The sequence below is a fragment of the Vibrio sp. 1557 genome, assembly GCF_033340175.1.
Lineage (GTDB): Bacteria > Pseudomonadota > Gammaproteobacteria > Enterobacterales > Vibrionaceae > Vibrio > Vibrio alginolyticus.
Map to the genome: position 1 here is coordinate 230,686 of NZ_JAWOVZ010000004.1, position 57,671 is coordinate 288,356.

The following is a 57,671-nucleotide window of genomic DNA, read 5'->3' on the forward strand; positions in this document are numbered from 1 at the left end:
AAGCCTGCTTTTTTATCACAAATTACTAATTTTAAAGCACTATTAATCTTTTCTGCTCTGGAAGTTCGTTCAAAATTCATCTACTTTAAAAATAATCCCCCAATTTTTATGGATGAATGTAATGAGAAAATTGCTCATTCCTATTGCCATCTCGGCTGTCTTGTCGGGGTGCGGTAAAGAACTTCCTCCTGTTCCTGAACCTGAATCGCGCCCTGCGAAGCTATTTACAGTATCTGTTGGCAATGCCCAGTTTGAGCGACATTTTCCTGCCACGACGGAAGCTGGCGATAGAGCAGTACTGACATTTCGAGTTCCTGGGCTTCTTCAAACGATAGAAGTGAATGAAGGTCAAGTCGTTAGTAAAGGTGATGTTTTGGCGTCATTAAACCCAGATGAATATTCTCTGCTCGAACAGCAAGCTCGGGCAAATTTTTTGCTCGCAGATGTGCAATACAAGCGATACCAAAAGCTACGTAAAGACCAAGTAGTATCTGAGCAAGATTTTGATGAGGCAAAAGCGAATCACAACTCAGCAAAAGCTCAATGGAATCAAGCAAAGGCAAACTTAAGATATACCAAACTTGTCGCGCCATATGATGGCACTATTTCGTACATTCCAGCAGAAAACCATGAATATGTTGCCGCGAAAGAAGGGGTGATGAATATTCAGTCCAACCAACTCCTCAAAGTGATATTCCAAATCCCAGACTATCTTCTAAATCGTTACACGCAGGGGAGCGATGTCTCTGCCAGAATGATATTTGATGCGTTCCCCGAGCAAGCCTTTGACTTAACCTTTCAGGAAATCGATACAGAAGCCGATCCTAAAACGGGCAGTTACAAAGTCACGATGGTCATGGAGCGACCAGCAGAAATTGGCCTTTTGCCGGGAATGTCTGGCAATGCTTACCTCCTGTCCAAAAGTGCAGGAGCGACAAAGATTCCTAACTCCGCGTTGCTAGAAGAGAACGGCAAAACATACGTTTGGCGTGTCGATGAGCAAGGCATTGTATCCAAAGCCGCAATTGAGATGAATGACAAAAATCAAGTGTTAGCCGGGCTTAACGATGGCGACCAAATCATTATCTCGGGTGTCAGTGTAATTGAACCCGGAATTAAGGTAAGAGCGTGGATTAAGGAAAGAGGGTTGTAATATGAAAGGAATCATCTCTCTAGCGACTTTACTTTCAACGCTTTTTCTCGTTGGCTGTGGGGATAAGGCGCCAGAAAAAGAGCTCGAAACGCCACGAGTTAGGGTTACGTCATTAGCGGGAAACAAGGTGGACGACAACTTGTACTTCCCTGCGGTTGCGAATGCAGCGGATCGCTCTCATTTGAGCTTCAGAGTGGCAGGAGAAGTCAGCCGCATCATGGTAAAAGAGGGCGACAAAGTCACGAAGGGTGATGTTATTGCAACGCTAGATCCCACGGACTATGAGTTGGATGTAGATAATGCGAGTGCGCGTTTTTCTGTTGTCGACAGTCAGTATCGCCGCTCACGCCCTTTGGTTGATAAAGGCCTATTAGCTAAGTCTCAGTTTGATGAAATTGCAGCACAACGACAAATCGCCTTAGCTGAGCTTCAGTTAGCCAAACTTCGTCTATCATTTACTGCCTTAAAAGCGCCCGTGGATGGGATTATTTCGCGAGTTAATATCGACCAATTCGAAAATGTTCAAGTCGGACAGCATATCGTTAATATTCACAGCTTGGAGCGAGTCGAAGTGTTGATTCAGCTTCCAGACCGCCTCTATGTGAACCAACCGCCAACGGAAGAAAGGCTTACCGCGATCAAAGCATTAGTGCGCGTGCCCAGCGGTAACGAATATAACGCGACGGTAAAAGAATTTACGACTGAGCCCGATCCAACAACAGGTACGTTTACTGTCACACTGTCGCTTCCTATGCCGGAAGAAGAGTACATCCTAGATGGGATGGCTGTTGAAGTAACGTCTAAAGACGAGAATGTTGGGCTTGATCTCAACCTAGGAATTAATGTCCCTATCGAAGCCATTTTTAATGCGGATGGTGACGAGCTGGGGCGCGAAAACAAATTTGTTTGGGTACTGAATGACGACAATACGGTATCGCGCAAACAGGTGCGAGCAGGTAAGGCATCTAAAACGTCCATTCAAATCCTTGATGGTCTCATGCTCAAAGACAAAGTTGTGATTGCCGGTGTTTCTCGATTAAGGGATGGCATGAAAGTGGAAGTGATACAGGAAATGGCTACGCAGGAGGCCGGTCTATGAGCGATCTTAATAAATCAGTGCCTCAAAGTGATGATGATGTGACCGGTATTGCTGCGTACTTCATCCGAAATCGCGTCATCAGTTGGATGGTCGCACTGATATTTTTGATTGGTGGTATCGCCGCATTCTTTGGTTTAGGGCGTCTTGAGGACCCTGCTTTTACTATTAAAGATGCGATGGTAGTGACCTCTTACCCTGGTGCGACACCGCAACAAGTCGAAGAAGAAGTGACGTATCCAATCGAAAAAGCGATTCAGCAGCTTACTTATGTTGATGAAGTAAATTCGATTTCTAGCCGAGGCTTATCTCAAATCACGGTCACGATGAAGAACAATTATGGCCCTGATGATCTACCACAAATTTGGGATGAGTTGCGCCGTAAAGTGAACGACCTTAAAGGGACGTTGCCTCCAGGTGTGAATGAACCTCAAGTGATCGATGATTTTGGTGATGTTTACGGGATTTTGTTAGCGGTGACTGGCGACGGTTATAGCTATAAAGAGCTACTGGATTACGTCGATTACTTACGCCGAGAGCTCGAACTGGTTGATGGCGTGAGTAAAGTTTCGGTATCCGGGCAACAGCAAGAGCAAGTTTTCATCGAAGTATCGATGAAAAAGCTGAGCAGTATAGGTCTTGCTCCGGATACCGTGTTTAATCTTCTTTCGACGCAAAACGTGGTTTCTGACGCAGGAGCGATCAGAATTGGTGACGAGTACATCAGAATTCAGCCGACTGGCGAGTTCCAGAGTGTGGAGGAGCTGGGTGATTTGTTGATTACTGAGTCGGGCGCTCAGGGGCTCATTTTCTTGAAAGATGTTGCGGAAATAAAACGCGGGTACGTAGAAGTACCGAGTAATATTATTAATTTTAACGGAAGTCTTGCACTAAACGTGGGTGTTTCTTTTGCTGAAGGCGTCAACGTCGTTGAAGTCGGAAAAGCGTTTGATCATCGCCTTGCCGAGCTAAAGTACCAACAACCTGTCGGTATCGAAATCTCGGAAATTTACAGTCAGCCTAAAGAGGTGGATAAATCGGTTAGCGGTTTTGTTGTCAGCTTGGCTCAAGCTGTCGGTATCGTCATTATCGTACTTCTGTTCTTTATGGGGCTACGTTCGGGGCTGCTTATCGGTTTAATTTTACTGCTGACGGTGTTGGGTACGTTCATTTTCATGAAGTATCTCGCGATAGATTTGCAGCGGATTTCATTAGGTGCCTTGGTTATCGCGTTAGGTATGCTGGTGGACAATGCCATCGTTGTGGTTGAGGGGATTTTGATTGGTACTCAAAAAGGGCGAACTCGACTCCAAGCAGCGACCGACATTGTTACCCAAACAAAGTGGCCATTACTTGGGGCAACTGTGATTGCGGTAACTGCATTTGCGCCAATTGGACTGTCTGAAGACTCGACGGGCGAATACTGTGGCACTTTATTTACGGTTCTGCTGATCTCTTTAATGTTGAGCTGGTTTACCGCTATCTCGTTGACACCATTCTTTGCTGACATCTTCTTTAAAGGCCAGAAGATTAAACAAGGTGAAGGGGAAGAAAATGATCCATATAACGGGGTTATTTTCGTTATTTATAAAAAGTTTCTTCAGTTTTGTATGCGTCGTGCTTGGTTTACCGTTGTGGTGCTGATTGCGGGATTAGCGGCAAGTGTTTACGGGTTCACCTTTGTGAAGCAAGCGTTTTTCCCATCTTCGACAACGCCGATTTTTCAGTTAGATGTATGGATGCCAGAAGGAACTGATATTCGAGCAACTAACACAACGCTTAAAGAGTTAGAAAGTTGGTTAGCTAAGCAAGAGCATGTTGACCATATCACGACGACCGCGGGTAAAGGCTTACAGCGCTTCATGTTAACGTACGCGCCAGAGAAAAGTTATGCGGCTTATGGTGAGATAACCACTCGTATGGAAAACTACGATGCGTTAAAACCATTAATGGCGAAGTTTCGAGAGTATTTAAAAGCCAACTACCCAGAAATCAATTACAAGCTCAAACAGATTGAGTTAGGCCCTGGTGGTGGTGCAAAAATTGAAGCGCGTATTATTGGCTCAGATCCAACCGTCCTTCGTACGATAGCCGCTCAGGTCAAGGACATCATGTACGCCGACCCTCAGGCAACAAATATCAGGCATGATTGGCGTGAACGAACCCAAGTTCTTGAACCTCAGTTTAACGAGAGTCAGGCACGTCGCTATGGCATTACCAAATCGGACGTCGATGATTTCTTGTCCATGTCATTCTCTGGAATGACGATAGGCTTATACCGAGACGGCACGACGCTCATGCCCATCGTGGCTCGCTTACCTGAAGATGAACGTATTGATATTCGTAACATCGAAGGCATGAAAATATGGAGTCCAGCACAGAGTGAGTTTATCCCACTTCAACAAGTCACAATGGGTTACGACATGCGTTGGGAGGACCCTATTATTGTACGTAAGAACCGTAAGCGTATGCTCACTGTGATGGCAGACCCTGATATTCTAGGTGAAGAAACCGCATCGACATTGCAAAAACGCTTACAGCCCCAAATCGAAGCGATTCAATTACCACCAGGTTATTCCTTAGAGTGGGGTGGTGAATACGAATCTTCTGGTGATGCTCAAGAGTCGCTGTTTACTACCATGCCAATGGGGTACTTGTTCATGTTCTTGATCACTGTATTCCTATTTAACTCTATCAAAGAGCCACTCATTGTTTGGCTTACCGTACCGCTGGCGTTAATTGGCGTCACCACTGGTTTGTTGGCACTCAACACGCCGTTTGGTTTTATGGCATTGCTCGGCTTCTTAAGCTTATCGGGAATGGTGCTCAAAAATGGCATCGTATTACTGGACCAAATTGAAATTGAAATGAAGTCCGGTAAAGAGGCTTATGACGCGGTCGTTGATGCTGCGGTAAGTCGCGTCCGTCCCGTTTGTATGGCTGCTATCACGACGATCCTTGGTATGATCCCACTGTTGCCAGATATTTTCTTCAAACCAATGGCGGTTACGATTATGTTTGGTTTGGGTTTTGCGACAGTCCTGACACTGATTGTCGTGCCAGTGTTGTATCGTTTGTTCCATAAAGTGGCAGTACCGAAACAGGCTTAGTGCTACTGATATAACGATGAAAAGTATTGCGCCTCTAGCTCATCAGTTAGAGGCGCTTTTTAAGGAAGAATAATGACAGAACAAAAAACGTGTGCGTGGGCGATGAATCACCCATTAGAGCGCGAATATCATGATTCCGAATGGGGCGTGCCAGTATATGACGACCAAGTCCTGTTTGAATTTATTACTTTGGAAGGTGCGCAAGCTGGTCTTAGTTGGATCACCATCCTTAAAAAGCGCGAAGGTTACAGAGAAGCGTTCGAGAATTACGATCTAGATGCGTTGGAACAAAGAAATGAAGAACGCGCTGAATACATCGTGGAAAACTTCGATGTTGTGAGACATCGCGGAAAGATTAACTCGGTATTCAGTAATGCCAAAGCGGCCAAAGCGTTAATTGCTGAATACGGGAGTTTATCAGACGCGTTGTGGCAGTTCGTGGACGGTGAACCAATCGTCAATCAATGGCAACATATGAGTGACGTACCAGCTTCGACAGAGCAATCCAAAGCCATGAGTAAATTTCTAAAAAAGAAAGGCTTCAAGTTTGTCGGTGAAACCATCTGTTATGCTTTCATGCAAGCCGTCGGCATGGTGGATGACCATATCGTGGGATGTCCTAAAAAGCAGAATAAGTAACGTTTGGCGATTAAGCTAATGTTGTTAGTTCTGGCTATCATGAATACGTTCCAAAGCTTCGATTCGACGCCATTGAGTGGCATCGAAGCTTTGTTTTCTTAAAGAAATGATTTCTGCCTGTTTTTCGTCTTGCCCTAGAAAATCCCTATTCAGAATATTTTGACGCTGCTTTAAGTAAGTGGCGAGTTGAGTCTCAAATGATGCTCTTTGCTCATCAAGCTTTTGCAGCCTCTGCGCTCCGGCATCTCCTACCAGAGCAACACGGGCGATGTACTTGTCTTGTGAATCAAGCTGAGAAGCTTGCTCGAGCTGCTCTGCTAATGCGTTATTGCGTTCACTTTTTCGTATGTAATCCGGTTGTTCTGATAACGCTTGATTGAGAAGGTGTGCTTGACTCTCGATATCCGATGCCTGTGTTTTAATCGTCAGCTTTTCTAAAGCAAGTTGGCGAAGTCGGTTTTCTTCGTCAAACAATTGGGTTATCTGCACCTCGTTAAAGTATTGAAGCTGTAAGTTCAGTATTGCTTCATTCAGCATGGTTAACTGTTCAAGCGTTAGGTGATTGTGCTCAAAAGGCTCTAATGCAGAGAGTGCTTGCTTGTAGGAAAGGTAGGTTTGAAAAAGTTTGGCATCAATATTCAGAGTTTGCTTTGCTAAAGTGTCATCATTGACTTCCGCTTTGATCGTATCGAGATCTTCTTCGCCCAACCGGCTAAGAGAATATTCGAAGAAGTCTTTTGGTGAAGAGACATCGGCGGCTATATCTTGCTGAGATTGCGAATGGTTAGAGGTTATCTCTTGTTGTTTGTCGCTTTGCAACAGAGAAAGCGCTCCCACGCCAAATATCGAGAGCAGGATAAAAGTGGTGAGAGCGACTTTCTTCATTGTGATGACCTCTTATAAACCTTGAAGTTTGAGACGATTTGCATGTTGGCGATAAAGCGTGACTGGATCGGTTTCAAAAAGATGATGAATACCGAGTAGACCGTTAATTTCATCCAAATGGTTCATTTGATAATCATCACGTATGACTTTGCCCAAATGTGTGCTGCACGCACCAACTAAGCCATCATTTGGCCCATCAAAGGCTAAGCCAAGTACCATCATGGCAGCATCGGTCGGATCGAAAACGTTTGTAAAAGTGGATGATCCGGTCCATGAGTAGTAATAAACGCCATTTGAAGCTAGCAAATCACCATTACCACATTCACTGGTAGGGACTCCCTCCGGGTAGTGTTGGTTAAACGCTAATGATCCTTCCGTGGTTAATGCTGCTAATGAGGCCAAAGGGTCTTGGTCGAGATCAGAACCACCTGATAGAAGATTAATAAGAGTGGTTAAACCTTGCGCCAGTTTTACCGCGAGCTGCTCACTACCCGAACCCTCAGATACGGTGCCACGAACTAAATCTGCCACTTTAGACCCTTTATTAACGCCACCTATACTCGTAACTGATGCGACTAGGTCAGGACGGACAGAGGCAACATAGCGCGTTGTTGGACCACCATGACTGTGACCAATGAGATTGACTTTCTCTGCGCCTGTTGCTGCAAGTAAGGTTTCGACTTGAGCAAGCAGTTGCTCCCCTCGAACTTCGCTGCTATTGGTCGCGGATACCTGCGCTACATAAACTTTAGCGCCGTCTTTCGTTAAGGAATGTGGTATTCCGAAAAAGTAATCAACGCCTGCCAGGGTATCAAAACCAAACAAACCGTGAACCAAGACAATCGGATACTTGGTTTGGGTATAACCTGTTGCAGCGTATACGGAGGTTATTGGGACGGTAACTAAGGTAAAAAGCATTAGCGCTATAAATTTGAGTTTCAAAACTATCTCCTTGTGGTATGACCTCTTATGAATGATAAAAAGTAGGAGAGAAACTCTAAATTTGAAAAGCCTATTTATGGCACATTATTTCATTCTGTGACTGCTCAATTGAAAAACAACACAAATGATTAACATTAATTAATGGTTCGGGTGAATGTTAGTTAATTCTAATTAAGTCAGGGGCTTATAAAAACGCCCCGCAATGCAGGGCGATTCAATCATTGTTATAGGGAGGCTTCTTTTTCAAGCATTAAGGCATTATAACGCGCAAAACCAGCCTCTAAATCAGCGATCAAGTCATTTACGTCTTCTAAGCCAATATGAATACGAACCAAAGTACCTTCAAAGTGTGGGTGAGCTATGGTTCTCAGGCTGTTAAAGCTCTTAGGTTCGTTAGCTAGAATGAGGCTTTCATAACCGCCCCAAGAGTAACCCATACTGAAGTGTTTCATACCATCAAGCAGAGCCGTCGTCGCTTTTGGATAAGACGTTTTGAGAACAAATGAAAACAAGCCGTTTCCGCCTGTGAAATCTCGTTTGAAAAACTCATGGCCAGGGCTTGTTTCTAAAGCTGGATGGCGGACATGATCAACTTCTGGGCGAGAAGCGAGCCACTGAGCGACTTTTAAACTGCTTTCTGCGTGCTGTCTTAGGCGAACATCCAACGTGCGAATACCTCGAAGACCTAGGTATGCGTCGTCAGGAGAAACGCACTGACCCATCAGGTAGCTTTGTTCACGAAGCTGACCCCAATACTTTTCAGAAGCCACAGCAGTACCTAGCATGACATCTGAATGTCCAACAATATACTTAGTTGCCGCTTGAATGGAAATGTCTACGCCATGCTCGAAAGGAGAGAAGTTCACGCCTGCTCCCCATGTGTTGTCAAGCATCACGATGATATCTTGCTCGTGGGCAATGCGCGCTAATGTAGGTACATCTTGGACTTCCATGGTTATTGAACCAGGAGACTCTAAGAAAAGGACTTTGGTATTCGGCTGAATCAAGTCTCGGATACCTTCACCGATCATTGGGTCATAATAGGTGGTTTCGATGCCCATTTTCTTCATGATGGTGTTACAAAAGTCACGAGTTGGTTCGTAACAAGTGTCCACCATTAGAATGTGATCGCCAGTTTCAACGAAAGAGAGGATGGCGTTTGAAATTGCTGCCGTTCCACAAGGGTAAAGCGCGCAACCAGCTCCACCTTCAATCTCAACCATTGCGTCTTGGAAAGCAAAGTGCGTGTTGGTGCCTCGGCGACCATAAAACAATGTTTTGTTTGCACGATTAATGGTGGCTTGGTTCTTTTCTGCAACGGTATTGAATACCACGGTTGAAGCGCGTTGAACGGGTGGGTTTACAACACCATTTGTCCACTTTTTATCGCGGCCAGCGGTAATGAGTTTGGTTTTTTTTCCCTCTGACATAAAAGTTCCCTGTCTTAAATATTGCGGTTTTGAATATTTAAAACATGGACGACGTAGGTTATGCAAGGGAAAAGTCGACTATCAGCCAATAACAGCCAAGATGAACAGGTAATGATGTCGAGAGGTATCGTGTAGATGGGAGCTAAAAGAACAAACCTCCAGCAGGATGCATGTAGCGCTGGAGGTTTTTTAGTCGGTGTATTTGAGGTATTAGAGGAGTGGATTGAAGAGATAGAACACTCGCTCTAAGAACCGAGAAAATAGGCTCCTTTTCTCCCATTCTTCCAATACAACAGTGTGAGATTGCTTAATATAGCTATCTTGTAACCAAGACATTTGCTTGGTGAACTCTTCGTCATCAACGGCGAGGGTCACTTCGAAGTTCAGCCACAAGCTGCGCATATCCATGTTTACGGTGCCAACTAAACAGAATTGGTCGTCAATTACGACAGATTTTGTATGCAGCAAACCACCATAAAACTCATAAATCTTGACCCCTGCACTCAAGAGCTCACTATAAAAAGCGCGTGACGCCCATTGTACCATCATAGAGTCATTTTTATGGGGAATAATGAGTTCAACGTCAATGCCTCGTTGTGCTGTCATCTTTAACGTTTCGAGTAAATCAGCATTGGGCACGAAATATGGTGTTGTGATTCGTACCGAGCGATTGGCTTGGTTTATTGCCAATGTTAATACTTGATAGATCAGATATTCCGGCATACCTGGGCCAGAAGGCACAACCTGAATAGGGTGTTGGAATTCACTCTCATCGATCTTGCATTCAGGTAGTCTCGGTAAATGACGTTCGCCAGTTTCGACTTCCCAATCCCAACAGTGGATGGCACTCAATACGTTTACCGTTGGTCCCGTAATGCGAACCATGATGTCCACCCAATGCCCGACGCCACTGTTTTGCTTGAAGTAAGCCGGGTCAACCAAGTTCATTGAACCTGTATAAGCAATTTCATCATCAATTACGATGATCTTGCGATGTTGGCGAAGATCAAGACGACGTAAGAAAATACGCCACATCTTCACTTCTAGCGCTTGAATAACTTCAATTCCAGCATCCTGCATCATTCGATACCAAGGACTTCTGAAAAAACGCGGGCTACCTGCTGAATCGAGCAATAGTTTGACATCTACGCCGCGTTTAGCCGCTTGGATAAGTGCAGAAGCGACAGAGTCAGCCAAACCACCCGGATGCCAAATGTAGAATACCATTCGAATACTGCTCTGCGCGTTTTCGATGTCTTCAATAATGGAATGCAAAATCTCATTAGGTGACTGTTGCAGCGACAATGTATTGCCGCTCAATGCGGGAAGACCAAGGCGGTTGTTACAAAGTTCATCGATTCGGTAGATGTGCCTTCCCATCGTTTCTGGGTTGTGCGCGTTACAGTCGTTAAGTTGACTGAACCACTTCTCGAATGGTGTAAACATCTCTTTCGCACGTTCGGCTCGTTTTCTGCCTAAGTTCAGTTCACCGAAGAGGAAATAACATGCGACACCCAGAACGGGAAGGATATAAATGATCATTAGCCAAGCTAAAGACACGCTCACTGCACGGCGCTTTAAAACGACACGAATGGTCACACCTGCGACCAGTAACCAATATAGCCCAATGCCAGCTAAAGTAAGAAAGTGATAAAACTTGTCCATATACGCTCAGAGTAATATGCCCTTCTAGGATATTAAGCATAAAAGTGGGTTGGGGGAATAGATTTCCCATTTAGACGTGGGATTGACCTTATATGAGGAACGAATTTCATAACAGCTGATTCTGTTATTTTAATGTGAAAAATAAGGTCATTCTTTAACTTTTGAACAAAAAAGCAGCATTTAACCTGCGTAACTCGACACTTGTGCGATAAATGTACTTTTTTGGGGTTCCAATTTTAAAGGGGAGCTGCTTTACTTTCTAGACATAGTGCGTCGAACGCTTATTTTATAAGTGTACAATAATTTTTACATAAACTTTTTAGACGCCTATCTCTATGCATACACAACAAACTAATTTTGGAGAAAAAGCGTGGCTACAACTAATACAGCAGCACCACGTGATACGTGGGGGTCTAAACTAGGCTTCGTAATGGCAGCAGCGGGTTCCGCTGTCGGTTTAGGCAATATATGGAAATTCCCTTACACAGCAGGTGAGAGTGGCGGCGGTGCATTCGTTGCTATCTATCTTATCTTTGTAATTTTTATCGGCTTTAGCGTGATGCTGACAGAGTTCGCTATTGGTCGTAAGACAGGTCTTTCTGCCGTAGGTGCATTCAAAACAACTGACCGACGCTGGACGTTTACTGGCGTTATGGGAGTCTTCAGTGGTCTTTTGATCATGGGCTTCTACCCTGTGGTTGGTGGTTGGGCATTGGCCTACATCTTTAAAGTGGGTGGTGGTCTACTCAGCGCGCCAGAAGCAATAGGCGACAGTTTTGGCGGTTTCATCTCAGATCCGATTCAACCTTTAATGTGGATGGGTGTTTACCTGTTCCTTAACGTCATGATTGTGATGAAAGGGATTTCGGGTGGTATTGAGAAAGCCGGTAAGGTTCTGATGCCGCTTCTGTTCTTAATCCTAATCGTTGTTTCTGTTAAAGGCTTGATGCTGCCAGGTGCAATGGCTGGCCTTGAGTTCTTATTCATGCCGGACTTTTCTAAAGTCGACAGCAACGTGGTTCTTGCTGCACTAGGACAGGCGTTCTTCTCACTTAGCTTAGGTATGGGTTGTATGATGACGTACGGTTCTTACCTGAAGAAGAAAGAGAACCTAGTTCAAACAACCGGTATGGTTACAGCTATGGATACAGGTGTCGCGATTCTTGCTGGTGTTGCTATGTTCCCAGCTATGTTTGCCTTTGGCATGGAGCCTGCGGCAGGCCCTGGTCTTGTATTTGTTGTCGTTCCTCAGCTGTTTGCTGAAATGGGCGGAGTGATTGGGTTGCTATTCGCGTTGCTATTTTTCATCGGTTTGACGGTGGCGGCATTAACTTCTTCAGTATCATTATTGGAAGTTGTCGTGTCTTACCTAATCGACGAGAAAGGCATGAAGCGCTCTAACGCTGTTCTGTCTGCAAGTGCAGTTATGGCGGCATTATGTATTTTTGCGTCACTATCTTTAGGTGGAATGGGGCCAACGCTGTTCGGTACCGGTGCCTTTGATATCTTCGACTTGCTAACGGACAAAATCTTCTTAGCGGTTGGTGGTATGTTGGTTTGTATCTTTGCAGGATGGCGCCTAAGCCGTGCTGAGCTAGAAAAAGAGATCACTAATGACGGCGAAGTATCCTTCCCGCTATTTGGATTGTGGTACAACCTAGTTAAATACCTGATTCCTGTTGCGATTGCTATTGTTGCCTTCATGGGGATTAAGTCTGGCTTTGATAGTGGCAAAGGTGAAATCATGCTGCTGGGTATCGCAATCATTGGTCTTGCTGGCATTTTCTCGAAGAAGCTTTAGCAAATACCTTGGGGGCAAGCCTCGATAGCTTTGTCCGATAACTTATGTATACTGCTGGCTCCAAACGTGGAGCCAGTTTTTTATGTTCGATATTCTACATACCCATCCCGATTTTCTGATCATCAATAAGCATCCCAACGTCTCTGTTCATAAAGACGATGGCGACACAATGCTGCTGCAAGAAGTGGCTAAGCAGAGTGGTGATCAGCAGCTTTATCTTATCCATCGCTTGGATAAAATGACATCGGGTATTCTGCTCCTCGGACGTAGCGCCAAAGCGGCCAGTGCGTTATCGCAAGCCTTCGCTGACCGCCAAGTGGAAAAGTTCTATCTGGCGATTGGCTCTAAAAAGCCGAAAAAGAAACAAGGTTTGGTCGTTGGTGATATGGAGCGTTCGCGCCGTTCATCATGGAAGCTGGTCAACAGCAAAAACAACCCAGCCGTCACCCAGTTTTTCTCTCTTGCGGCAGAGCCCGGAGAGCGCCTATTTTTATGTAAGCCACACACTGGTAAAACGCATCAAATCCGCGTGGCATTAAAATCGGTTGGCTCAGGTATTGTTGGCGACCCGATTTACAATGCAGGCAATGAGGCTGATCGCGGTTATCTGCATGCATTTTCACTTTGCTTCCAATACCGAGATGAGCAATATCGCTTTGTTTGCGATCCACGAGAATACAAAGTGCTGGGTAGCAAATGGCACAGTGAAATCGTCTCTCAGGGCTTGGATACTTGGCTTTCCCCTTGGGAGCTGAACTGGCCTACGATCAAATAACCGTCACAAAGAAAACTAATAAGAGAACTCGATGCAAGCATCACAACTTCCGCTGTTCTTTCAGCATCTAGAAACCGAGCTCGCGCAAGCTCCGAATGAAATTCGTCGACTGTTTCATGGTCGTGGCCGTCGTTTTGAGGGCCTAGAGCAAATCACCTGTGATTGGTTACAAGGTCAGTTGATTATCAACTTGTTTAAAGAAGTCGACGACGCGTTTCTCGCTGAGCTGAAAAGCGGCCTGAATGCGTTGGCACTATCACCACTGTGGGCAGACAAGCAAGGTCGCACTATGGTTCTTCAGCACCGTTATGCCGATGGTGCGCCTTCAGAAGTACTTGTCGGTGAATTAGACGCTCGCCCTGTCGTTGAAGAAAGCGGTTTGAAATACCAATTGGATATTGGCCGCAACCAAAACTTCGGTCTGTTTTTGGACATGCGCTACGGTCGTGATTGGGTTCGCGAAAATGCGAAGCACAAAAACGTGCTTAACTTGTTTGCTTACACGTGTGGCTTTTCTGTCGCTGCCATTGCGGGTGGCGCAGATAAAGTGGTTAACGTCGACATGGCAAAAGCGTCGCTGTCTAAAGGTCGTGAGAACCACAAGCTAAATGGTCATAACATCAACCAGGTAAGCTTTATGGGGCACGATATTTTTAAATCTTGGGGTAAGATTAAAAAATCTGGTCAGTATGATTTGATCATTATCGATCCGCCTTCATTCCAGAAAGGCAGCTTTGCGCTTACGAAAGACTACAAAAAGATTCTACGTCGATTGCCGGATTTGTTGGCAGAAGGCGGTCAAGTGATGGCATGTGTGAACTCACCATCTGTGACAAGCGACTTCTTGATTGAAAGCATGAAAGAAGAAGCGCCAGAGTTGACATTCCGTGAGCGTCTGGATAACCCACCAGAGTTTATGGACGTAGACAGCGAAGCAGCATTGAAAGTGTTGCTGTTTAGCGAGAAGCAATGACGACGAAACGAAAGTTGTACCTATCTATAATACCAGCCGTTTGAGTACGGCTGGCATTTCCACGATACCCCGTTAATCTGAATAGCGAGACGCAAGTGTGATTCAGAGTCTATTATCAGAGTGAGTTATTCCTAACACGCTGATATTAGATTCCTGACCTCGCCTAGGCTCGTCGGAATGACGGGAAACAATAAAAGATCGATACCAGCAGCATTAACCGATCTGCACTTCAAGATCCGCTTCGATGGTTGATGAACAGGCGAGCACATAGCCTTGTTCAATTTCTTCTGGCGTCAATGTTTCTAGGCTGGTGGAAGAGACGTTGCCTTGACGAACCTTGCATTTACACGAGCCACAAATCCCGCTTCGACAAGCGACGATTAATGGTAAACCTGCGCCTTCGAGCACATCGGCCAGTACCTGACCTTTTTGCGCATCGATGCTTTGAGCAAAATCAGGAACAGAAACGTTAACCGTCTCATCGGAGACCGATGTTTCTGCGCCAGTCGCAGGCGTAAAACTCTCTTGGTAGAAGTTCGTCATGTCAAAACCAAGGTCATTCAAATAGCCGTGAACATCTTGCATAAACTGGCTTGGACCACACAGGTAAACGGTGCGTTGCTTGAAATCAGGAACAAGCTCTTTAAGCCAGTCGGCATTCAAACGACCTTGTGGGTGTGACGTTCCTTCGCGGTTTTTCAGCAACAGCTTTAAATGGAAGTTGGGATACACAGCGTCGAACGTTTCTAGCTGATCGTAGTAAATCGTCTCTTCTGGGCTGCGTGCGATATGAAGAAATGCGATGTCCACATCGTTGTCGTCTTCATCTTGATTATTCAGCCAGTGTTTTGCCATCGAAAATACGGGCGTGACGCCGCAACCTGCACTGATAAGCAAGGCTTTTGTTTCGCCATTACGTAAAACGGGTGGGTGGTCAATGCAGTTAAACTCGCCCGCTGGTGGTAATGCTTGAACGGTATCACCGAGCAGCAGCGAGTCAACGATGTAGTTCGATACTTTACCGCCAGATACTCGTTTGATGGTGAGTTGAAGGTGATCGTCTTCATTGATAGAGCTGATTGAATAGGCACGAAACTCCATTTTTCCATCAATTTCGACGCCTAAGTTAATAAACTGGCCTGGCTTAAACTGAAACAGAAGTGATTCGGTTAGTTCGGCCAATTTGATGCTGACGGTGTCGTGTGTTTCGAAGTATTTGTCGATGCAACGGAGTGTGACGGGTTGGTTACCTTGCCATTCAAAAAACATAACAATCTCTTTGGTTGTGGCTATTTTTAGTTCGAAATAGATAGCGCCTCCGCGTAAGGAGGCGCGTAACAAGCAAGTTTATTAAGCTGCTAGGATGGCTTTTAGATCATCCTGAACATTGCCAATACTGCGCATATCGAACTTCTCTTGGATGATGGCGATTAGGTTTGGCGTTAGGAATGCTGGTGCAGTAGGGCCTGTGTAAATGCCTTTCACGCCCAATGCAAATAGCGTTAGCAAGATAACGATCGCTTTTTGCTCGAACCAAGAAAGCACAAGCGTGAGTGGCAGTTCATTGATGTCACAGTCAAACTCTTTCGCCAGTGCAAGTGCAAGCTGGATTGCAGAGTAAGCATCGTTACATTGGCCCACATCCAATAGGCGAGGAATGCCGTTGATATCGCCAAACGTATTCTTATTGAAGCGGAACTTACCACACGCCAAGGTCAGGATTAGCGTGTCTTCTGGTGCTTCAGCCGTAAAATCGGTGTAGTAGCTACGTTCCGCTTTATCACCATCACAACCGCCGACTAGGAAGAAGTGCTTGATGTTGCCTTGCTTCACTTGGTCGATAACCGCAGGGGCGGCGTTCATCAGTGCATTTCGACCAAAACCAACCGTGATGTGGTGTTCGATTTCATCGTGTTGGAAACCATCTTGCGCTAGAGCACATTCAATCACTTGGCTAAAATCATCGCCTTCGATGTGAGCAACACCAGGCCAGCCAACAATACTACGCGTGAATAAACGGTCTGCGTATTGACCCACATTTGGATTCAACAAGCAGTTTGACGTCATTACGATTGCGCCAGGGAAGTTTGCGAATTCTTTCTGCTGGTTTTGCCATGCGCTGCCGTAGTTGCCGACAAGATGAGGATATTTCTTCAGCTCAGGGTAGCCGTGTGCAGGCAGCATTTCACCGTTGGTATAAACGTTAATGCCTTTGCCTTCAGTCTGTTGCAGGATTTTTTCTAGGTCATGCAAATCATGGCCAGAAACAAGAATACATTTGCCTTTTACTGGCTTGACGTTCACCGTGGTTGGTTCTGGATGGCCGAAGGTCATTGTTTCACCTTGGTCGAGCATTTCCATCACTTTGTAGTTCATCAGGCCGATGCGCATTGAGCAATCAAGTAGTTCGCCGAGATCTTCAGGGTCTGTGCCCAACCACGCCATGATTTCATGGTATTCGGCATAGATATCGTTGTTGGTTTGCTCAAGAACACGTGCGTGCTCCATGTACGCGGCTGCACCCTTAAGGCCGTATAGGCAAAGTAGGCGTAGGCCAATCACATCTTCATGTACTTGGTCCTTACCACGGTTAACCGCGACTTGAGGAGCAAAAGCTAAGATTGCTTCTGCGCTATTTGGTAGCTCAAAGTGAGCAACAACAGGGATGTCAGCAACTTCGGTATCGGCGAGTGTTGCAGCAGACATTACTTGCTCTTTTAGCAATGCTTTGTACGTTGCCGCTTGAGAAGTTAGCTCTAGGACACGTTCAGGGTCAAAGTTTACGTTCGTCAATGTAGAGAAAAATGCCTTTGGTGCCCATTGGTTGATTTCATCGTTAATGATGTTGAATTCAAGTGCTTTTGATGCCCAAAAAGAAACCCCTTGCAGTGTGTAAACCAACACGTCTTGAAGGTCAGATACTTCAGAAGTTTTACCACACATACCTTGTGCAAAAGAACAACCTTTAACAGCAGGGGTTTGAATTGTCTGTTCACATTGAATACAGAACATATTGGGTTCTCCAGTGATTGTTTTAATAGTCGTGATGTTGACCACTAGAGAGCAGAATACGTGCCAATTATTATCTTGTTGATTTGTATTGAATTTTATCAGATTTAGGAGAGTGGTTGATGTAATTAAGACAACGCAGTTGATGTCTTAATCACATCGGCTTCTTGTGGTCGGTTATTTATTGATCCCGAGCTTTTTACCCATCCGATATAAGTTCCCGCGATCCATTTGTAAAAACTCCGCTGCTTTTGCCCAAACGCCACCAGTTTGGCTCAAAGCATGTTCAATTAAATCACGTTGATAGCTTTCTATTAGCTCTCGCATTGGTTGGCTTTCTTTAGGCATATAATGCGATGTGTTTTTTACATCATCGAGAGCCAGTGAGGTGTCAAAATGGTTAAGCATGATCGTGCTTGCACCTTGTTGAATGGCGTGTAAAGCCGCGCGAGTTAAAGTGTGTTCGAGCTCGCGTACGTTTCCGTACCAAGGTAAAGACTCCAGTTGAGTCAACACTTTAGGGTGAACGTGAAGATTGGGCGCATTAAATTGTTGGCGTACCTTTTCTAACAGATATCCGGCTAAAACGGGAATATCACCGTCACGGGCACGAAGTGGGGGAACTTGGATTGGGAATACGTTTAAACGGTGGAAAAGGTCTGCTCGAAACGTGCCAGCTTCGACCTCTTTTTCTAATTGTCGATTGGTCGCGGCGATGATGCGCACATTGACCATCAAATGCTGATCGCTACCCACACGTTGCAGCTCGCCTTGCTGAATTACGCGCAGCAATTTTGCTTGCAAAATCATAGGCAGTTCGCCCACTTCATCAAGGAAAATCGTTCCACCGTCTGCCAGTTCAAACTTACCGGCACGGTGGCTATTAGCACCTGTAAATGCGCCTTTGACATGGCCAAACAGTTCACTCTCAGCCAGACCTTCAGGCAGGGCCGCACAGTTGACGTAAATCATCGGCTTATCGCTACGATGAGATTGCGCGTGTACCGAGTGCGCGACCAGTTCTTTACCAGTACCGGTCTCTCCTGTGATAAGTACCGCGTAATCTGATTGAGCAACAGTCGCAATGTTGTTTCGTAACTGGTTGATCTGCGGACTCAAACCCACCATTTCACCATGTTGAGAACGGGCTTGCTGGATAAGGGTTTGAGTGACGCTTTTTTGCTTCTGGTTTTGCGCTTTGAGCGCTTTTAATTGAGCTATGTTACGCAATGTCGCAGCGGTCAAAGCCGCAAAGGTTTCGATAGCGACAGGATCGATGCCATCAAACGCGCCCACTGTTAGTGCATCCATCGTTAGTGCGCCAACAAGTTGGCCTTCGACATACAAGCTAAAGCCCATGCAATCGTGAACATCAATGCATTGGTCTTCAGTTAATAGTGTGCCGTCGAAAGGATCCGGCAGTGAACAATCGGCATCGAAACGCACCGGTTCACGGCTATGAATAATGGCATCTAAGCGAGGGTGCGCCTTGGGGAAATAGCGACGACCTAAGACCGAGCTGGATAAGCCTTTTACCGCGACAGGAGTTAGAAACCCATCCTCATCGAAGATAAACAGGCAGCTCGCATCACATGGGAATACTTGCGCGACCCCATCAATGAGATTTTGATATTGCTGCTCGTGAGAGCGATTTGAGCTGAGGTTTAGCGCAATATTAAGGAGTACGTGGTCAACAGTCGGAGTCATAACAAGCCCAAAGTTATCTGGAATGGGCTCATGCTAGCAACTTGATGTCATTTGAACATCGAAAGGTGTGGGAGATTGATGTTCCATTGACGACGATCAAGTTTGATACGAAAAGAAACGCGCAAGTTAACAAGCCAGTGATGTAAGCTTGCGCGGGTTAGGTGTTTGAATCAAAGCAGGCCAAAGGTTTGGTTCGTCCGAATTAACGAGGAACGACTCTGGCGTCATTACCAGAAACATTGATTTGGACCGCTTGGCCTGGTTGGAAAATCATGTTTGGATTTGCTTCTTGAACAATAGAGATAATCTTTCCGTCCTCTAAACGAATGGTCAGATTCACGCCATTTCTTTTCGCGGTTGCTTCAGCCGCTTTGCTGCCTGCATAGCCACCCAATAGACCACCACCAATGGCAGCGATATCCGAGCCAGAACCGCCCCCAACTTTTGAGCCTAAGATCCCGCCCACGGCAGCACCAGCGATGGTGCCAATGGCATTGGATTGGGTAGAGGCATCAATGGTTACGGGTTCTACTTTTTCTACTGTGCCGTAGTAAACCTGCTGAACTTTGCGAGTGTCGGATGAGCCGTATGCATCTCCGTACGGGTTAGGTGAGCTACAGCCGCCAAGCACGAGCGCACAAGTAATGGTGAGCAACATGCCTAAATTGATCTGTTTTTTCATATAGCCTCCGAATGGTTTCTTCATTCAAAGAGTATATACCCCAATTTAACCTGCGTTTTGGTGCTTTATAAAACAGTGGCTTAGCGGCCTGTCCCTTAAGGAAACGCGATTGTCTAAGCAGTATTAATGATCGTTAAGCGTATGAAACCCTGAATAAATACGTGTAAAAGTAGTAAACCAGCATGCCGCGCCAAAGATATACGCGATGACGGCAAAGTGTTGCGGTAGCAAACAAAATAAAATCAAGCAGCCAATGGTTTCTGTACCTTCGGTTAAGCCGCTCATGTAGTAAAGCGATTTGTTTTTATATACCGGATTATCGATGCCTTGTTTTCCTGCCATGATGGCAAAAGCCAAAAAGCTACTACCAGTGCCGATGAAGGAAAAAATCAAAAATGCGCCTGCAACGGCATTGTGCTCTGGGTTGGCAAGCACAAAGCCAAAAGGAATCAACGAATAGAACAAAAAATCTAAGCTGATATCAAGAAAACCACCCGCATCGGTAATGCCCTGAATCCTTGCCAGTGCTCCGTCTAACCCATCACAGATTCTGTTCAGCAAAATAAACAGCAACGCCAACAAGTACTGTTCGGCGATCAAAGCAGGCAGGGCAAAACAGCCAAGCACAAAACCAAATACTGTCGTCTGATTTGCAGTGATACCACATTTATCGATATATGTCGCACTGAGTGCCAGCGGTTTGCGGATGAGCTTTATACTCAGGCTATCAAGCATGATTTGTCTCCCACGGCCAGTTTATGCAGCGGCTGCCATCAGGAATATCGTCTTCATCGTGCGTTACCATCAAAGTAGGGATGTTCGCTTGCTGCAATTGTTCGACCACCCAATTGCGAAATTGTACACGCAGGTCTTTATCCAACTTGCTATAGGGCTCATCAAGTAGCGCAACTTTCGGCTTTGCTAGCAGCATACGAGTCAATGAGATACGGGCGCGTTGCCCTCCCGAGATTTGGTCAGGAAAGGACTCTGCTAGCTTGGTCAATGAAATGTTCTTCAGTGCTTGCATGGCGTGAGCTTTACGCTCTTCACCTTTGATTGAGTTTGGTAGCGCGAAGGCAAGGTTCTCCCACACCGTTAAATGAGGGAAGAGCAAATCTTCTTGGAACAGAATACCGACCTGACGCTTATGGGCAGGGAGGGCATCCAACTTTTCGTTATCAAGCGTAATGGCTCCAGAGTAATTGAACTCGGCGGATAGGTGCCCGGCAATGGCATCCAACAAAGTGGATTTACCACAACCGCTAGGCCCCATCAGGGTAACGATTTCACCTTTTTCTACGGTCATATTGAACGCCGAGAAAAGCGCGTCGCCATTGGTTTTACGGATGGCGAGGTTTTCGAGACAAAGACTCATTCAGTAGTAAACCTTTTATAGACAAGCGGCGATACTTCACGTGTAAGCGGCTTAGTAGTATCGCAAAAGAGAAGAACAAGAATGGCAGCAGAGCTTGCCAAATGGCGTAAATCGCGGTGACACGTCGGTCAAAACCACTGGATAGCGCAACGGCTTCGGTTGTGATGGTGCTAATGCGCCCAGCCCCTAGCACCAATGTCGGCAGGTATTGCGCCAGACTTACGCTAATACCGATAGCCCATGCGAATGCAATCGCAGGCAGGAGGATTGGTAGTTTCACTTTTAACCAAGCTTGCATCGGTGATTTACCCAAGCTGAGAGCGACACGAGTTAACCCATTGTCGAAGCTGCGCCACGGACCGTCTAGCGAGAGGTAAATAAATGGGAACGCAAAGAATACATGCGCCCAGCATACCCAAAAGAAATACGCGTTACTGTTTAAGTACAGTGTTACCACTTGCATACCGAATAGCACGGATAGCTGAGGAATCAGCATCGGGATGGCGATGATGTAACCGGGCACCTGCCAGCGATAACGGAGACGATACTCATGTGCTATTAAAGCAAGAACTAGCGCGACAGTCGCGCTGATTAGGGCGATTGACATACTTTGTTCTAGAGTCCCTAGAATACTGTGCCATTCGTATTCCCAAAAACGCAGGCTGTAACGGCTTGGGAGCAAATCTGGAAAGCGCCAACGTTGGGCAAAGCTCCACAGCACCATGAGTGGAATCATTAGAAGTGCAAGTAGAGCAATCAGTGAAAATAGGGTTTTACCGGGTAAACGAAACCCGTTTCGACCAGAGTACTGCCAGCGTTTGAAGCCTTTGGTAATACACCATTCCATTAAGCGTGCAAATCCAATCAAAACGCTAGCGATCGCAAACAGTATTACTGCGCCAGCGGCAGCTCTTGGTAGGAGCGATAAATCTGGATCGTTAAACCATTGCCATACCAAAACCGCGAACGTCGGTGGGTTGGTAGGGCCAATAATCAGGGCGACATCGACAACGGACAAACTGTAAGCCAATACCGCCAGCATTGGGAAACGAAGTTTTGCTAACCATTGCGGAAATACGCATTTCCACCACGTTTGCGCGGAACTGTAGCCCATCGAGTGACTGACTTTTTCAACCTTATCGACTTTCAATTGCTGAAGGATCGGAATACTCATCAACAATAAAAACGGCACTTCTTTAATCGCAAGCATGATGACCAAACCGAGTGCATGTGGGTCTTTAATCAGCAATGCTAAGTCATTCACCGTTTGTGCATTCGGGTCGTAACCAAACAGTTGGTTGAGAACACGAACGCCCATACCAGTTGGGGCAAACAAGAACGCAAAGCCAATTGCAAACGCGACGTGCGGCATAGCGAGAAGTGGGGAAAGGCTTACTTCAATTTTTCGCCAAAACTTGCTGCCCCAAGACGCCTGTAGAATGGCAAACGTGATGAAGCAAGCCAAGTAGCTACTGAAAATGGCGGAGTAGAAAGTAAGCCCGATGGATGTCCAAACACCTTCCCAATCAAAGACGGCATTGAAGCCATCAAAAGAAAAGTGGTGTAGACCGATAGGAGGTACATAACCGAGCGCAGAGACCACCACTCCAAGTAGTCCCGGAATGGTAGGCAAAATACAAACTGCGATAATGACTAAATACAGCGCTCTTAACATGGATTCTTACTAATTCCCGTAGCGTTTCAACCATTCTTTTTCTAACGCCGCTTGCCAACTTGGATGTGGCTCAGCGATAGATTTGAATTGTTGAGTGTTTTTGGCTGAACCAGTTAGGTATTGGTTGCTTAGTACCGAAGGGTCGCCCCAGATGTTTAGGTTACCTTTGCGAGACTGTGCTTCAGGGCTCAATAAAAAGTTTATCGCAACTTGTGCACCAGCACTGGCATTTGCGTTCCAAGGAATCGCTAAAAAGTGGATATTTGAGAGTGCTCCTGCGTCCATTGCGTACGCTTTGGTGCTCTCTGCAAGATTACCGCTCGACTGCGCAGAGAAAACCGCGTTCGGGTTAAAGGTAATCGCCAGGTCAGTCTGACCATCATCTAGTAGCTGAAGGGTTTCTGCTGTACCGCCTGGAAACTGCTTACCACCGCGCCAAGCGACTTTATGGAACTCATCTAGATAAGACCACAGCGGTTGAGTGACTTGTTCAAACGTGTCATCGGTAACTGGTTGTTGCAGCTCAGGGGCGTTGTTAGACAGTTCAATGAGTAATGCTTTGATAAAGCTTGTGCCATGAAACTCTGGTGGTCGAGGGTAAGTCAGGCGATTCGGGAACGCTTTTGCATAGCTCAGCATTTCTGAGAATGATTTTGGAGGGTTATGGAGGGTTTGCTCGTCATGGATAAACACTAATTGTCCTACTCCCCAAGGTGCTTCTAGACCTTCTGTTGGCTCGGAGAAGTCCACATCAATTGGTAGAGATTTATCCACATATTGCCAGCTTGGCAAACCTTCGACAAAAGGACCAAATAGCAATTGGTTATCCTTCATTGATTTGAAGTTTTCGCCATTGATCCAAACCATATCAACACTACCACCGCTGTTTTTGCCTGCCGCTTTTTCTGCGATAAGTCGAGTAGTGGTCTCAGAAATATCAGTTACTTTAACGTGGTTTAGCGTCACGTTATAACGTGATTTTAGCTCTCTACTCGCCCACTGTATGTAGCGATTAATTTCTTGGCTCCCGCCCCAAGCATGAAAGTAGACGGATTGCCCGTCGGCTTGTTGTTCGATTTTTTGCCATTCGCTATTCACTGATGAATCGGCAAAAGAAGGTGTCGCAAAAGTCGTGGCTAAAATGCCAATGCTGCTGAGTAGCTTTTTCATATCTATTCCGTGTTATGTCTTTTGGTGCTTGCTTTCGTTTCTATTGACGTTTTCGCAAGTCGTTCCGCTCTGTTACAAGGATAGTAATTCATCTCTCTCTATTATCAATGCCAATCCCAAACGGAATCACTCATTGATTCAAAGAATTACTCTCAATGTGAAGCAAAACGAAGAAAGGACAAATTTGGTGTCATTTTAGGAGCGGACCGTTTGTTTGAGGATATTCTTTCAAGTAATTGAAAATTATTGTCCCCAGAGATATGAATAGGTTGTTTTACAGAGCAAAATTGATGTTTAAAGCATGGAATTGAGGGCGAAAAGAGAAAGAAAGTTGGCCATTTAAATGACTTTGGCATGCATGACTAACGATTCATCGATATAAAAAAAGCAGCCGTTCGGCTGCTTTAAGATACTATCTGGTTTACTTAGTTGGGATTAGTTTACCCAGTCACGTAGTGTAAACGTCAATTCGTGATCGGCACTTTTCAGAACAAGACCATCTGTAGTTAGCGTGATATCGCTCCAGTTAGATAGTGTTTGTGTCATTGCGTTTTCGATCTTCATTTGATCTTCCATACACATCTTCATGGTCATGCCCATTTTTTCGATGCGTAGTTGGTTGTTTTTCAGCTCGGCTTGACCGAAGAAGTTGTTACAACCTGCGTTGCCGTTTGCGGTTAGATTTTCACCGATTTCTAGGCGAGCCGCTTTTTGGTGTTCGTCTAGAACGATATTTTTGCCATCAACTTGAACAAGTTCCCAGTTGTGGTGCTGCAAATCTTGAGCCGTTATTTCTTTCACATTATCACCGTTGCTAGCACAAGCAGTCATAAGAACAGGGAGAGAGATTGCTGTAACTAACGTTTTTAGGCTAAGCTTCATTTTATAGACTCCGTTTTTATAAACGCGGTAAGTATAAGTAATAAAACACTGTTTTTGTCAGCATAAGGTTATGGTTTCGTATGTTTTTGACATAACGAAGTATATAGCAAGTTTTGTTGCTGACTAATCTTCTCATTATTTAAACTAGGCCAATACGCCCTAATATGGAAAGAGCGGTTTTAGTATGGAGCAACTGGAGTTTTTTACTGTCCCAAGCCCTTGTGTTGGAGTATGTACCTCCGATGAAAAAGGGTATTGCAAGGGGTGTATGAGAAAGAGAGAGGAAAGGTTTAATTGGCTTAACTTAACCCCCGCTCAGCAGTTGCACGTTATTAAGTTGTGTCGTCAAAGGTACAGAAGAAAGATGTTGGCGGGGAAGACGAAGCCAGAACAGCTTCAAGATGAGTCATCGCCTCAACAAGACTTATTCTAGAACTCTTGTTCAATCAATGGGTTTACGCTTTCGGTTCTGATTAGGCTTTTACATATTCCCGGTCCGGCAAGGTGTCCTTTAAGAACCGGGAATCTCCTATCCATTTTCCCTATAGAGCGGTAATTGGCGTTATTTCATCGACCAACGGTCGCTAACCCAGCCTCCCGCTTGTTCGTCGAAGTGATTTCCTGAAAATCGATGATTGAATTCAACATCTAATTTACTTGTTGGGCGTTCATCCATCAGTTGATGAATATATCTCGCCATAGGATCCGTACAAGCTTCACGCTCTCTACGGGTAACTACTTCTTTGATCATTTGGAGTCTGTAGCTATTGCTGGCTCGTTTCATTTTTGACCTCCAGAACTCGATGGCAGCAGTTTGAACACATTGACGTCCAGATCGCTGCTCATTAGTGTGCGCGTGGAGGCACATCACCATCGTTTGAAGTCCAAAGACAAATTGTTTGAGAGCAGTGTTTGTAACGCCATTCACATCTTTCTCAGAATCATTGACTATGCGATTAAAAATGTTTCGCGAAATTTAGCCGATGAACCTGCATATTTAAAAGACCTTATCAAACATAGAAGCCCAACACAGGGGCGTCAATAACACAAATGAACAATTTTTGAACATATTGTGAAGGTGGAGAGTTTTCAGTAATTTATCGAAAATAAAAAACCGAAGCACAAAGCTTCGGTTTTGAGGAAAGCCCTGACGAAATTGCTTGTAAAAGCTCTTAGTGCCAGGGGTAAGGTGTTGAGTATTAGCTACCAGATGCAGGACAGCCTTTTACTGGTTGGCCATTACTGAAGTACTTGATGTTCTCTAAGTTCTTGTTGTAGTTATCCGCAGAGATTTGTGGGTTGTTTACGAAGAACTCGCGCAAAACGTATGCATCGGTTAGCTGTGTAGATTGAACATCGATAATTGGATAGTTATCGCCACCAGCAGCACTGAAGCTGATTACAGAGAATGTGTACGTTGCGTCTAGATCGAAGCCTTTATTGTTAATATCGGTAATGGTTACTGAGCCAGCATCACAATTTACATCTAAAGTGATGTTATCTAGTTGAGCGTAAGCACCAGACCCTGCAGATTTCGTCGCAACCACGTCTAGGTATTCTTTAACTTCTTTACCTGTCATAGTTGCTTTAGTCACGAAGTTACCAAATGGCTGAACCGTTAGTACGTCACGGTAAGTGATATCACCATCTTGGATTGAATCACGCACGCCGCCAGAGTTCATCACACCAAAGTCAGCATTTACCGTTTTGTAAGTACGGTATGCCTCGCCGAGTAGGTGACCTAGGTTAGTTTGTTGAGAGCGAACTACGTTACGATCACCTTCTAACTTACCCGTCGTATTAGAAATCTTCTCATCTAATAACTCTTGACCTTGTTGTTGGTATGGCAGTAGTAACGCTTTTACTGTTGCATCTTGTTGAATTCGTTCACCGATAACTTCATCGTTTTCGTCTAGAAGGTTTACAGGAATCAGTGCGTAGTTTGCTAAGTGAAGCTTGCCGTCGTAGTATTCGAAGTCTGCACGACCCACATATTTACCCCACTCATGCGCTTGCATAATCCAAGTACCTTTTTGTTGGTCTGGGGCACAATCATCCCCAGGTTTGAAATCAGCATACTCATTGGTACCTGGTTCCATACATACAGGGTTTTGCGAGTGACCACCGATGATAGCGTTTAGCTGTCCTTCTTCAAGAGAGCGAGCGAGTTTAACGTCACCTGGTGCTTCACTACCGTTTTTACCATCTTCGTAGTGACCCATGTGCGTCGTTGCAAATACTAGGTCTACCTTTTCGTTCTCTTCGATTTCCTTCAGTACCTTTTTGATTTCTACTTGAGGGTCTTCGAAGTGGATGTTTGATACGTTGTCTGGATTGACTAGCTTCGCAGTGTCTTGCGTTGTTAGACCAATAACAGCGATCTTAAGGCCGTTGATAGTAAATACTTTGTAAGGGTCGAAGTAACGCTCGTTTGTATCTTTTTTATAGATATTCGCAGCCAGCATAGGGAAGTCAGCTAGCTCGGCTTGCATATCGAGAATATCTAGTGAGTTATCAAATTCGTGGTTACCGACAGCCATTGCATCGTAACCAAGTAGGTTCATCCCTACGAAGTCTGGAACCGCATCTTGCATGTCTGATTCTGGTACACCGGTATTAATATCACCGCCAGATAGAAGAATGGTTTCACCGCCTTTTGCTTCGACTTCTGCGCGGATAGATTCGATTAAAGTGTGACGCGCAGCCATGCCGTATTCGCCGTCGCTGTTATGCCAAAAGCGACCATGGTTATCGTTAGTGTGGAGAACGGTGAACTTAGTACAAGAATCTGCAGTCTCGCAGGTTACTGGAGAATTGTCGCTGTCTGAGCCGCATCCTGCTAGCGCAGCGCCCACTGCCACTACCAAAAGAGATTTGGAAAACTTCATAAGGGATCCTTTCTTTGTGATTTTGTTATTGTTACGGCGTGAAATATACGGAATTAATGTGAAACTTTAGTGATCTATCTCTTATTTATACTTCTATCGGAGCAATGAATTAATAAGCCTGCAAACTACGTCTATAAATAAACAGAATTGGTATTTAGTATTTATTTTATATAGCTAGCTCTATTTTTTGTGAGGTAGTTAATTGAATGTGTGTTGTTTATGTGAATCAATGCGCATTTTTGCGAAGTATTACGCTGATTTTGGTGATAATTTTGCCAAGTTTATGTTTTCCCTAATAGGTATGACACAAATCGTTATAAATTTTCGCTCTAATGATGAGGGGTTCGGTTTGTATGCATAATGAACAGCACAGAACTTAAACTCATTTGATCATGGCTTTATTCTGCCTAACTCTATCAAAAATTGTATTTATCTCTTTACTATAATTGCGATCGTTTAGAAACCTTATGCTTTAGGCATCGTTTATTTATCCTCATCCGATACCTTATCGTGCTTATTCCGCATTTGACACTTGAGTGTTTAAACAAATAGATTCAACCTAATGAGTCAAAATGAAAAGTAAATAATGGATCGTTCTTCTTCGAATATTATGATGTGAACTATCATTTAATTAATGAAAATGAAATGGATTAATGTAAAGCGTTGCGACTGTAGCTGTAATCTTTGAGCTTTGGTTTAAAGGGTAGGGTTAAAAGAATTTGTAAATGGTTAACGCTAATAAAGGATGCTTATGAGATACACAGTAAGGGACGCACTCAAAAAGGAGGTAGCCCAAATCGCCAAGATACACGTTGATTCTTGGCAGGTGGCGTATAAAGGATTAATGCCAAAGAGCTACATAGAGCAGTTTACGATTGAGCGTCGAGAAAGGATGTGGGCGCGAGTGATGACGGAGCAACTGGCCCAATTGATCGTAGTTGAGAGGCAAGGAGAAATTGTTGGCTTTTTAAGTTACGAGTTACCTAACCACACCAGCGAAGATAAAACGGCATTAGTGACATGTTGCTACGTTACGCCGCTACATTATGGGCAAGGAGCAGGAAGTGCACTGTTAGATGAGTTAGAGACACGTTTGCTCTCTACGTCAGTTATGCAGATCAGTTTGAAAGCACTGGATACTAATCAACAGGGGCTTAACTTTTACAAGAAGTGTGGTTTTGTGCGTACTGGAGAGGAAGAGTCGGAAGTGATTGAGAGTATGACGCTGACCGATCTCACTTTAGTGAAGTATATTGCCCGTTCATAAATCAAATGCTATATGCCAAATATAGTAAAACCCCGGAGGTGGTAAGACTCCGGGGTTTTGAAATTTTGTAGATGTCTCGGTTGGTAAGTCCGATTATCTTTTATGCAAAAGGTTTGGATTTAATCCGATTAATTCCTTGGTAGGGAATTAGATACGGATGAAGTCCATGTGTTCAACTTTTGGCTTGAACGCGTGACGTTGAACGTCTTGTGGCTTAACTTTAACTTCTTTGCCATCGATAACTAGAACGATGCCTTCGTAGAATTCAGGCTTGTCCATTTGGTTTACGATGTCGTCGTGGTTAAGAACGATAGCTACTGCTGCTTCTTCACCGCCGTATACAACTGCAGGGAATTTGCCAGCGTGACGTAGGCGGCGGCTCGCACCTTTACCTAGTTCAGTACGTACTACTGCTTCGAATTTCATAGTATTTACTCTCAAATTAGTAAAAATCAAATGTTCACAATCAACAATGCGACCTTGTTGTTCGTGGTAAAGCTTGAAACAGGAACTGTTCAAGCGAGCGCGGATACTATCATTCCACTTATAAATGGGCAACCCAAATCGTATCCAAATCAACAAAAAGGTATGATTTAGCGGGGTGGAAGGCTATCCCTTTTAACGCTTTGCTTGGATTTTGTTCACATCGACTTCATTTTCATCGGTTTACTGATCATGGTCCGAAAAACAAAGTTTATGTGTTATATGCTTTATGTTCGGCTGAGATGTAAGACTAAAGATGCTTTTAATCCACCTAAAGCGCTTGTATCCAATGTTAATTGACCTCGGTAACTGTGTGCCATTTCACTGACTATGTTTAGACCAAGACCTGAGCCAGGGGTTGTTTCATCCAATCTAACTCCTCTCTTGATTACTTGACTCAGTTTCTCTTTAGGGATGCCTGGCCCATCATCTTCAATAATGATGTGTATATTTTCCTTATCCTGAGAGGAGTGCACACGAATCATGCTGTTGGCCCACTTATAGCCATTTTCTAGCAAGTTACCTAGCATTTCATCGAGATCGGTCTGCTCTACTGCTACATTCAGCTCTGAATCAAGTTCATTAATTAAGGTAATGCTTCGGCTCGCATACACTTTATCAAACGCCATTGAGATAGCATCCACACGATCTGCTGGGTTCGACTTCACTGATAATATGTTCATCGATCCGGCCATACGGGCACGACCCAAATGGTAATCGATATGGTCTTGTATTTGATTGATTGGAGCTCGGAGACGGGATTGTGCCTCAGGTTCTAACGTCTGAACTTCATTTTTTAGAACAGAAAGTGGCGTTTTAAGTGCATGAGATAGGTTACCTGCATGATTGCGAGCTCTCTCTAGTAATTCTTGGTAATGGAACAGCAGAGCGTTGAGGTCGAAGATTAGAGGAGAAATCTCTTTTGGGTAGGTTTCTTCTAGACTCTTTTTGTTACCAGACTTCAGCTCGGCTAATTCTTTTTGTAGCTTTGTAAGCGGACTCAATGACCAAGCAATTTGCAGTAAAATGACGGTAAGCACGCCCGCGAATAATAAACCCAAAATAAGCCAAAGTTGGCCGATTAACGTCTGAAGGGTATTTTTAATGGGCTCTTCGTCAATACCAATAATAATGTGAATAGGACCATCGTAATCAGGAAGATACAGTGCTTTTTCTAGCGTAATTAGTTTTTCGCCTCTTGCTCCATACGCATCTTTATCCAAACCTTTGTATTCGATTTTTTTGTCCCACAACGAACGAGAACGTTCGAGGCTTGCCTCTGTAGAGGCACTCCAATACAAACCACTGTAAGGTCGGTTAAATCGAGGGTCTGATAGCTGAGCTGCGAGTGAAAGATGCCCGGTGTTATCGACTTCTAACTGTGCTGCGACTTCATCCATAAAAATGCTGAGCTGTGAGCGAGTGTCATCAACCATATAGTTGTAGACCTGCGTCGGTATCGTCACACCAGCGGCGAGGATCATTGCCGTTAACCAAACGATCGCCGCTAAAACGAGGCGACTTTTGATACTCAGTCGTTTTATTGCGTTCAACGGTAGCCTGTTTCTATTCGGCATTTAATTGGTATCCCAACCCTCGGACAGTTTTGATGATCTTTGGTGCGATTTTTTTGCGAATTCGGCCGATAAAAACTTCGATTGTGTTGGAGTCACGATCAAAGTCTTGTTTGTAAATGTGCTCGACGAGTTCGGTTCGAGAAATCACTTTTTCCGGGTTATGCATAAAGTAAGCGACCACTTTATACTCTAGCGCCGTCAAGCTTACCGCTTGCCCTTGCCACATGACTTTAGAAGTGCGTGTATCCAAGCTCAAGTCGCCAATTTGCATCACAGGAGAGGCATTACCAGAGGCTCTTCGCAGCTGTGCACGAATACGAGCGATAAGCTCAACCATTTCAAATGGTTTAGTTAGGTAATCGTCTGCACCTGCGTTTAAGCCTTCAACTCGCTGCGTTAGGGTGTCGCGAGCGCTTAGAATCACGACAGGAGTATTAATGTTTTCATCTCTGATGCCTTTTAGGACGGTAAGACCATCCAGTTTTGGCAAGCCGAGGTCGAGAACAATGGCGTCCCATTCTTCCGAAGTCGCGCGATACAGAGCGTCTATGCCATCTTGGGACAATTCTGGTACCCAGCCGGTACTTTCTAATGTTTCGATGATTTGCTCGCCTAAACGAGGATCATCTTCAACAACAAGTATTTTCATATTGATGATTCTTATTATGTTTGGATTTTTATCGAAGTAAGCTACGCATCGCGTCTGGATTACGCATTAGACAAGTTTAGTTGTTTTGCGGCTTTAACGCTTTGTTAAAGCTGCGACCTTTGATCTCAAGCATTTCCAGCGTGGCGGCGTCGTACTCAACTTTCAGGACGCTATTGTTGTACAGAATTTTCAATTCATACACCCAAGCATCATCATCTTCTTCAAGCTCGACCTTGATGATGCGGCCGTATAGGTCGTTTTCTACTGCGGCGTAAAGTTCCGAAAATGGTCGTATATATCCTTGTTGAACCGCGCGATAGACCTCATCTTGATCTTCATCGAATTCGATGCGTGTTCCTGGCTTTTCGACATCTTGCACGATGGCGTGGCCATTTTGTGATGTGTACTCGTTGCCATGCTTGGCAAAACTTGGTGCACACATGAATGTCGTGATAAGGCCGAAAAGTAACGCAGAATGTAGAGAAGTCGTTGCTTTATACATAGTCAAACCTTTTCTGGAGCGTTAGCCGCAGTATATCGGATATAGATGAACAGAGAGTGAATCAGCTAATTAAGTTTTGCCATGTGTTGTCGATGTTATTTCAACTCATCTTCAAAAATTTTATCTCGCAGCTTCCAAAAGCGACCAGATTTTCTAGCAATAACAAACTGAGGCAAACGGAAACGATGTTGATTAGCTACAACGCGTGTCGGTGAAGCCTCTTCAAAAGGGCGATGCTTGTCTGCTAAGTGGGGGCGTACGAACTGATCTTTAAACGTTTGTTTTTGTTTTTTGGTACTCAATGACCAAAACTCATGAACTAACGCATTGCCTTCGCCTTGGTATGGTTCACCAGAATACGTCACTTTTAGCTGAGATTTACCATCACTGGACTTAAATACAGATAGGTCCATTTCTGTGCATTCAAAGATTAATGCATCTTTGAGATTAAGGGCTTCTTTTAGCTTTTTATCTGGGTCAACGAGCGTCGCGTCACACTCATGACAAATTCGTGCAGCGATATCGTTGTCCGCACCACATTCACCACAGTATTTGGCACGAAAACGGTAGCCACAGTGTTCACGTTCGCCTGTGTCTTCATCTTCAAAGTAACCTTGGCAACGTCTGCCAAAGTGTTCAACCAAGAAACCGTTACTATCCAACTTACCCCAGAAGTTGTTATTGAATCCGCAAGCCGGGCAAGGAATCGTGATAATTTCACTGTCAGAGTCTGGTTTTGGATCACCGACTTCAGGTTGGTATAAATCGTAGCTGTTGCCTGCGTAATCAAGCACTAAACATTCTGATTTTCCGTCTGATAAGCGTAATCCTCGTCCTACTATCTGCTGGTACAGACTGACTGACTCTGTTGGTCGCAAAATCGCGATTAAATCGACATGCGGCGCATCAAACCCGGTTGTCAGTACCGAAACATTGACTAAGTATTTTATTTGACGATTCTTGAACGCTTGGATGATCGCATCGCGCTCCGGCGTAGGTGTATCACCAATGACGATTTCAGTTTCGCCTTCTGGCAATAAACTGTGTATCTCCTGTGCGTGTCGAACAGTTGCAGCGAAGATCATGACACCTTGACGCTCTTTCGCATATTGCATGATTTGCTCAACAATTTGTGGAGTCGCACGTTTGGCTTTATCGATCACCATGTCCATTTCTGCTTCTTTGTAGCGTCCGGTGTTAGCGGGCTTCAGCTGAGAGAAGTCGTAAGACAAAACGGGCGCATCCATCATGCGGGCTGGAGTGAGGAAGTTTTCGTCGAGCAAGTAACGGATCGGCAGTTCGAAAATACAATCGCGGAAGAATCGAGGCTCTTCGGTTCGCACTTGACCTCGGGTGTGATACTGATAAATCCAGCCCATTCCTAAACGATAGGGCGTTGCAGTTAGTCCCAGCACCTTAATGCCAGGGTTCAGTTCTCGTAAGTGAGTAATAACTTTTTGGTAGCTGCTGTTTTTGTCATCGGGCACACGATGGCACTCATCAATAACGAGCAGAGAAAACTGGTTTTTGAACGAATCTAAGTTACGTACGACCGATTGAACCGAAGCAAACACGACTTGCTGGTCAGTTTCTTTTCGTCCCAATCCTGCTGAGAAGATAGAACCTTTTAAACCATAACCTTCATACTTCGCGTGGTTTTGCTCGACCAGTTCTTTTACGTGGGCGAGGACTAACACTCGTCCTTTCGCAAGGCGAGCAAGTTCTGCGATCACCAAGCTTTTCCCGGCACCGGTTGGCAGCACGATCACTGCTGGTGTCGAGTGTTTACGAAAGTAATGAATAACGGCTTTAACCGAGTCGGCTTGATAAGGACGAAGTGTGTACATGAAAATATGTGAAATTGCTCAACTATTCGAACGAGGAACGCTATAATACCTGACTTTTATACCCAAGTGACCTTTAAACCAAGATTTAGAGATCACTTGGGTATAATTCAATGAGGTATTCATGCGTTTAGATAAATATTTGTGTGACGCTCTGGGTGCAACACGCAAACAGGCAACAAAGATCATCAAAAGTGGAGACATCACCGTAGACGGTGAGGTTCAAAAAAGTGGTGCATTTAAAGTACCTGAAGGTGCGGAAGTGAAGTGGGAAGACCGTGTTATTGGTGCTCCTGGTCCTCGTTACATTATGTTGTATAAGCCTGCTGACTTTGTTTGTTCACATGAAGATGGCTACAACCAAACTGCATTCGCATTGCTTGATGAGCCTAAAATTGAAAACCTTCACTTTGCGGGCCGATTAGATGTCGACACAACTGGTTTAGTGTTGATTACGGATGATGGTAAGTGGTCTCACCGTATTACCTCACCTAAGCATAAGTGTGAGAAAACGTACCGTGTTTGGCTCGTCGATGCTATTCAGCCAGATTACGCGGAAAAGCTCGAACAAGGCATCATTTTGCGCAATGAATCAGAAGCAACATTGCCCGCTCGTTTGGAAATCGTGAACGAGGCCGAGAATGAAGTATTGTTAACTATCGTGGAAGGTAAGTATCACCAAGTGAAACGTATGTTCGCGGCGTTAGGAAATAAAGTTGAGTACTTACATCGTGAGCGTATTGGTTCTATCGAACTTGATGAGGCACTAGAACCAGGTGATTATCGCTACCTCACGCAAGAAGAAATTGATTCTATTTGGAATTAATTGTCAGCATGGGAAATTCTTTAGTTCCTAATAGGAACTAGTCTTTTGGTAGGAATTGGCTCAAAATAAATTTTCCTACCAAAATTAGTGCCTAGACAATTCCGGTGTGCTTACTCATCTCAGTGATATGCCTTTGCATTTAGCTGAGGCATGCATACTCTTATTGCAAAGTCTTCGGCTACGGTGAATGGAATGATGGTGTCAACGCCATCATTTTTACTGCATTGTGTTTGTTTCCCATAAACACATTTCGCTTTCACATGCTTTTCTATGTCGAGTTCGTCAAGGTCACACCTTGGTACATATTTGCCCTTATGATTCTCGAACGCTGGATAGAACAGGTTTTTGGCTTCTACATTCAGCGATATGAGAACTGTCCGTTATTTTCACTTTGTTCTGCAAGTATTGACGGTAGGGCCCCAACAAGAGGTAAAAGAATGACAGAAAAAGCTCAAAGTGCTCCGCAATCCCAAATCAGCTTTCTATTGTTTCTGGTACTAGGAGCGATTGGTGCTTTGACGCCTTTGGCGATCGATATGTATTTGCCTGCGATGCCGACAATAGCGAAAGATTTGGGGGTCGCGCCTGGCGCGGTTCAGATTACGTTGACGGCTTATACCGCGGGTTTTGCGATCGGCCAGTTAATTCACGGGCCGCTTGCCGATAGCTTTGGTCGCAGACCTGTGTTGATTTTAGGCGTACTTTTCTTCGGCTTGGCTGCTGTTGTGAGTGCGACAACAAATGGCATTGATGCGCTGACCTATGTACGTACGGCACAAGGTTTTGCTGGCGCGGCAGCGGCGGTCATTATCCAAGCCGTCGTGCGTGACATGTTTGACCGTGAAGACTTTGCACGCGCAATGTCCTTCGTTACTCTGGTCATTACTATTGCGCCGTTGGTGGCACCGATGATCGGTGGCCATCTCGCGATTTGGTTTGGTTGGCGTTCCATTTTTTGGGTACTAGCTATTTTCGCTGTAGTTGTGATTTTTCTCGTACTTTGGAAAATCCCTGAAACGTTACAGCCTGAAAATCGTCAGCCTCTTCGTTTCCGCACGACGCTGAGAAACTACGCCAGATTATGCTCCAATCCTGAAGCGATCGGTTTGATGCTCTCAGGTGCGTTTTCATTTTCCGGAATGTTTGCATTTTTGACGGCGGGTTCGTTTGTTTATATTGATTTATATGGTGTTCGACCAGACCACTTTGGTTACCTATTTGGTTTGAACATTGTGGCGATGATCATCATGACCAGTATTAATGGTCGCTTGGTGAAGAAAGTTGGTTCCCATGCCATGCTTCGTTTTGGGTTGTTCGTGCAACTTTTGGCGGGGATTGGTTTATTCGTAAGTTGGTTAATGGACTTCGGATTATGGGGCATTGTACCTTTTGTTGTGCTGTTTATCGGTACATTGTCGACGATAGGTAGTAACGCGATGGCGCTGCTTTTAAGTGGTTACCCATCAATGGCGGGTACGGCGTCGTCTCTAGCGGGGACATTAAGATTCGGTATCGGTTCATTGGTTGGTGCGCTGGTGGCATCACTGCCCGGGAATGTTGCTTGGCCGATGATCATCGTAATGTTTGCTTGTTCTGTGCTTTCAGCACTGTTTTATTGGACTTTAGGAAGAAAGGCGTAATGTCGAATTACACCAAAGAAATTCAAAACTTGGTTAACTCAGCACTTGAAGAGTTAGATCAAGAGCATCGCTCAGGTAAGTTAGCCAATGCCCCTGTTGCGAATAACCATTATTTAGTGCGTTGGGTAACAAAGGCGCTAAAATCACAACGTTTCGGACGTACGGTAGGCGATGACTTAACGCGTTGGCAAAAAGCAGGTCGCTCACAGGGGAACGATGCTGGTTTGTTGTTTATCTTTAAACGTATTTCTGCTTTTTATGCGCAATTCTTCCCTGAAGGTGAAGACTCCAAAGTGTTCAAAGATTCAGATATTGAGTCTTTTCTTGATTTGATGGAGCAAGCAGGCTGGGAAGTCTCAACGTCTGAGCAACTGATTGGGTGCGGCAAAGTACAAATCTTCACTGAAGGTCAAAACTCTTTAGCGTTATGTGCAGACCAATGCGAAAGCTGTTTTGATGGCGAGTTGCTCGTAAAGCCAATGAGTTGGTTTGTACGTGGCAATCATGCTGAGTTTGTTGAGAAAGCAGCGCAAGCGGGCTTTATGGTTCATAAGGTAACAGACTACAAATCGATGGTGAAATACCATGGCGAGTACCTTATTTTTCCAGCAAACGAAGGCAACCAGTTAGCCGAAATTCCACTCTCGTTCAAAGCTGACTAAAGTGACATTTTGAGTGTTTAGAAGCCCCTGTTATTGGGGCTTTTTGTTTTCTAAACGGTTTGCTTCTTTCGCGATGGCTTTGACCATGCCTTTAAATATGAAAAGATGGGCTGGCATCATTGCAAACCAATAAAGCAGCCCAAGAAACCCTTGCGGGTGCCACCAGGCGGTAATATCCAGCTCTCGTTCGTCACCGAGATCTTTGATGGTAATTTCTAAACGCCCAAGGCCTGGGCCTTTCATACCAAAAAACAGTGAAAGAAACTGATTATTATCGCAGCGAATCACTTTCCAAGAGTCAATAAAATCACCGACTTTAAGCTCTGGTCCAGGAGGAGAAACGCGAATCGGTTTTCCGCCACCAAAAAAGATATCGAGCCATTCACGTGTACGCCACAAGATGTTGGCAAAGTAATAGCCTTTTTCGCGACTCCCGATCTTTTGCGCCACTTTCCATAATGCCGCAGCGGAGGCATGAGTTTTAATGCTCGCTCCAGCTTGTTTTGGGTAATAGCCATATCCTGGTTGCCATCGACGAAGCGCTGCGGGTTCAAACCCCCAGACATTACTGCGTACAAATGTGCCTTCATCTTGAATGGTATCAGTTACCGCTTGCTCGTAGCTGATCAGCGTTTGAGGAAATCGTTCTTCAATCGCTTTGGAGTCTGCAATGTAGTCGTGCTCTAAGCCCGCAAGTAATGCTTTACCGATACTAGTTGGCACTGAGGTAACTAAACCTAGCCAGTACGATGCCATTTTCGGAGTAAGTAGCGGGGTCGACCACAGCCGATACGGCTTGTTCGTGATTCGGCAAATGACTTTGAACTGTTCGCGGTAGCTAAGTGTATCTGGCCCACCAACTTCATAAATTTGACTTTCTTCTGGAGAGGGGGCTTCTGCTAACTTCAACAAATAGTGGTTGAGATTGGGCAAGGCAATAGGGTTCGCTTTTGAGTCGACCCATTTAGGCGCGATCAAAATAGGTAAGTTGTAGACAAAGTCACGCATGATTTCGAAAGCGGCAGAGCCGGGGCCGATGATAACGCCAGCACGCAATTCAGTTACTGGAATACCAGACTGTCGAATTATTTTTCCCGTGGCTTTACGAGCGGCTAAATGGCGAGAGTTTCCGGTTTGAGGTTGAATGGCGCTCAAATAGATAACATGCTCGACGGAGCTTTGTTCCAACGCAAATTTGAAGTTCAAAGCAAGGTTTAGTTCGTACTCAACAAAGTCATCACCTTGAGCCATCCCGTGCACGAGAAAAAATACTAAATCAAAATCGTTCACTACTGCCTTCGTGGTCTCTGCGTCAGCCAAGTCGAGATACCTTAACGTTAAATTAGGGTGAGGCTGAGTTCTTGACTCTAAATAATCAATATGTCGCGCCGCTGCTGTGACGGCGTAACCTTTATCTAAAAGTAACGGAAGAAGTTGAGAGCCAATGTAACCCGAGGCGCCTAGCACCACCACCTTTTTCATTATCTGTCCTTTTATCGTTGGTGGAATAAACACCACAGAGTATAATCATGAGACACTTTCCCCATTCTATCAATAAGTTGTCGTTGGAGCGCTTGTGACTTTTCTTTCTCAACTCTCAATACACGCAGATAAAGCATTCTTACGTCGTTTATTTGCAATCGCGTTACCAATTACACTGCAAAGCATGATGTTTTCAAGCCGAAGCCTCGTCGATGTTCTTATGCTTGGTCAACTTGGTGAAGCTGAAATTGCCGCTGTTGGAGTTGCTGCACGCGCGACTTTCGTCACCACCATCATGTTAGTTGGGGTGACAACGGGCGGTGCGTTGTTAACCGCTCAATATTGGGGGGCTGGCGATAAAGTTGGGGTGCGTCGCAGTACCGCTTTAACATGGATGATCGCAATGATGTTTGCTGCGATTGCTGTTGCTTTGTTTGTTGTTTTTCCACAACTCATCATGAGCTTGACTACCGATTCACAAGAAGTGATTGAATTAGGGGCCAGCTATCTCATTATTTCGTCGGTTAGCATGTTTGCTGTTGCATGTGTGGCCAGTATGTCGGTGGGCCTAAGGGCGATGCACCAACCAGGCCTAAGCACTTTTTTTAGTGGTATAGGCATTTTATCTAATGTTTTTCTTAACTGGGTTTTAATTTTTGGTCAATTAGGCTTTCCTGCTCTGGGTATTACGGGAGCAGCGATCGCAACGGTAATCAGTGGCGCGATCGAAGTAGGTTGCTTGTTTGGTTATCTATGGTTGAAAAAACACATAATCGCATTTGGTTGGGATGATATACGCGCAGGATTGGTCTTAGATAAAATTACGAGTTTCTTGAGCCTCTCTTTGCCAACCACATTTAACTTCTTGGCGTGGGCTGGTGGGCTGTTTGCTTATCACGCCATCATGGGGCAAGCAGGCGTACAAGGTTTGGCGGCACTTTCCGTAATGACACCTGTTGAGTCGATCGCATTGGCGATGATGATTGGCTTATCGAATGCGGCTGCAGTTCTAGTCGGGAACCAGCTCGGCGCTCGTAATTTTGAACCCGTTTATTATCAAGCATGGGCTACGGTCATTTTGAATGTGCTTATCGCATTTGTGGTCGCCATCTTGTTGATAGTGTCAAATCAATGGATCCTTAATGCGTTTAGTGCACTGACAACAGACACTCGCGAGCTAGCTGAACAGTTTATGGTGATTCTAGCGTTGGGTGTCGTGTTACGCTCGGTGCCGATGATGGCGATTGTTGGTGTATTACGCGCGGGCGGTGATGTTAAGTTTTGTTTGTATCAAGACATCTTGGCGCAGTGGGTGATCGGGATTCCACTCGCAGCATTTGCAGCGATTTATCTCAATTGGGACCCACAATGGGTTTACTTACTCTTTTTGACGGAAGAAGTTGTGAAGTGGGCGATTTGCTTGCCAAGAATGGTTAGCCGAAAATGGATGAAAAACCTGATTGGCCAGTAAGGAGGAACAGAGTTTATTTTGGCTGCAAAAATCTGCTCAAAACGTCAACAAAATTAGCAACAGAAAGTGAATCGAGTTGCATTTGTACTTCCATAGTGTGATCAAGCATTCAAAATACTTTCTACTAACAGGATTTTAGTGTAGATTCTGATCCCAATTTTTAAACACCATCCGAGCGGCATAATCAATGTTAAAACTGTCAGACCTATGTAAAGGCTATGTAGACGGGGGAGAGTTTCACCCTGTATTGCAAGGGGCAGAATTAACATTGCAGCAAGGCGACCAAGTTGCTCTGATGGGAGAAAGTGGTTCGGGTAAAAGTACTCTGCTGAATTTAATCGCCGGATTAGATACTGCTGACTCTGGTGAAGTGCAGTTTCCAAATTTTGCTATGCATGAAGCACCGGAGCATTTAAGAACCCTTTATCGCCGCAACAATATTGGTAATATCTTCCAACAATTCAACCTGCTTCCTACACTTAATATTGCCGACAATATTCGTTTTTGTCGTCAGTTAAAAGGTCTGCCGGAAGATAAAGAGTTGTGGCGTCAAATTCTTTCTGCTTTGGACTTAATGCCATTGCTAGGACGTTATCCGGAAGAGGCGTCTGGTGGTCAGCAACAACGTGCGGCGATTGCTCGCGCCCTTTATATGGAACCCAAAATCCTGCTTGCTGATGAGCCAACTGGTAGCCTAGACGAGCGAAACGCAGAAGCAGTAATGCGCTTATTAACGAGTCTCGCTCGCCAATTGGAGTGTACTTTGCTGTTAGTGACGCACAGTGAAAAAGTGGCCGCCCATATGGAAGGAAAGATTCGACTTCAAGGAGGGCAGCTACATGTTATGGCCCGTAGTTAAGGCACTACTCGGTCATTACCGTCGTTACCCTCTACAAATTATTCTTGTCTGGCTGGGATTAACTTTAGGCGTGTCCCTCCTTGTTGGTGTTACTTCTATCAACCAGCATGCAAAACAAAGTTATGCCACTGGGGAAAAACTTTTCTCCAATCCTTTGCCATACCGAATCCGAACGAAGCACTCTGCCAATAAAATTCCTCAAGGTTTCTATATTCAGTTACGTCGAGCTGGGTTTAACCAATGTGCACCGTTTGACGTGCTTCATCTAGATGCCAAGACCGATATGAGCCTGATGTTGGTGGGGATAGATCCTGTTGCGATGATCCCACTACAACAAGGAAAATCGCTAGGTGAGATGCCTGTTTTATCTCTAATGAAGCCTCCTTATCCTATTCTTGTTAGTCAAGATTTGGCCGCTTACATGAGTTGGCAGGATGGGGACTTCATTGAGATGAATGACGGAAGCCGTCTTGGGCCTATTCAAGTAGATAAGGACAAGATGCTTTCGGGTACTCGGCTGGTTACTGATATATCGTTGTTGCGTATGCTCAAGCGGAGCTCAGGTTTGTCTGCGATTTCTTGTGGTGAAATGCCAGAGGAAAGGCTAATAGCACTGAAAAACATGCTGCCAAACGGAATGACGCTCGTTAGGAATACGCGTACAGAGCTTGAGTCGCTAACTAACGCATTCCATATGAATCTCACCGCGATGGGAATGCTGTCGTTTTTGGTCGGGTTGTTTATTTTTTATCAAGCGATGTCTCTGTCTTTCATCCAGCGACAACGTTTGGTCGGTATTTTGAGACAGACTGGTGTTAACGGAACACAGTTAGCGCAAGCTTTATTACTAGAGTTGTCTTTGCTCGTCTTTATTGCGTGGGCGTGTGGTAACTTTTTTGGCTTGATCTTAGCAAATGAACTTATCCCAGCAGTGTCTTCGAGCCTGAGTGATTTGTATGATGCCAACGTAGGCTTAACCATAGGATGGTCATGGCAATCTAGCTTATACAGTCTAATCATGGCAGCGATGGGTGCGTTGATATCGTGTCTGTGGCCATTAATCCGTTTGTTGAAGTCACAACCAATCCGCCTTTCTTCTCGACTGTCGCTAATGCGATTTGCTGGAAGAGAGTTCTCTTGGCAGGCGCTTGCGGCATGTGCGTTTTGTGTCGCTGCAATAGCGGTATATCAGGCGCCGAAAACACAAGAAACCGGCTTTGCTATTATTGCGCTGATGTTGGTTAGTGTGGCGTTGTTTATGCCATTTATTATGTGGCATATGTTCCAAAGTTTTTCTTATACCATGCGATGGGTTCGTGTCCGTTGGTTTTTTGCTGATGCAGCAGCCAGCATGAGCTATCGCGGTGTGGCTACGATGGCGTTTATGTTAGCGCTGGCGGCAAACATTGGTGTAGAAACAATGGTCGGAAGCTTTCGAGATACAACCGATAAGTGGCTAAATCAGCGATTAGCCGCTGATGTGTACATCTATCCGACCAACAATTCAGCCGCTAGGATGAGCGCATGGCTCCAGAATCAGCCTGAGGTGAACTCGGTTTGGTGGCGCTGGGAAAAAGATATGCCGACCGAGCATGGTGCTCTGCAAGTTGTGAGTACGGGCTCTTCTGAAGGTGAGCTAGACTCACTTACCGTCAAGTTAGGTGCCCCAAATTACTGGTATCAACTGCACGCTACCAAGAGCTTAATGGTCAGCGAGTCGATGGCCTTGAAGCTGGATATCCGCCCTGGAGACTTCATTAACTTGCAGGAACCGCTTGGTGGGGATTGGCAAGTCGTAGGCGTTTACTACGATTATGGAAACCCATATAACCAGGTGATGATGTCGCACCGGAATTGGCTGTATGCATTTGCAGGTACGGGTAATGTTGGTCTTGGCGTCGTATTAAAAGATAACGTCAATGGAGAAGGGCTGAAAAATCGCTTAGAGAATGTATTCCGTCTCCCGCAAGATCGTGTGTTTGATAACGGTAATATTTATAGCCAAGCAATGAGAGTGTTTGATCATACCTTTGCGATAGCGGGAACCTTGGGCAATATCACGCTGATTATTGCCGTGTTTGGTTTATTCTTTGCGACGTTGGCAGGAGAACTTTCACGGCAGCGGCATTTTTCCTTATTAAGGTGCATGGGTGTGTCCGGAAAAGAACTTGTCGTATTAGGTGGTTTGCAGCTATTCGTCTTCGGAGCCATTTCTGCGATTATTGCAGTGCCGCTCGGCTTGGCGCTCGCACATTTGATCGTTGATATTATCATTAAGCAATCATTTGGCTGGTCTCTAGAGCTTCAAACGATTCCATGGGAGTATGCTCAAACCATTGCTTGGGCGATGCTTGCCATCATGGTTGCTGGCGCATTGCCAGTTATTAGAATGATCAAAAGTACACCGATGAAGTCATTAAGGGACGCGTTGTAATGAAAAAAGTGGGCTCTAAAAAACGCTTGTTGGTTTCAACGCTCATTGTTGTTACGTTCGCTTTTCTGACTGGGGCTGCTTTTTACTCAACTTTTTGGTTAGAGGCGACAGCAACACGAGAAAGCGAACTTGATTCTATCTTAACGCGTGAAAATCAAACGATTTTCGAGCCTGTACTACCTAATGAGCATGTCTCTTTACCCTCAGACTTTCGCTTTCATCCCGAGTATCAGCATGAATGGTGGCACTACTTTGCGAAACTAAAAGATGAGCAAGGCAAGATCTACAATGTTCAATGGAGCTATTTCAGGGTTGCGACGGACGAGCGAGAAACCAGCGGTTGGCAGAACCCTCAATTGTACATTTCACATGTTGTCGTCAGTCATGGCTCGCATGTATGGAAAGAGCAACGGGTAGCTAGAGGTGGGATAGGCCAAGCTGGTATGATCAATCGTCCTTTCAGGTTATGGATTGATAATTGGACTTGGCGATCACTCGGTGCGACGCCTTTCCCGGGTAACTTGAATGTGAATACTGATACGTTTGGACTTGAGCTCAATACCATGACAAACGGCCCCTTTGTCGTGAATGGAGACAAAGGTTTCCAAGTTAAACATGCGTTGCAATCTGTTGCTTCTTTCAGCTTCAGTGCTCCATTTTTAAAAGTAAAAGGCAGCTTAAGCTTAAATGGTAAGCGATTCTTAGTGACGGGTTCTGCTTGGGCGCAAAAAGAGTGGGGCAGCGGCTTAATTGGTGAGGGGCAACAAGGCTGGGATTGGTTTGTTTTCAATTTAGATGATGGTCGAGCATTAACTGTTAGCCGTTATCGTCACCATGGGCAAACACCGCACGTGTTTGGCACGTTGTCGACACGCTCAGGTAAAGTCATCAACCTCTCAGACGATGATATCAGTATCAAGCCAATGCAAGTGACCAGTTTATCCAATGGAAGAAGGTTACCTTTGCAATGGATTATCAATATTCCGAAGCATCAAATTAATTTGACTACCCGCATTATCAAGTCAGATATGTGGCTACCCTTTGTAATACCTTACTGGGAAGGGCCTACTTTAGCCTCCGGCTCCAATGAGGCTTGGGGCTTTATGCAGCTGACAGGCTATTGAGTTGTGAAGAAAACCACCCCCTACGGGTGGTTTTTTAGTGCGCGAAGCTTCCTAGCTTTTTCTCAAAAGTACGGGGTTATCATGATGGTACAAGCCGTGTTATGCTGATTTTCTCATCATCTTGATAAATATTTGGTGCGACAAAAACAAATACGATCTCCGATCAAAATTGAGTGTCATGTTGGAAAATACGATGTATAGTAAACTTAACATCGAAAAAACCGAAGTTTATACTCTGAAGAAGCGATTATTCTAAAGTTTTCGACAGCTATACACTCTTATCACTCTTTGTTAATCGTTTATTAAGATAATAAATATAAGGACGAAACCATGAACGATGTCATTCGTGACTTTTTCAAAATGGAATCAGCAGGTGGTATTCTTCTCGTAATCGCAGCGGCAATTGCGATGACCATTGCTAACTCACCGCTGGGCGAAACTTATCAATCTGTACTGCATACTTATGTATTCGGTATGTCAGTTTCTCACTGGATTAATGACGGCCTAATGGCTGTTTTCTTCTTACTTATTGGCCTTGAAGTGAAGCGAGAGCTACTTGAAGGAGCGCTAAAATCAAAAGAAACCGCAATTTTCCCTGCGATTGCAGCGGTTGGTGGTATGTTAGCCCCTGCTCTTATTTACGTTGCGTTTAATGCTAACGACCCAGAGGCGGTTTCTGGCTGGGCCATTCCAGCTGCGACGGATATTGCATTTGCTCTAGGTATCATGGCGCTACTAGGTAAGCGCGTACCAGTAAGCCTTAAAGTGTTTTTGTTAGCTCTCGCTATCATCGACGATTTAGGCGTGGTTGTTATTATTGCACTGTTTTACACAGGTGATCTTTCTAGCATGGCGCTGCTTGTTGGCTTCATCATGACTGGTGTCCTGTTCATGTTGAATGCGAAGGAAGTAACGAAACTGACGCCATACATGATAGTCGGCGCGATCTTATGGTTTGCGGTACTTAAATCTGGTGTTCACGCAACACTTGCAGGCGTAGTGATCGGCTTTGCTATTCCTCTTAAGGGTAAACAGGGCGAACATTCCCCACTTAAGCACATGGAGCACGCACTTCATCCATACGTGGCATTTGGTATCTTACCTCTATTCGCATTTGCAAATGCGGGGATTTCGCTAGAAGGCGTATCGATGTCAGGCCTAACTTCAATGCTGCCATTAGGTATTGCTTTGGGGCTACTGGTTGGTAAGCCTCTAGGTATCTTCACCTTTAGTTGGGCAGCTGTGAAAATGGGTGTAGCTAAGTTACCGGAAGGCATTAACTTCAAGCATATCTTTGCGGTCTCTGTGTTGTGTGGTATCGGTTTTACAATGTCTATATTCATTTCCTCTTTAGCGTTTGGAAATGTAAGCCCTGAGTTTGATACCTATGCTCGACTAGGTATCTTAATGGGCTCGACGACAGCCGCGTTACTTGGCTACGCGTTACTGCACTTTTCTTTGCCTAAGAAAGCGCAAGCGTAAGATACACACTGTTTAGTAAAGCCTCCCATTCGGGAGGCTTTTTTATGTCTGCAGATTGGCACATCAACCACTTCAGGGTGGTTACTTTTGTGACCAACTAAGGCCTAGCTTATGGAGATGGGGCAAATCATCGAAAGAGGCGCTTGGTAAATCTACAGGCGAAAAAAAGCCCAGCCGAAAATTTGACTGGGCGGATACAAACATAGGAGTTAATAAGAAAAAAGCAGCAACGTAACAATTAGATGGAAACAAGTTTGACGGCCAGTGAAACTTCAAATGCCCTAACTGTTACGTATATTCAGACCGAGCCTTTTCCAAACAGTTCCATTTTTTTTCAAAAAATTTCTACTTAATGCTTTCTAGCTTCTTACACACCCGAAAGTAATAGAAAAATCGAGATGGATTACCAACTTGGCGAAGTTACTAACTTCTGTGTTTCTCATTTTATCTCCCCTAGAACCGAAGATGTATTTCATTCTCTCGTCGCTCACTCCGAGCCGCCAAGGCTATTGTTAGCGTTTCAATTGCGATGGACTGAGAAATTTGATCGTTTTCTTCTGACAAGCTTCACTGGAGTATTCGATTGAATTTCAAAAGATTAGATCACACCTTTTATTGTCTGGTCAGACCAATTGGTTAAAGTGTGATGTTAATCATTTGTTAATCTGAAGTTTCGGGAGTATATTTTCAAACAGTTGTTTAATACGAGTGATTAAAATGGCCCCGAGAACATCAACAAAAGAAAAAATACTCGATGTCGCAGAAGGACTCTTTGCTGAACATGGCTTTAATGATACTTCGCTAAGAACGATAACAGGTAAAGCTAACGTTAACCTAGCATCGGTAAACTATCACTTTGGCGATAAAAAAACGCTGGTTAGAGCGGTTTTAGATAGGTATTTAGAAGCACTAATGCCGAGCATTAAGACTTCATTAATTGAGTTAAACACGCGCGATAGCTACAACATGGACGATGTCTTTGAGTCATTGCGATTACCTTTACGTACATTAAATGATGTACGCCCAAATGGTACTGCGCTATTTATGTTGTTAATTGGCCGCGGTTATACAGACGTTCAAGGTCATCTACGCTGGTTCATTACCACCAGATACGAAGAGGTACTGAACCTTTTCACTTTCTCGATAATGAAGGCGAACCCGGAACTATGTGAAGAACAGTTGTTTTGGCGACTGCACTTCACGTTAGGAACCTGTGTATTTACGATGGCTTCAAGCCAGGCTCTTTCGGAGCTGGCAGAAAGTAAGTTTGAAAAGGAAGTCGATGTGAAATCTGTCGTCGATTTACTGATTCCATATTTGTCAGCAGGAATGTCAGCAAAGCAGTTGGCATAAGACAAATAAGAAAGTTAAACCAATAATAAGATTATACCCCGAGCGGTTACGTGAACAAAAGGATCTGAACTATGAGCTCTCTACGAAGAAAATGGATTAGTGACCCGGCTTTTAAAGTGTTCAAAAAAGTATTGCCACCTCTGTCTAGCACCGAGAAAGAGGCGATGGAAGCGGGTAGTGTATGGTGGGATGCCGAACTATTCTCAGGCAAGCCAAACTTCACAACATTACATCATTATCCAACGCCTACACTGACGGCAGAAGAGCAGTCATTTATGGATAATGAGCTTGAGACCCTGCTAGAAATGCTTGATGACCAGAAGATTGTCAAAGAAGACAGGGATTTACCGCCTGAAGTATGGGAGTACCTACGTAAAGAGCGATTTTTCTCTTTGATCATCTCGAAAGCATATGGTGGTCGTGAATTTTCCGCTTTGGCGAACTCAACCATTGTTTCTCGTATTGCGACTCGAAGTATCAGTACCGCGGTATCGGTAATGGTACCGAACTCTCTTGGCCCTGGTGAGCTGCTATCGCACTATGGTACGCAAGAGCAAAAAGATTACTGGTTGCCTCGTTTAGCTGATGGTACAGACATCCCTTGTTTCGCCCTAACTGGCCCTGAAGCGGGTTCTGATGCAGGTGGCATACCTGATCAAGGCGTGGTTTGTTACGGCACCCATGAAGGCAAAGAAGTGCTTGGCGTGCGAGTTAGTTGGAATAAACGCTACATCACGCTTGCGCCAGTTGCGACAGTGCTCGGGTTAGCGTTTAAACTGCAGGATCCTGAAGGGCTACTTGGTGACAAGAAAGAGGTTGGCATTACATGTGCGTTGATTCCCGCTGACCATGAAGGTGTCGAGATAGGCGAGCGCCATGATCCTCTGGGGTCTGCGTTCATGAATGGCCCAACTCGTGGTGAAGATGTCTTCATCCCTATGGACTGGTTGATCGGTGGCGCTGATTACGCAGGTAAAGGTTGGCGTATGCTGGTTGAGTGTCTTTCTGCTGGTCGTGGTATCTCTCTTCCAGCGCTTGGCACAGCGATTGGTCACCTTACTACACGTACAACAGGTGCTTATGCTTACGTGCGTAAACAGTTTGGAATGTCGATCGGTAAGTTTGAAGGTGTTGCAGAAGCAATGGGGCGCATTGGTGGTCTTACTTACCTACTAGAAGCGACGCGTACGCTAACGACGACTTCTCTCGATATGAAAGAAAAACCTGGGATTGTAACCGCGATTGCCAAGTACCACATGACGGAAATCGCGCGTACCATTCTAAATGATTCGTTTGATATCCATGCGGGTCGTGCGATTCAAGATGGCCCAATGAACTATCTTGCTAAACATTACCTTGGTATCCCGGTTGCTATCACCGTTGAAGGCGCGAATATTCTGACTCGTAACCTGATGATTTTTGGTCAAGGTGCGACTCGATGTCACCCATATGTTCTAAAAGAAATGGAAGCAGCGGCGAATCCAGATTCTGAACAAGGTGCGAAAGAATTTGACAACTTACTCTTTAAACACATCAAGCACGCGCTCGGTAATACATTCGGTGCATTTGGTGCAGCACTAACTGGTTCTCGATTTGTTAACGCGCACATGAGTGGCCCAACGCAGCAATACTACAAAGACATTACTCGTCTCAGTCGTGCACTTGCAGTAAGTGCAGACCTTGCGATGTTAACCTTAGGTGGAGACTTGAAGCGTAAAGAAATGATCTCCGCACGTTTGGGTGATGGATTAAGCTATCTATACATGGCATCTGCTGCCTTGAAAAAGTATGAAGATGAAGGCCGTCAACAAGGCGATCTAGACTTCGTTCATTACGCTGTTCAACACTGTTTGTATAACGCTTCTAAGTCATTAAATGAGGCTTACACCAACTTCCCTGTGAAATACGTTGGCGGTGTGCTTAAGGGGCTATTGTTCCCGCTTGGTAATCATTTCAATAAGCCAAGTGATGAGCTGTGTGTGAATTTGGCTGAAGCGATGATGACGCCAGGCGCGCAACGTGATCGCCTCACGCATCTGTGCTACATCGGAAAATCAGAGGATGACAGCGTAGGCTTAATGGAGAATGCATTCCTTGCAATGTACGACATTAAACCTTTGGAGCGTAAACTTATGAAGGCTGCGAAGGATGGTAAAGTGGCTCGTAAAGGTTTGCTGCATGACCGTTTGCAGCAAGCATTTGAAGCAGGCGTGTTAACTGAGCAAGAAATTGATCAAATCATGGCTGCAGATAAATTGCGCTACAAGGCGATTCAAGTTGACCACTTTAGTCATGACTTTTCTGAAGTGCGAACTCATAGCCCAAAAAAGTCGCAGTTGAATCCGGCGGCATAATAGACAACTAATGTTAAGAAAAGCACCTCAATGAGGTGCTTTTTTGTATTCTTGGGGAGTGGATGGTGGGATAGTGCTCCAACCACTTGCCTTTTAAGAGCATTTTTACAGAAATTAGATGCGAAATCCCAACGAAACTTTTATCCTAACAAGGTTTTTTAAAGGAAGTTGAATATGATCATCAAACCTAGAATTCGTGGATTTATCTGTACTACAACGCACCCTGTTGGTTGTGAAGCTAACGTAAAAGAACAAATTGCGTACACCAAAGCGCAAGGTCCAATCAAAAACGCACCTAAGCGTGTTCTTGTTGTTGGTGCATCAAGTGGCTACGGTCTATCTTCTCGTATCGCTGCGGCATTTGGTGGCGGTGCATCAACTATCGGTGTTTTCTTCGAAAAAGAAGGTACTGAGAAGAAACCAGGTACAGCAGGTTTTTACAATGCCGCTGCTTTTGAAAAGCTAGCGCGTGAAGAAGGTCTGTACGCAAAAAGCTTAAACGGCGACGCTTTCTCAAATGAAGCGAAACAGAAAACTATCGAGCTGATCAAAGAAGACTTAGGTCAAATCGATATGGTGGTTTACTCACTGGCATCTCCAGTACGTAAAATGCCAGAAACTGGTGAATTAGTTCGTTCATCTCTTAAACCTATCGGTGAAACTTACACATCAACGGCTGTTGATACCAACAAAGATGTGATCATCGAAGCTAGCGTTGAGCCTGCAACAGAAGAAGAAATCAAAGACACTGTCACTGTAATGGGCGGTGAAGATTGGGAACTTTGGATTAATGCGTTGTCTGATGCTGGTGTTCTTGCTGAAGGTTGTAAGACCGTCGCGTACAGCTACATTGGTACTGAGCTAACTTGGCCAATTTATTGGGATGGTGCACTAGGTAAAGCAAAAATGGACCTAGACCGTGCAGCGAAAGCGCTAAACGACAAGTTAGCAGCAACAGGCGGCAGTGCCAATGTTGCGGTACTTAAATCTGTGGTAACTCAGGCGAGTTCTGCAATTCCTGTTATGCCACTGTACATCGCAATGGTATTCAAGAAAATGCGCGAAGAAGGTGTACACGAAGGCTGTATGGAACAAATCTACCGTATGTTCAGCCAACGTCTATACAAAGAAGACGGTAGCGCGGCAGAAGTTGATGAGATGAACCGCCTACGTCTGGATGACTGGGAACTTCGTGACGACATTCAGCAGCACTGTCGTGAGCTATGGCCTCAAATTACGACTGAGAACCTAAAAGAGCTGACTGACTACGTTGAGTACAAAGAAGAGTTCTTGAAACTATTTGGTTTCGGCGTTGAAGGCGTAGATTACGAAGCGGATGTGAATCCAGCAGTTGAAGCAGACTTCATTCAAATCTAATCACAGACTAGATAACCAATAAACAAAAGGCGCTCATTGAGCGCCTTTTTGTATTTCATAGCCAAAGTGAGTATTAACTTAGTATTATCAGTATCGTACCAGCTAGCGTCATTAAAATATTCGCAATCGCATAGGTACCCGCATAACCAAGGGCTGGGATGGTGGACTTGGCGTAGTCGTTAACGACATCCATAGCTGGAGCGCAAGTACGGGCGCCAATAATGGCACCGAAGAGCAGGGCACGGTTCATCTTGAGTACGTGTGCGCCAACTAAGTAAGCCAGAACCACAGGCACAACACTGACAATAAATGCCAAACCAATGACTTTTGGTCCTACTTGCGTTAGGTGCTCGAACATCTTTCCACCTGCACTTAGACCAATTCCCACCATAAAGAACATCAACCCTAGATCTTTGACCATATTCAGCGCCCCTTGTGGGACATAACCGAAAGTAGGGTGATTTGCTCGTAAGAAACCAAGCGTAATACCGGACAACAGAAGACCCACCGCATTACCCAAACTGAAAGACACCTGACCGAACGTCATTGTGATGAGGCCAAACAGAATACCCAAAATAAAGAAGCTACAAAAAGCGAGCAAATCGGCCATTTGACTGTGGATCGAGATGAAACCGATTTTTTCCGCCAGTCCATGTACTCGGCTTTTCTCGCCGCTCACTTGAAGGACGTCTCCTTTAGCGAGCACAATGTCTAAGTCCATAGGCATTTCAATCTGAGCGCGAACTACGCGGTTTAAGAAACAGCCAAACTCAGACAAATTCAAATCCGATAAACGCTTACCAGCGATAGCGTCACTTTTTACGACGATTTCTTCTTCAACGATGCGCAAATCAAGCAAGTTACGGTCGAATACTTCTTTACCATTACGGAAGCTAGGGTCTAAGCGAGCATGGCTGTCAGGGAAGCCAACCAGTGCAATTTCATCTCCCTCTTGCAAGATAGCATCACCATCTGGGTGGGCGAGAATACCATTGCGACGGATTCGTTCAATGTAACAGCCAGTTTGACGATAAATACCCAGTTCTCGCAAGTTTTTACCATCAGTCCAGTCAATTAGCTCTGGGCCCACTCGGTAAGCTCGAATAATGGGTAAATACACTTTTCTCTGGCTTGAATTTCCAAGGCCACGCTCTTGTGCGATTTGCTGCGCGGAATCAGAAAGGTTTTGTTTTTGCAGTTTTGGCAACAATTTAGCAAACATGATCATGCTAATTAAGCCGACCAGATAAGCCATCGCGTAGCCTACGGATAGATTTTCTAATACCAGAGAAAATTCCATATTCCGCGGTATAGTCGCAAGGCCAGAGTTAAGAGCATCTTGTGCACCAACCAGTACTGGCGTTGCGGTCAATGCGCCTGCCATCATACCGGCGGATAAGCCAAAATCGAGGCCGAAATAGTGACTCAAGCCATACGTTAAGCTGACCGCAGACACGAGAACAGTCATGCTTAAAATAAAATAATGCTTACCATCTCTGAAGAATATACCAAAAAAGTTTGGTCCAGCTTCAATGCCAACGCAGTAGATAAACAGCATAAAGCCAATGGTTAAAGCTTCTGCATTAAATGAGAAACCAAGGTGGCCCATAACCAAAGAGGTAATAAGAACGCCAATAGAGTTGCCTAATTGTAATTTGCCAAATCGAATTTTTCCGATGGCAAGGCCAATGGCTAATACGACGAAGATTAGAAGGATAGGGTTTTGTTCGAGAAGGTATACGACGTCTATGTTCACTGTGTGGCTCGGTAGAGTGTGTGCCAAAAAAGATTAAGAACTGTGAATTGTAACTAAATATAGCAAAAAGATAAGTGAATTTTTTTAGGTTTTACCATTAGTTGACTTAACGTAATAACCAGCTGAAAAATAATAAAAAAGCCGCATGAAGCGGCTTTTTTGAAAACAGTCTTTATTACTCGTCAAATAGACCTAGGTGCTCTTTCGCGTATGCTTCGAATTCGTCGCAGCCACCGATGTGCTCTTGGTCGATAAAGATCTGAGGAACGGTTTCAACTGGTTTACCAACTGTTTTCTCAAGATCTGCTTTAGAAATACCTTCAGCGTGAATATCAACGTAACGGTAGTTGAAGTCATCACGTTTTGCTTTTAGCGTTTCTGCGTGCTCTTTTGCACGAACACAGAAAGGACATGCAGGGCGACCAAAGATAACAACGAACATAATCTTATTTCTCCTAAATCTATTCTTTTTTGAAAGCGTACAAAACATAGCGGCTGAGTGCGCTTTCTTTTGTTGGAGTAACTATGCCCGATCCAGATACGGAAATAAAGCGGCAATTACCTCTTGGTTCTATAGGTGAAATCTATCGAATAAAAACTAAACGCGTGTTCTTATTTTACGGCTCTGAAGTATGTGAAGTGACGCATAAAAAACATACATTCTAAAGGGTTAATGATGGCAAGGTGGAATTGGTCAATTTTTTTTGTTTAAAAAAATAGCAATCTATTTTGGCTATACGCAAATAACTTCAACTCTAACATAAGTGTTAAATCAGAGGGCGAGAGGTTATTTGGGTATATTCTTTTGGGAGGGTGTGTATGTTTCAGTTTATGACTGCAACAAGGATTATATTTGGTGAAGGTGCACTTCAATCTTCATTATCCGTTATTAACCAATTTGGCTACAGTGTTTTGCTGGTCACTGGGCAGGATACCCAACGAGCCGCCCCCATTATCCAATATCTTAAAGCTCAAAATATGCGTTACCAGCACGTAGCTATCGTTGGTGAACCATACATCACGATGGTAGAAGAGACCGCAGTGCTCGGTAGAAAATTCCAACCTGATATGGTGGTTGCGATAGGTGGTGGCAGCGTCATCGATATGGGCAAAGCCTTAGCTGCCATTATTCCCAATCAAGGCAATGTTTACGATTACGTAGAAGTGGTAGGAAGAAGCGTCCCTTTAAAAGCAAAGCCTCTTCATTTTATTGCAATTCCTACGACAGCAAGCACCGGTTCAGAAGTGACCAGAAATGCTGTGCTGAAATCTGGACAAGATAAAGTGAAAGTGAGTCTTCGAAGCCCTGATATGCTCGCAGACGTTGCCATTGTAGACCCGACACTTACTTACGGGACCGACCAATACACATCTGGACGTGGCGCAATGGATGCGTTCACTCATTTAATGGAAGCGTATGTGTGTGGTGAGCCAAACCCTCTTACTGATATGGTCTGCGAAGAGGGGCTACGCCGTTTAAGCCGTTCAGTGATTGCCGCTTGTAAGCAAGATAATCATAAGGCGCGCTCTGATTTATCGTTCGCTGCATTGCTTGGTGGTATGGCGATTACTAATGCCAAATTAGGTGCCGCTCATGGGTTAGCATCGGCGTTAGGAGGCAAGTTAGACGCCCCTCATAGCGTTATTACGGCTCGCCTAGCTCCGCACGTGATGCAGGAGAACATTAACGCCGCTAAACTCGCGGGTAGGAATGATGTGATAAGTCGTTATCGCAAGCTGGCCCAATTAGTCACTGAGCGAGTAAATGCTAACGAACACGATGGAATTCTTTGGGTAAATATGGTGCTAGATAAGTTAGCGTTACCGCTACTGGCTCAATTTGGAGTATGCCAAACCTCTTTTGAGCAAGTGGCGAATGATGCGCTTAAATCAATGGCAATCAAAGGGAATCCTTTACCTCTTAATCAGGAACGTTTGATACACATATTGCAGCAAGTCTATGATTGTAGCGGAGAGTGCGCAGCTGAGAGTGCACAACATGTCAGTTCTGTTGAAGTACTGGAATCAAGAACGGACTTATCGAGTGTCAACGACTTAGGGTGATTGCTCCCTTAGCAGCATTAAAACAAAAGGGGAGCCTTGAGCTCCCCTAGATAAAGTATTGACTAAGCTTTAGTGCTTAGTACTGGCTTAGTTTGTCATAGCGACTGTCTTTCAACGCATCTTTTACGCGTTTTAGGTTCTCACGGAAACCTGTACCACGGCGAAGAGTGAAGCCAGTTGCTAGCACATCAATCACTGTCATTTGTACAACTCGGCTTGCCATTGGCATGTAAACGTCGGTATCTTCTGGAATATCGAGCGTGATGGCCAGCGAGCTTGCCTTTTCTAGAGGAGAATCCTTCGCTGTAATCGCAATAACCGTTGCGCCATTTTCACGAGCAAGGTTCGCTATTTCTACCTGACTCTTTGTTCGACCGGTATGAGAAATAAGAACCACAACATCATTATCACTGCAGTTGATACAACTCATGCGCTGCATAACAATATCTTCAAAACAAGTAATTGGAATATTAAAGCGAATAAACTTGTTTTGTGCGTCTCGGGCAACAGAAGATGATGCACCAAGGCCAAAGAATGAAATGCGCTTCGCTTGCGTTAGCAAATCGACCGCACGGTTCACTTGCATTGGATCTAGGCTATTTTTAGCGACATCTAAACACGCCATCGTCGATTCGAAAATCTTATGGGTGTACGCGTCTGGGCCATCGTCTTCTTCCACATTACGGTTAACGTAAGGGGTGCCGTTGGCTAGGCTCTGTGCCAAGTGAAGCTTAAAATCTGGAAAGCCCTTGGTGTCCAGACGACGACAGAAGCGGTTTACAGTGGGCTCACTAACGTCGGCCATTTTAGCCAGCGTTGCAATGCTTGAATGAATTGCAGTTTGTGGAGACGCCATAATTACTTCCGCAACTTTGCGCTCTGACTTACTGAAATTCTCCAGGTTTTTTTGAATTTTTTCTAATGTATTCATAGTGTTCACGAGGGTATAGAGAACAACTCGCTGGCTCTGCTAACGAAAGGAAACACGAAGATTCCGGAGTAGAGTGGGGCGTTAACGAAAACAACCAGCGCCATAGAATCAGTATAAACCTGATCTTCAATCAGTCTAAACCAATAACGGGTACTATTTAGTGAGAATTTGACAGGCCTCAAACAAAATGTTGTAAAAACTACAGAATTGGATGTGTAAACGAAGTTTTGTTGCGCTAGTCGCACGATAATGATGTTTGAGTTACATCAAAACGAAAAAAAATTTCAAATTGATGTAACTCGATCTGGCTGTTAAGACGATTGAATATCAACAACCAGCTGTTGAATTCTTTTCATCAAATTTGGTGCTTGCTTGGCGATTTCGCGTTGTTCATCAAGCACTGAGCTCAAAATTTCTTTTGTGGTCAGTGGATTTGCCAAAACCACTCGAAACACTATCGTATTCATGCGTTGCCATTGGTCTGGGTTCAGTCTTGTACGTGAAACGAACGATTTGCCCGTTTCGCGCTGACGCTTTTGAATAAACTGTGTTAACTCATTGATCAGCTCATTCAGTTGTTCTTTTTGTGAGCCTTCTGCTTGTGCTAATGCTTCACGGATGAATGGCGGTAAATAACGGTATGTGAGCAGACAAAGCTCTGGTTCAGAAACTAACTCGAAATCATCTTGCTGTTTGATTAAATCCGCAAAGTAGCGAGCTTTTTCAATGCTTTGGTCAATCAGAAGCTCATAACCTGGGCGACTTATGATGTGCATTGCGGCGTAGACCAACATCGCCATGCCCGAACGTGAGCCTTCTAGTGTATGGCTGCCTAGGTCTTTTGAACCTTTGCGCAATATATATTGAGCGTGATGCTCTATGGATTTCATTGCGTCAGGGTCTTTGAACAGAACCATACCGGCGCCCATCGGGATGTAGAGCTGCTTGTGTGCATCAATAGTTACTGAGTCTGCCATTTCCACACCTTTAAGAAGATGACGGTGATGGTTAGACATAAGTGTTGCGCCACCCCATGCGGCATCCACATGGAAGTGACAGCCGTGAGCTTGGCAGACTTCAGCGATTTCAGGCAATGGATCAACATTACCTGTCTCTGTTGTGCCAGCCACACCAATAACAGCAATAGGCTTGATGTTTTGTTTTTCGAGCTCAACAATTTTCGCTTTCAGGTCGTTGACAATAATACGGTTGTTGGCATCGGTTTTAACCGCAACCAAGCCCTCTTGGCCTAGCCCTAATACATCGGCTGCTTTCTTAAGGGAGTAGTGACCACGCTCAGACACTAGCACCGCTAAGCCATCATAGCCATAGTGCTTCATGGCTTTAAAAAGGCCTTCCTTTTCCACGCCTTTAAATGAGCCATTGGCCCTTAACGCTTTGTTACGTGCTACCCAAAGCGCAGTGATATTGGCAATGGTGCCGCCGGAACAAAATGCGCCTAATGAGTGGTTTGCACTGTGCATCCACTGATTGTAAAACGTATCATTCTGACCATATATCAAGCGATGCAGCATACCCAAAACTTGACGCTCAAGTGGTGTAAAGGCTTTGGAAGTCTCTATTTTTACCAGGTTTTGGTTTAAGGCGATCATGATCTTTGACAGTGGCATCAAGAAATAAGGCAGTGCCGATGTCATATGACCAATGAAGCTTGGT

At 44.8% G+C, this 57,671-nt stretch carries 46 protein-coding genes (1 of these 46 running past the window's edge); 21 read left to right on the forward strand and 25 right to left on the reverse strand.

Features of this window, described 5'->3' with window-relative positions; all coding sequences use genetic code 11:
• Positions 1 to 121: 121 nt before the first annotated feature.
• From R7070_RS08245 to R7070_RS08260, 4 genes are all read left to right on the forward strand, one after another.
• Entirely contained in the window at positions 122 to 1,153 is a 1,032-nt protein-coding gene (locus R7070_RS08245; protein ID WP_053307438.1) for an efflux RND transporter periplasmic adaptor subunit, read from the forward strand.
• Position 1,154: 1 nt separating this feature from the next.
• Positions 1,155 to 2,252, forward strand: coding sequence for an efflux RND transporter periplasmic adaptor subunit (locus R7070_RS08250; protein ID WP_005378112.1), 1,098 nt, complete (start codon positions 1,155 to 1,157; stop codon positions 2,250 to 2,252).
• Complete coding sequence (gene vmeI, locus R7070_RS08255) at positions 2,249 to 5,359, forward strand: efflux RND transporter permease subunit VmeI (protein WP_256900330.1); 3,111 nt, start codon at positions 2,249 to 2,251, stop codon at positions 5,357 to 5,359. The genes R7070_RS08250 and vmeI overlap by 4 nt, the downstream gene beginning before the upstream one ends.
• Before the next feature lie 72 nt (positions 5,360 to 5,431).
• Entirely contained in the window at positions 5,432 to 5,998 is a 567-nt protein-coding gene (locus R7070_RS08260; protein WP_005378109.1) for a DNA-3-methyladenine glycosylase I, read from the forward strand.
• A 24-nt stretch (positions 5,999 to 6,022) separates the two neighbouring features.
• Here R7070_RS08260 and R7070_RS08265 read toward each other — a convergent pair whose 3' ends face one another.
• From R7070_RS08265 to cls, 4 genes are all read right to left on the reverse strand, one after another.
• On the reverse strand, positions 6,023 to 6,883 hold the full coding sequence (locus R7070_RS08265; protein WP_256900331.1) for a lipase secretion chaperone: 861 nt from the start codon (positions 6,881 to 6,883) through the stop codon (positions 6,023 to 6,025).
• 12 nt (positions 6,884 to 6,895) lie between these two features.
• A complete protein-coding gene (locus tag R7070_RS08270; protein WP_005378107.1) occupies positions 6,896 to 7,801 on the reverse strand; it encodes an esterase/lipase family protein in 906 nt (301 codons plus the stop codon).
• 248 nt (positions 7,802 to 8,049) lie between these two features.
• Positions 8,050 to 9,255: a cystathionine beta-lyase gene (locus R7070_RS08275; protein WP_053303199.1), complete on the reverse strand. Its 1,206-nt coding sequence runs from the start codon at positions 9,253 to 9,255 to the stop codon at positions 8,050 to 8,052.
• Positions 9,256 to 9,465: 210 nt separating this feature from the next.
• Positions 9,466 to 10,920: a cardiolipin synthase gene (gene cls / locus R7070_RS08280; RefSeq protein WP_005378105.1), complete on the reverse strand. Its 1,455-nt coding sequence runs from the start codon at positions 10,918 to 10,920 to the stop codon at positions 9,466 to 9,468.
• 430 nt (positions 10,921 to 11,350) lie between these two features.
• On the opposite strand from cls, the gene R7070_RS08285 reads away from it, so the two are divergent.
• From R7070_RS08285 to R7070_RS08295, 3 genes are all read left to right on the forward strand, one after another.
• Positions 11,351 to 12,721 carry a sodium-dependent transporter gene (locus tag R7070_RS08285; RefSeq protein WP_042522154.1) on the forward strand — a complete coding sequence of 457 codons (1,371 nt, stop codon included), beginning with the start codon at positions 11,351 to 11,353 and terminating at the stop codon, positions 12,719 to 12,721.
• 82 nt (positions 12,722 to 12,803) lie between these two features.
• A complete protein-coding gene (locus tag R7070_RS08290; protein WP_138939984.1) occupies positions 12,804 to 13,496 on the forward strand; it encodes a TIGR01621 family pseudouridine synthase in 693 nt (230 codons plus the stop codon).
• Positions 13,497 to 13,527: 31 nt separating this feature from the next.
• The gene (locus R7070_RS08295; protein WP_054574036.1) at positions 13,528 to 14,469 is read left to right on the forward strand and encodes a class I SAM-dependent methyltransferase; all 942 of its coding nucleotides are present in this window, start codon (positions 13,528 to 13,530) and stop codon (positions 14,467 to 14,469) included.
• Between the two features lie 213 nt (positions 14,470 to 14,682).
• Here R7070_RS08295 and R7070_RS08300 read toward each other — a convergent pair whose 3' ends face one another.
• The 9 genes from R7070_RS08300 to R7070_RS08340 all read right to left on the reverse strand — a co-directional run bounded on the left by R7070_RS08300 (position 14,683) and on the right by R7070_RS08340 (position 24,969).
• Positions 14,683 to 15,738, reverse strand: a complete 1,056-nt coding sequence (locus R7070_RS08300; RefSeq protein WP_256900332.1) for a hybrid-cluster NAD(P)-dependent oxidoreductase — start codon at positions 15,736 to 15,738, stop codon at positions 14,683 to 14,685.
• 81 nt (positions 15,739 to 15,819) lie between these two features.
• A complete protein-coding gene (gene hcp / locus R7070_RS08305; protein ID WP_054577937.1) occupies positions 15,820 to 17,481 on the reverse strand; it encodes a hydroxylamine reductase in 1,662 nt (553 codons plus the stop codon).
• A 174-nt stretch (positions 17,482 to 17,655) separates the two neighbouring features.
• Positions 17,656 to 19,185, reverse strand: a complete 1,530-nt coding sequence (norR, locus tag R7070_RS08310; RefSeq protein ID WP_256900333.1) for a nitric oxide reductase transcriptional regulator NorR — start codon at positions 19,183 to 19,185, stop codon at positions 17,656 to 17,658.
• Between the two features lie 202 nt (positions 19,186 to 19,387).
• On the reverse strand, positions 19,388 to 19,867 hold the full coding sequence (locus tag R7070_RS08315) for a glycine zipper 2TM domain-containing protein (protein WP_005386695.1): 480 nt from the start codon (positions 19,865 to 19,867) through the stop codon (positions 19,388 to 19,390).
• A 123-nt stretch (positions 19,868 to 19,990) separates the two neighbouring features.
• On the reverse strand, positions 19,991 to 20,602 hold the full coding sequence (locus R7070_RS08320) for a CDP-alcohol phosphatidyltransferase family protein (protein WP_017820856.1): 612 nt from the start codon (positions 20,600 to 20,602) through the stop codon (positions 19,991 to 19,993).
• Positions 20,595 to 21,242 carry an ATP-binding cassette domain-containing protein gene (locus R7070_RS08325; protein WP_017820855.1) on the reverse strand — a complete coding sequence of 216 codons (648 nt, stop codon included), beginning with the start codon at positions 21,240 to 21,242 and terminating at the stop codon, positions 20,595 to 20,597. The genes R7070_RS08320 and R7070_RS08325 overlap by 8 nt, the downstream gene beginning before the upstream one ends.
• Positions 21,208 to 22,917, reverse strand: coding sequence for an ABC transporter permease (locus R7070_RS08330; protein ID WP_256900334.1), 1,710 nt, complete (start codon positions 22,915 to 22,917; stop codon positions 21,208 to 21,210). The genes R7070_RS08325 and R7070_RS08330 overlap by 35 nt, the downstream gene beginning before the upstream one ends.
• Before the next feature lie 9 nt (positions 22,918 to 22,926).
• Entirely contained in the window at positions 22,927 to 24,087 is a 1,161-nt protein-coding gene (locus R7070_RS08335; RefSeq protein ID WP_005378079.1) for an ABC transporter substrate-binding protein, read from the reverse strand.
• A 435-nt stretch (positions 24,088 to 24,522) separates the two neighbouring features.
• Complete coding sequence (locus tag R7070_RS08340; RefSeq protein ID WP_017634889.1) at positions 24,523 to 24,969, reverse strand: META domain-containing protein; 447 nt, start codon at positions 24,967 to 24,969, stop codon at positions 24,523 to 24,525.
• 184 nt (positions 24,970 to 25,153) lie between these two features.
• Here R7070_RS08340 and R7070_RS08345 point away from each other — a divergent pair, with 184 nt between their 5' ends.
• Positions 25,154 to 25,402 (forward strand): DUF1289 domain-containing protein, encoded by a 249-nt coding sequence (locus R7070_RS08345; RefSeq protein ID WP_005378062.1) that lies wholly within the window; start codon positions 25,154 to 25,156, stop codon positions 25,400 to 25,402.
• A gap of 129 nt (positions 25,403 to 25,531) precedes the next feature.
• On the opposite strand, the gene R7070_RS08350 is transcribed toward R7070_RS08345, so the two are convergent.
• Positions 25,532 to 25,753, reverse strand: coding sequence for a hypothetical protein (locus tag R7070_RS08350; RefSeq protein WP_005386686.1), 222 nt, complete (start codon positions 25,751 to 25,753; stop codon positions 25,532 to 25,534).
• A gap of 415 nt (positions 25,754 to 26,168) precedes the next feature.
• Positions 26,169 to 27,857, reverse strand: coding sequence for a bifunctional UDP-sugar hydrolase/5'-nucleotidase UshA (gene ushA / locus R7070_RS08355; RefSeq protein ID WP_017634888.1), 1,689 nt, complete (start codon positions 27,855 to 27,857; stop codon positions 26,169 to 26,171).
• 751 nt (positions 27,858 to 28,608) lie between these two features.
• Here ushA and R7070_RS08360 point away from each other — a divergent pair.
• The gene (locus R7070_RS08360; protein WP_033905116.1) at positions 28,609 to 29,124 is read left to right on the forward strand and encodes a GNAT family N-acetyltransferase; all 516 of its coding nucleotides are present in this window, start codon (positions 28,609 to 28,611) and stop codon (positions 29,122 to 29,124) included.
• 147 nt (positions 29,125 to 29,271) lie between these two features.
• Here the strand turns inward: R7070_RS08360 and rplY are convergent, their stop codons facing one another.
• The 5 genes from rplY to R7070_RS08385 form a co-directional block, all read right to left on the reverse strand.
• Positions 29,272 to 29,550 carry a 50S ribosomal protein L25 gene (gene rplY, locus R7070_RS08365; RefSeq protein WP_005378066.1) on the reverse strand — a complete coding sequence of 93 codons (279 nt, stop codon included), beginning with the start codon at positions 29,548 to 29,550 and terminating at the stop codon, positions 29,272 to 29,274.
• Between the two features lie 284 nt (positions 29,551 to 29,834).
• Complete coding sequence (locus tag R7070_RS08370; RefSeq protein ID WP_005378071.1) at positions 29,835 to 31,184, reverse strand: ATP-binding protein; 1,350 nt, start codon at positions 31,182 to 31,184, stop codon at positions 29,835 to 29,837.
• Positions 31,174 to 31,833: a response regulator transcription factor gene (locus R7070_RS08375; protein ID WP_005378073.1), complete on the reverse strand. Its 660-nt coding sequence runs from the start codon at positions 31,831 to 31,833 to the stop codon at positions 31,174 to 31,176. Before R7070_RS08375 ends, R7070_RS08370 begins: the two co-directional genes overlap by 11 nt.
• Positions 31,834 to 31,909: 76 nt before the next feature.
• The gene (locus R7070_RS08380) at positions 31,910 to 32,275 is read right to left on the reverse strand and encodes a PepSY domain-containing protein (RefSeq protein ID WP_372008595.1); all 366 of its coding nucleotides are present in this window, start codon (positions 32,273 to 32,275) and stop codon (positions 31,910 to 31,912) included.
• 155 nt (positions 32,276 to 32,430) lie between these two features.
• On the reverse strand, positions 32,431 to 34,182 hold the full coding sequence (locus R7070_RS08385; protein ID WP_021707635.1) for a DEAD/DEAH box helicase: 1,752 nt from the start codon (positions 34,180 to 34,182) through the stop codon (positions 32,431 to 32,433).
• 121 nt (positions 34,183 to 34,303) lie between these two features.
• Between R7070_RS08385 and rsuA the strand changes: the two genes are divergently transcribed.
• The 3 genes from rsuA to R7070_RS08400 all read left to right on the forward strand — a co-directional run bounded on the left by rsuA (position 34,304) and on the right by R7070_RS08400 (position 37,307).
• Positions 34,304 to 35,005, forward strand: coding sequence for a 16S rRNA pseudouridine(516) synthase RsuA (gene rsuA / locus R7070_RS08390; RefSeq protein ID WP_239931979.1), 702 nt, complete (start codon positions 34,304 to 34,306; stop codon positions 35,003 to 35,005).
• 437 nt (positions 35,006 to 35,442) lie between these two features.
• A complete protein-coding gene (locus tag R7070_RS08395) occupies positions 35,443 to 36,645 on the forward strand; it encodes a Bcr/CflA family multidrug efflux MFS transporter (protein WP_017820848.1) in 1,203 nt (400 codons plus the stop codon).
• Positions 36,645 to 37,307: a DUF2913 family protein gene (locus tag R7070_RS08400; protein WP_239931980.1), complete on the forward strand. Its 663-nt coding sequence runs from the start codon at positions 36,645 to 36,647 to the stop codon at positions 37,305 to 37,307. The genes R7070_RS08395 and R7070_RS08400 overlap by 1 nt, the downstream gene beginning before the upstream one ends.
• Positions 37,308 to 37,337: 30 nt before the next feature.
• On the opposite strand, the gene R7070_RS08405 is transcribed toward R7070_RS08400, so the two are convergent.
• On the reverse strand, positions 37,338 to 38,789 hold the full coding sequence (locus tag R7070_RS08405; protein ID WP_256900335.1) for a DUF2867 domain-containing protein: 1,452 nt from the start codon (positions 38,787 to 38,789) through the stop codon (positions 37,338 to 37,340).
• 94 nt (positions 38,790 to 38,883) lie between these two features.
• On the opposite strand from R7070_RS08405, the gene R7070_RS08410 reads away from it, so the two are divergent.
• The 8 genes from R7070_RS08410 to fabV all read left to right on the forward strand — a co-directional run bounded on the left by R7070_RS08410 (position 38,884) and on the right by fabV (position 51,243).
• Positions 38,884 to 40,260 carry an MATE family efflux transporter gene (locus R7070_RS08410; RefSeq protein ID WP_256900336.1) on the forward strand — a complete coding sequence of 459 codons (1,377 nt, stop codon included), beginning with the start codon at positions 38,884 to 38,886 and terminating at the stop codon, positions 40,258 to 40,260.
• A 187-nt stretch (positions 40,261 to 40,447) separates the two neighbouring features.
• On the forward strand, positions 40,448 to 41,119 hold the full coding sequence (locus R7070_RS08415; protein WP_005378040.1) for an ABC transporter ATP-binding protein: 672 nt from the start codon (positions 40,448 to 40,450) through the stop codon (positions 41,117 to 41,119).
• Positions 41,100 to 43,553, forward strand: a complete 2,454-nt coding sequence (locus tag R7070_RS08420) for an ABC transporter permease (protein ID WP_256900337.1) — start codon at positions 41,100 to 41,102, stop codon at positions 43,551 to 43,553. The genes R7070_RS08415 and R7070_RS08420 overlap by 20 nt, the downstream gene beginning before the upstream one ends.
• Positions 43,553 to 44,677 carry a lipocalin-like domain-containing protein gene (locus tag R7070_RS08425; RefSeq protein ID WP_238972107.1) on the forward strand — a complete coding sequence of 375 codons (1,125 nt, stop codon included), beginning with the start codon at positions 43,553 to 43,555 and terminating at the stop codon, positions 44,675 to 44,677. Before R7070_RS08420 ends, R7070_RS08425 begins: the two co-directional genes overlap by 1 nt.
• Positions 44,678 to 45,007: 330 nt before the next feature.
• Positions 45,008 to 46,159: a Na+/H+ antiporter NhaA gene (nhaA, locus tag R7070_RS08430; protein WP_005378034.1), complete on the forward strand. Its 1,152-nt coding sequence runs from the start codon at positions 45,008 to 45,010 to the stop codon at positions 46,157 to 46,159.
• Positions 46,160 to 46,876: 717 nt separating this feature from the next.
• Positions 46,877 to 47,512, forward strand: a complete 636-nt coding sequence (locus R7070_RS08435; RefSeq protein ID WP_005378033.1) for a TetR/AcrR family transcriptional regulator — start codon at positions 46,877 to 46,879, stop codon at positions 47,510 to 47,512.
• A gap of 71 nt (positions 47,513 to 47,583) precedes the next feature.
• The gene (locus R7070_RS08440; protein WP_205460907.1) at positions 47,584 to 49,866 is read left to right on the forward strand and encodes an acyl-CoA dehydrogenase; all 2,283 of its coding nucleotides are present in this window, start codon (positions 47,584 to 47,586) and stop codon (positions 49,864 to 49,866) included.
• A 174-nt stretch (positions 49,867 to 50,040) separates the two neighbouring features.
• Positions 50,041 to 51,243 carry an enoyl-ACP reductase FabV gene (fabV, locus tag R7070_RS08445; protein WP_005388648.1) on the forward strand — a complete coding sequence of 401 codons (1,203 nt, stop codon included), beginning with the start codon at positions 50,041 to 50,043 and terminating at the stop codon, positions 51,241 to 51,243.
• A gap of 73 nt (positions 51,244 to 51,316) precedes the next feature.
• Here fabV and R7070_RS08450 read toward each other — a convergent pair whose 3' ends face one another.
• Together R7070_RS08450 and R7070_RS08455 are read right to left on the reverse strand one after the other, a co-directional pair.
• Entirely contained in the window at positions 51,317 to 52,999 is a 1,683-nt protein-coding gene (locus tag R7070_RS08450; protein ID WP_005378028.1) for an aspartate:alanine antiporter, read from the reverse strand.
• A gap of 175 nt (positions 53,000 to 53,174) precedes the next feature.
• Positions 53,175 to 53,441 (reverse strand): GrxA family glutaredoxin, encoded by a 267-nt coding sequence (locus R7070_RS08455; protein ID WP_005378026.1) that lies wholly within the window; start codon positions 53,439 to 53,441, stop codon positions 53,175 to 53,177.
• A gap of 377 nt (positions 53,442 to 53,818) precedes the next feature.
• On the opposite strand from R7070_RS08455, the gene R7070_RS08460 reads away from it, so the two are divergent.
• Positions 53,819 to 55,063 carry an iron-containing alcohol dehydrogenase gene (locus R7070_RS08460; protein WP_256900338.1) on the forward strand — a complete coding sequence of 415 codons (1,245 nt, stop codon included), beginning with the start codon at positions 53,819 to 53,821 and terminating at the stop codon, positions 55,061 to 55,063.
• 76 nt (positions 55,064 to 55,139) lie between these two features.
• On the opposite strand, the gene R7070_RS08465 is transcribed toward R7070_RS08460, so the two are convergent.
• Both R7070_RS08465 and panP read right to left on the reverse strand, forming a co-directional pair.
• Complete coding sequence (locus R7070_RS08465; RefSeq protein ID WP_005378021.1) at positions 55,140 to 55,994, reverse strand: MurR/RpiR family transcriptional regulator; 855 nt, start codon at positions 55,992 to 55,994, stop codon at positions 55,140 to 55,142.
• Between the two features lie 311 nt (positions 55,995 to 56,305).
• Positions 56,306 to 57,671 carry the 3' portion of a pyridoxal-dependent aspartate 1-decarboxylase PanP gene (gene panP / locus R7070_RS08470; protein ID WP_005378019.1) on the reverse strand. It continues 281 nt past the right edge of the window, so only the last 1,366 of its 1,647 coding nucleotides appear in the window; the start codon falls outside the window, past its right edge; the stop codon is at positions 56,306 to 56,308.

Coding starts and splice junctions, on each gene's coding strand:
- R7070_RS08245 (WP_053307438.1), top strand. CDS start 122: ATGAGAAAATTGCTCATTCCTATTGCCATCTCGGCTGTCTTGTCGGGG.
- R7070_RS08250 (WP_005378112.1), top strand. CDS start 1,155: ATGAAAGGAATCATCTCTCTAGCGACTTTACTTTCAACGCTTTTTCTC.
- vmeI (WP_256900330.1), top strand. CDS start 2,249: ATGAGCGATCTTAATAAATCAGTGCCTCAAAGTGATGATGATGTGACC.
- R7070_RS08260 (WP_005378109.1), top strand. CDS start 5,432: ATGACAGAACAAAAAACGTGTGCGTGGGCGATGAATCACCCATTAGAG.
- R7070_RS08265 (WP_256900331.1), bottom strand. CDS start 6,883: ATGAAGAAAGTCGCTCTCACCACTTTTATCCTGCTCTCGATATTTGGC.
- R7070_RS08270 (WP_005378107.1), bottom strand. CDS start 7,801: ATGCTTTTTACCTTAGTTACCGTCCCAATAACCTCCGTATACGCTGCA.
- R7070_RS08275 (WP_053303199.1), bottom strand. CDS start 9,255: ATGTCAGAGGGAAAAAAAACCAAACTCATTACCGCTGGCCGCGATAAA.
- cls (WP_005378105.1), bottom strand. CDS start 10,920: ATGGACAAGTTTTATCACTTTCTTACTTTAGCTGGCATTGGGCTATAT.
- R7070_RS08285 (WP_042522154.1), top strand. CDS start 11,351: ATGGCAGCAGCGGGTTCCGCTGTCGGTTTAGGCAATATATGGAAATTC.
- R7070_RS08290 (WP_138939984.1), top strand. CDS start 12,804: ATGTTCGATATTCTACATACCCATCCCGATTTTCTGATCATCAATAAG.
- R7070_RS08295 (WP_054574036.1), top strand. CDS start 13,528: ATGCAAGCATCACAACTTCCGCTGTTCTTTCAGCATCTAGAAACCGAG.
- R7070_RS08300 (WP_256900332.1), bottom strand. CDS start 15,738: ATGTTTTTTGAATGGCAAGGTAACCAACCCGTCACACTCCGTTGCATC.
- hcp (WP_054577937.1), bottom strand. CDS start 17,481: ATGTTCTGTATTCAATGTGAACAGACAATTCAAACCCCTGCTGTTAAA.
- norR (WP_256900333.1), bottom strand. CDS start 19,185: ATGACTCCGACTGTTGACCACGTACTCCTTAATATTGCGCTAAACCTC.
- R7070_RS08315 (WP_005386695.1), bottom strand. CDS start 19,867: ATGAAAAAACAGATCAATTTAGGCATGTTGCTCACCATTACTTGTGCG.
- R7070_RS08320 (WP_017820856.1), bottom strand. CDS start 20,602: ATGCTTGATAGCCTGAGTATAAAGCTCATCCGCAAACCGCTGGCACTC.
- R7070_RS08325 (WP_017820855.1), bottom strand. CDS start 21,242: ATGAGTCTTTGTCTCGAAAACCTCGCCATCCGTAAAACCAATGGCGAC.
- R7070_RS08330 (WP_256900334.1), bottom strand. CDS start 22,917: ATGTTAAGAGCGCTGTATTTAGTCATTATCGCAGTTTGTATTTTGCCT.
- R7070_RS08335 (WP_005378079.1), bottom strand. CDS start 24,087: ATGAAAAAGCTACTCAGCAGCATTGGCATTTTAGCCACGACTTTTGCG.
- R7070_RS08340 (WP_017634889.1), bottom strand. CDS start 24,969: ATGAAGCTTAGCCTAAAAACGTTAGTTACAGCAATCTCTCTCCCTGTT.
- R7070_RS08345 (WP_005378062.1), top strand. CDS start 25,154: ATGGAGCAACTGGAGTTTTTTACTGTCCCAAGCCCTTGTGTTGGAGTA.
- R7070_RS08350 (WP_005386686.1), bottom strand. CDS start 25,753: ATGAAACGAGCCAGCAATAGCTACAGACTCCAAATGATCAAAGAAGTA.
- ushA (WP_017634888.1), bottom strand. CDS start 27,857: ATGAAGTTTTCCAAATCTCTTTTGGTAGTGGCAGTGGGCGCTGCGCTA.
- R7070_RS08360 (WP_033905116.1), top strand. CDS start 28,609: ATGAGATACACAGTAAGGGACGCACTCAAAAAGGAGGTAGCCCAAATC.
- rplY (WP_005378066.1), bottom strand. CDS start 29,550: ATGAAATTCGAAGCAGTAGTACGTACTGAACTAGGTAAAGGTGCGAGC.
- R7070_RS08370 (WP_005378071.1), bottom strand. CDS start 31,184: ATGCCGAATAGAAACAGGCTACCGTTGAACGCAATAAAACGACTGAGT.
- R7070_RS08375 (WP_005378073.1), bottom strand. CDS start 31,833: ATGAAAATACTTGTTGTTGAAGATGATCCTCGTTTAGGCGAGCAAATC.
- R7070_RS08380 (WP_372008595.1), bottom strand. CDS start 32,275: ATGTGTGCACCAAGTTTTGCCAAGCATGGCAACGAGTACACATCACAA.
- R7070_RS08385 (WP_021707635.1), bottom strand. CDS start 34,182: ATGTACACACTTCGTCCTTATCAAGCCGACTCGGTTAAAGCCGTTATT.
- rsuA (WP_239931979.1), top strand. CDS start 34,304: ATGCGTTTAGATAAATATTTGTGTGACGCTCTGGGTGCAACACGCAAA.
- R7070_RS08395 (WP_017820848.1), top strand. CDS start 35,443: ATGACAGAAAAAGCTCAAAGTGCTCCGCAATCCCAAATCAGCTTTCTA.
- R7070_RS08400 (WP_239931980.1), top strand. CDS start 36,645: ATGTCGAATTACACCAAAGAAATTCAAAACTTGGTTAACTCAGCACTT.
- R7070_RS08405 (WP_256900335.1), bottom strand. CDS start 38,789: ATGAAAAAGGTGGTGGTGCTAGGCGCCTCGGGTTACATTGGCTCTCAA.
- R7070_RS08415 (WP_005378040.1), top strand. CDS start 40,448: ATGTTAAAACTGTCAGACCTATGTAAAGGCTATGTAGACGGGGGAGAG.
- R7070_RS08420 (WP_256900337.1), top strand. CDS start 41,100: ATGTTATGGCCCGTAGTTAAGGCACTACTCGGTCATTACCGTCGTTAC.
- R7070_RS08425 (WP_238972107.1), top strand. CDS start 43,553: ATGAAAAAAGTGGGCTCTAAAAAACGCTTGTTGGTTTCAACGCTCATT.
- nhaA (WP_005378034.1), top strand. CDS start 45,008: ATGAACGATGTCATTCGTGACTTTTTCAAAATGGAATCAGCAGGTGGT.
- R7070_RS08435 (WP_005378033.1), top strand. CDS start 46,877: ATGGCCCCGAGAACATCAACAAAAGAAAAAATACTCGATGTCGCAGAA.
- R7070_RS08440 (WP_205460907.1), top strand. CDS start 47,584: ATGAGCTCTCTACGAAGAAAATGGATTAGTGACCCGGCTTTTAAAGTG.
- fabV (WP_005388648.1), top strand. CDS start 50,041: ATGATCATCAAACCTAGAATTCGTGGATTTATCTGTACTACAACGCAC.
- R7070_RS08455 (WP_005378026.1), bottom strand. CDS start 53,441: ATGTTCGTTGTTATCTTTGGTCGCCCTGCATGTCCTTTCTGTGTTCGT.
- R7070_RS08460 (WP_256900338.1), top strand. CDS start 53,819: ATGTTTCAGTTTATGACTGCAACAAGGATTATATTTGGTGAAGGTGCA.
- R7070_RS08465 (WP_005378021.1), bottom strand. CDS start 55,994: ATGAATACATTAGAAAAAATTCAAAAAAACCTGGAGAATTTCAGTAAG.